This window comes from Methylobacterium sp. HMF5984 (genome assembly GCF_045033435.1).
In the GTDB taxonomy this organism is placed as follows: Bacteria; Pseudomonadota; Alphaproteobacteria; order Rhizobiales; family Beijerinckiaceae; genus Methylobacterium.
The window spans coordinates 3,415,276-3,470,514 of the sequence record NZ_JBJFLN010000001.1; the positions used below are offsets into that span (position 1 = coordinate 3,415,276).

Here is a 55,239-nt window from a genome sequence, read left to right on the forward strand (position 1 = left end):
GTGCGGACGGCCGGGGCCGCGCTTCCCGACGCCGGGCGCCTTTACCGGCGCGCCGGAATCGGGGACAGCTTTCGCGGAACGAATGTCGGCGCGATCGCGCGCGGGCCGGAAGGGTTCAGTGTCCATGAAGAAGGTCTATGCGGATCCGACGTCGGCGCTCGCGGGGCTGCTTAAGAACGACATGATGGTGATGTGCGGCGGCTTCGGCCTCTGCGGCATCCCCGACGAGCTGATCGAGGCGGTGCGGGAATCGGGCGTGAAGGGGCTGACCATCGTCTCGAACAACGCCGGCATCGACGGCGTCGGCCTCGGCAAGCTGCTCGAGACCCGGCAGGTCGCGAAGATGATCTCGTCCTATGTCGGCGAGAACAAGGAGTTCGCCCGGCAGTACCTCGGCGGCGAGCTCCAGATCGAGTTCAATCCGCAGGGGACGCTGGCCGAGCGCATCCGCGCGGGCGGGGCCGGCATCCCGGCCTTCTTCACCAAGACCGGCGTCGGCACGAAGGTGGCCGAAGGCAAGGAGGTGCGCGAATTCGACGGCGAGCACTTCGTGATGGAGCGCGGGCTGTTCGCGGACCTCGCCATCGTCCACGCCCATACCGGCGACACCGAGGGCAACCTGCGCTACCGGAAGACCGCGCGGAACTTCAACCCGATGATGGCGACCGCCGCGACGATGACGGTGGCGCAGGTCGAGCACCTGGTGCAGCCCGGCGAGATCGACGCCGACGACATCCACACCCCCGGCATCTTCGTGAAGCGGATCATCCACGTTCCGGGGCGCGAGAAGCGGATCGAGCAGCGCACGGTGCGCAAGCGCGCCGAGGCCGCTCCGGCCGCGGCCGGCGGCGGCGCCGTCTGAGCCCGCGACGACCTCCGGCCGTGAGGCCGCAAGCGCGAAGCGCGTCGCCGCGGGTGCGGCGGACGGCGCGGGACGCGCCCCACAGGAACCCGGCCGTGAGGCCGCAAGCGCGAAGCGCGTCGCCGCGGGTGCGGCGGACGGCGCGGGACGCGCCCCACATCAGGAGATCGAAAAATGGCCTGGACCCGCGAGCAGATGGCGGCGCGTGCCGCGCGTGAGCTGGAAGACGGCTTCTACGTGAACCTCGGAATCGGCATCCCGACGCTGGTGTCGAACTACATTCCCAAGGGCATGTCGGTGCAGCTCCAGTCGGAGAACGGCATGCTCGGCATGGGGCCGTTCCCGTTCGAGGGCGAGGAGGACGCCGACCTGATCAATGCCGGCAAGCAGACGATCACGGCGCTGCCGACGACGAGCTACTTCTCCTCGGCCGATTCCTTCGGGATGATCCGCGGCGGCCACATCAACCTGTCGATCCTGGGCGCCATGCAGGTGGCCGGAAACGGCGATCTCGCCAACTGGATGATCCCCGGCAAGATGGTGAAGGGCATGGGCGGCGCCATGGACCTCGTGGCCGGCGTCAAGCGCGTCGTCGTCGTGATGGAGCACGTGGCGAAGAACAAGGACGGCACCGAGAGCCCGAAGCTGCTCAAGGAATGCGACCTGCCGCTCACCGGCACGCACGTGGTCGACCTCGTCATCACCGACCTCGGCGTGTTCACGATCGACAAGCACGGCGACGGCGGGATGCGGCTGATCGAGCTCGCGGAGGGCGTCACCGAGGAGGAGATCCGCAGCAAGACCGAGGCGGCCTACACGGTGGCGCTCGCCTGAAACTTACACCGCGGCTCGGCCGCCCCGCCTGGCGCCGAGCCACGTCGCGGCGCCGACCGCGAGGCCGACCGCGGCGATGAGCAGCGTCGAGGCTGCGTTGATCTCGGGGTTCACGCCGAGCCGGACCTGGCTGTAGAGCCGCATCGGCAGGGTGGTCGCGCCGGGCCCCGAGACGAAGCTCGCGACGACGAGGTCGTCGAGCGACAGGGTGAAGGCGAGCAGGAACCCGGCGGCGATGCCGGGGGCGAGCAGCGGCAGCGTCACCGTCCTGAACACCCGGAACGGCCCGGCGCCGAGGTCGGCGGCGGCCTCCTCCAGGTCGCGGTCGAGCCCGCGCAGGCGGGCGGCGACCACGACCGCGACGAAGCCGGTGCCGAGGGTGGCGTGGGCGACGACGATCGCGCCGAGGCCGCGGTCGATGCCGACCCCGACGAACAGCAGCAGCAGCGACAGGCCGGTGATCACCTCCGGCATCACCATCGGCGCGGTGACGAGCCCGGTGAACGGCGTGCGCCCGCGGAAGCGTCCGTGCCGCGCGAGCGCGAGGGCGGCCAGCGTGCCCAGCGCCGTCGCGATGACGGCCGACAGCGTCGCGACGCGGAGCGACACCCAGGCGGCCTCGAGCAACGGCCCGTCGGCGAGCAGGACGCCGTACCACCGTGTCGAGAACCCGCCCCACACCGTGACCAGGGCCGAGGCGTTGAACGAGTAGACCACCAGCACCAGGATGGGCGCGTACAGGAAGCCGAGCCCGAGGAGCAGCGCCGTGCGGGTGAGCGCGGTCGGACGATGCGCGGTCATGGTGCGCCCTCGCCGCTCGCGGCCTCGGCGGCGGCGTCGCGGAACAGCACCACCGGGCCGACGACGAGAACCAGCAGCAGGATCGCCACCGCCGAGGCGAGCGGCCAATCGCGGTTGGTGAAGAACTCGCTCCAGAGCACGCGCCCGAGCATCAGCGTCTCGGAGCCGCCGAGCAGGTCCGGGATCACGAACTCGCCGACCATGGGGATGAAGCACAGCGCCGCGCCCGCCAGCAGCCCGGGCAGGGCGAGCGGCAGCGTCACGGTCCAGAACACCCGCGTCGGCGAGGCGCCGAGGTCGGCCGCCGCCTCGCGCAACGCCGGATCGAGGCGGCTCAGCACCGCGTAGAGCGGCAGGACCATGAACGGCAGGTAGGCGTAGACGAGGCCGATCAGCACCGCGGCGGGGGTGTTCAGGATCTCCAGCGGCTGCGCGATCAGCCCGAGGCGCAGCAGCCCGAGATTGAGCAGGCCCTCGGGCTTCAGGATCGCGATCCAGGCGTAGACCCGGATCAGGAAGCTCGTCCAGAACGGCACCACGACGAGCGCGACGAGCAGCGGCTGGCGCGCCGCCGGGCTGCGGGCGATGGCGTAGGCGAGCGGCGTGGCGATGCCCGCCAGGATCGCGGTCGCCGCGAGCGCGTAGGCCAGCGACGTCAGGGCCGCGTCGCGATAGAGCGCGTCGGTGGCGAGCGTGACGTAGTTCTCGAAATTGAGCGCCCTGAGGAAGTCCGACCAATCCCCCGCGCCGCCCCGCCAGTCGAGCACCGGCAGGTACGGCGGCATCGCGGTCGCCGGCTCCGACAGGCTGATCTTCAAGGTGATGACGAACGGCACCAGGAAGAAGGCGCCGAGCCAGAGCCAGACCGGCAGGCGGAGAAGGGCTGCAAGAGCGCGCGCACGCGACGGTGCGGTCATCGCATCGACCTCTTTCCCCTTCCGGCCACCGAGGCGCCGATATTCTCACATCGCGCGAGCGGAGCCGTCCGGCCTTCCCTCCCCCCGCAGAGGGGGGAGGGAACGGGTGGCGACGTCGACGCGCGAGGCATGACGATGATCGTGGGGATCGCTCGTCCTCTCATGCCGGCAGGATCGTCGCGGCGTCGGGGGCGAAGCGGACCGCGACCGCTTCGCCCACGGCCGGCGCGCCCTCGCCCGGCGCGGTTGTCGCGCGCAGGCAGGTGCCGTCGGCGAGGCGGACGACGCGGCGGGTGCGGTCGCCGAGGAAGGTCTCCTCGATCAGCGTCCCGGGCACGCCCTCCCCGCTCAGGCTCAGTTCTTCGGGACGCACGGCGAGGACGATGTCGGCGCCGGCTGAAAGCGGCGCGTCCGGCGCGCGCGCAAGCAGCGGTCCCACCGCGCTCTCGACGCCGCGATGCGGGCCGGGCTCCTCCGCCCCGAGGCGGCCGGGGATGAGGTTCACGTCGCCGAGCAGGCCCGCGACGAATCGCGTGGCCGGCCGGCGGTAGAGGTCGGCCGGGCGGCCCACCTGCACGAGCCGGCCGCGATCCATCACGCCGATGCGGTCGGCCAGGGTCATCGCCTCCGCGGGATCGTGGGTGACGACGACGAAGGTGGTGGCGAGGCGGCGCTGCAGCGCGCGCAGCTCCGCCTGCGTCTCCTCGCGCAGCGTGCGGTCGAGGGCCGCCATCGGCTCGTCGAGGAGCAGCACCCGCGGCTCGCGGGCGAGCGCCCGGGCCAACGCCACGCGCTGGCGCTGGCCGCCCGAGAGCGTCGCCGGCGCGCGGTCCGCGAAGCCCTCGAGGCGCACGAGGCGCAGCAGCGCGGCGACCCGCTCGGCCGTCGCCGCGCGGCCGGCGACGAGGCCATCGAGCCCGTAGGCGACGTTCCGGCCGACGCTCACGTGCGGGAACAGCGCGTAGGACTGGAACATCATGTTCACCGGCCGGCGATGGGCCGGCAGCGCGGCGAGGTCCTGGTCGCCGAGGCGGATCGTGCCCGAGCTCGGCGCCTCGAACCCGGCGATCAGGCGCAGCAGCGTGCTCTTCCCGCACCCCGAAGGCCCGAGCAGGCAGAAGAACTCGGACGCCGCCAGGTCGAGGGAGACGGCGTCGACGGCCGTTCCGGCCCCGAACCGCTTGGTCAGGTTCTCGAGTCGCAGCAGCGGCGCGGACAAGGGCTCAGCCGTCCTCGCGCAGGGCCTCGGCGACCCGGGCCTCCAGCAGGTCCGGCCGGCGGATCACGAGGGCGCCGCGGGTGCGGTCGACGAGGCCCTCGGCCGCCATCACCGTGAACTCGCGGGTCACCTGCTCGCGGCGGCAGCCGATGCGGGCGGCGAGCACGTGGTGGTAGGGCGGCGGCGTCACCACCCGCTCGTCGCCCCCGCCCGCGCGCGGCACCGAGAGCCGCAGCAGCTCGGCATAGAGGCGGTGGCGCAGGTCGAGCAGCGCGTGCTCCATCAGGCGGGTGTTGAGCTCGCGCACGCGCTTGGTCAGCAGGCGGAACAGCCGGTCGGCGATGGCTTCCGAGGCGAACACCATCTGCCGGAACACCGAGGCCGGGACGACGCAGAGCTCGCCGCGGGTCAGCGCCGTGACGTTGGCCGAGCGGCCGACGCCGTCCAGCGCCGACAGCTCCCCGAAGAACGCGCCGCCGCGCATCTCGCCCAGGATCACCTCCTTGCCGGACTGCGTGCGGTTGAGGATGCGCACCTCGCCGGTGGCGAGGAAGTAGACGTCGGTGGAGACGTCGTCGAAGTCGACCAGCACCTCGTTCTCGTCGAAGCGGCGCCAGTGGCAGCGCGTCTCGAAGGGGCCGAGCTCGATGCCCGGCTCCTTGAAGAACGGAATGGTGGAGAGCCGTGCCATCGAAAACCGGTCCCTTCGCGATGCGCCGGGACCGCCGCGCCGCGGACCGTCTGAAAGTCCGCGCGACCGGCCCGACCCGGAGCATCGCGTCGTCGAGCTTGTTGCGGGATCGTGACGACCGGGTCGTCACCGGTCAAGCCGACCGTCGGCGATGGAGGTGGATGGGGCCGCGCCGGACTACGCGAGACTGTGATTTCCCGTTCGCGCCGACGTCGCTTAGGTGAAGGACCGCATTCGGCCTGCGAGGGCGCCCGGGATCCGGAATGCCGCGCCTGTTGCCCCCCGATCGAAGGCCTCCGGGCTCACCGCCCGACCTTTTCGCGCCGGGACGCGCGGCGATTTCGATCCCCCTCGACGCGCGCCACGCCCCGGCCGGTCCCGTGTTCGGCGGTCGTCGGGCGACCCTCGGGGCCGCGTTCACGCTGGCGGGACGCGGGCTTCACACCGGGCGCCGCGCGACCGTCCGCGTCGGCCCGGCCCCGCCCGGGCACGGCATCGTCTTCCGCCGGCGGCTTCACGGCGGGCGAACGGTCGACGTCCCGGCGCTGTGGACCCTGCGCGAGCGCCAGCCTTTGTGCACGGCGTTGCGCTCGCCGGAGGGGCCGCTGGTCCGCACCGTCGAGCACCTGCTCGCCGCGCTCTCGGCCGAGCGCATCGACGAGGCGCTCGTCGAGATCGATGCCGAGGAGCTTCCGATCTTCGACGGCAGCGCGGTGCCCTGGTGCCGCGCGATCCGCGCGGCGGGCCGGATCGAGAATGGCGAGCCGCGCCGCATGATCCGGGTGCTGCGAACCGTCGAGGTGGTGGACGGCCGGCGCACGCTGCGCATCGCGCCGCATGACGGGCTCCACGTCTCCGCCCACCTCGCGCTGGCGCATTTCGGCCCGCTCGACTGGTCCGGCCCGGTCACGCCGGACGTCTTCCTCGCGGAGATCGCGCCGGCGCGCAGCTTCGGGCGCTACTGGCGCGCGATGCTCGGGCGCGCCTACGGCTTCGCGACGCGCAAGCCGTTCCTGCAGGGCTGCGGCGCGCGCTCGGCGGCGATGATCGTGCGCGGGGGGATCGTCGGCGGGATGCGGGTGCCCGACGAGCCGGTGCGCCACCGCGTCCTCGACCTCGTCGGCGACCTCGCGCTCGCCGGCCATCCGATCCTCGGGCGGCTGACGGCGGCCCATACCGGGCACGAGCTCAACCACGCGCTGGTCGCCAAGCTGATGTCCGACCCGACGGCTTGGGATCTGGTCTGAGGCGTCCCACGACTCAAGCGCATGGCACCGCACGCTTGCCACCGGGCGCCGGTCTCGCCAGAACGCCCCATGCTCCGCGTCAACGACCTCACCCTCCGCATCGGCGAGCGCCTGATCCTCGACGGCGCGAGCTTCTCGATCCCCGACCGCGCCCGCGTCGGCCTCGTCGGCCGCAACGGCGCCGGCAAGACCACCTTGTTCAAGGCGATCCTCGGCGAGTGGCCGGTGGATGCGAGCGCGGTCTCGATGCCCAAGGGCATGCGCATCGGCGCGGTGGCGCAGGAGGCGCCGGCCGGGCCCGAGACGCTCCATGCGGTCGTGCTCGCCGCCGACACCGAGCGCGCGAAGCTCATGGCCGAGGCGGAGGGCGCCGACGGGCTGCGCCGTGCCGAGATCGAGACGCGGCTCGTCGACATCGGCGCGCATTCGGCGCCGGCCCGCGCGGCGGCGATCCTGCACGGCCTCGGCTTCGACGCGGCGGCGCAGAACCGGCCGTGCTCGGACTTCTCGGGCGGCTGGCGGATGCGCGTGGCGCTCGCCGCGGTGCTGTTCTCCGAGCCCGACCTGCTGCTGCTGGACGAGCCGACCAACTACCTCGACATCGAGGGCACGATCTGGCTCTACGACTACCTCGAGCGCTATCCCCGCACCGCGATCATCATCTCCCACGACCGCGACCTGCTCGACGAGTCGGTCGACCACATCCTGCACCTCGACCGCGGCAAGCTGACGATCTACCGCGGCGGCTACACCTCCTTCGCCAAGCAGCTCTCCGAGAAGCGGATGCTGCAGGCCAAGGCCAAGGTGAAGCAGGATGCCGAGCGGGCGCATCTCCAGAGCTTCATCGACCGGTTCAAGGCCAAGGCGACGAAGGCGCGCCAAGCGCAGTCGCGCGTCAAGAAGCTCGCCAAGATGGTGCCGATCGCCGGGCTGATCGAGGACGACGTGCCGGTGATCCACCTGCCGAGCCCGGAGAAGCCGCTCTCGCCGCCGATCGTGGCGATGGAGCGGGTGGCGGCCGGCTACCCCGACCGCATCGTGCTCTCGGGCCTCAACCTCAGCCTCGCCCCCGACGACCGCGTCGCGCTGCTCGGCGCCAACGGCAACGGCAAGTCGACCTTCTGCAAGCTCATCGGCGGCCGGCTCGACGCGCTGTCCGGCGAGCTGCGCCGCTCCTCGAAGATGAAGGTCGCCTACTTCGCCCAGCATCAGCTCGACGAGCTGCGCCCGGCCGAGAACGCGGTGGCGCACCTGCGCACGCTGATGCCGGACGCCCCCGAGGCGCGGGTGCGCGCCGCCACCGCCCGGCTCGGGTTTCCCGCCAACAAGGCGGACACGCCGGTCTCGCAGCTCTCGGGCGGCGAGAAGGCCCGCCTGCTGATGGGGCTCGCCGCCTTCGAGGGGCCGCACCTGCTGATCCTCGACGAGCCGACCAACCACCTCGACATCGAGAGCCGGCAGGCGCTGGTCGAGGCGATCAACGACTACGAGGGCGCGGTCATCCTGGTCAGCCACGACCGCTTCCTGGTCGAGGCCTGCGCCGACCGGCTCTGGCTGGTCGCCGACGGCTCCGTGAAAACCTTCGACGGCGACATGGACGATTACCGGCGCCTCGTGCTGGCCGGTCCCGAGCGCGACGCCGCCCGCGACGAGGACGCCTCGGGCGGCAAGCAGGCCGAGGCGCGGCGCTCGGCGGTGGAGCGCCGCGCCGCGCTTGCCCCCTTGCGCAAGCGGCTCGAAGGCTTGGAGGCGCGCATGGACAAGCTCACCGCCGCCATCACCAAGATCGACGCGGCGCTCGGCGACGGCACCGCCTTCCTCCAGAACGCGGCCAAGGCCGGCGAGATCGCGAAGATGCGCGCCGACGCGGTCGCGGCGCTCGGGGCCGCCGAGGAGGAATGGCTCTCGGTGAGCGGGGAGATCGAGGCGGCGGCCTGATCGGCCTTCAGCCCCTGTACAGGCGCGGCCCGCGACAGGATGTCGACGTTCCACGATACGAACCGTCGCCGTGCGGGAGAGCGTCGGCGATCGAGGATGGATGATGCCTGATACGGTCGTGCTCGATGCCATCGCGCCGACGACGCCGGCGGCCGGTGGGCCGGACACGGTCGTCGCCATCCCCGTGCGCAACGAGGCCGAGCGCATCGGCTTCTGCCTTGACGCCCTCGATGCGCAGCAGGGCCTGGCCCCGGGCCGCCTCGGCATCGTGCTCTTCCTCAACAACTGCACGGACGACACCGCCCGCATCATCGCCGAGCTGGTGCCGCGGCTTTCCGTGCCGGTGCGGGTGATCGAAATGGAATATGCCGGCGCCCATGCCGGCTGGGCCCGGCGCAAGGCGATGGACGCGGCCGCCGGCTGGCTCGGCGGCGCCGGCACCATCCTGTCCACCGACGCCGACAGCCGCGTGCCGCCGGACTGGGTCTTCGCCAACCTGCGCGCGCTCGCGGCCGGCGCCGACGCGGTCGCGGGCCGGGTCGAGCTGATCCCCGAGGAGGCGGCCCTGCTGCCGCCCTCGCTCCCGGCCCGCGGACGCCTGGAAGACGCCTACAGCGCGCTCCTGACCGAGGCGGAGGCGCGGATCGACCCCGATCCGAACGACCCGTGGCCGTGCCACCGCACCACCATCGGCGCGACGCTCGCCGTCAGCCGCGACGCCTACGCCCGGGTCGGCGGCATGCCGGAGATCGCCCTCGGCGAGGACGGCGCCTTCGTCGCCCGCCTCCTCGCGCACGGGTTCCGGGTCCGCCACGACCCGGCGGTGTTGGTGTTCATCTCCGCCCGCCTCACCGGCCGGGCGCCGGGCGGGGTTGCCGACACCATCCGCTCCCGCTGCGAGGATCCCGGCGCGCTCTGCGACGCGCGACTCGAACCGGTGCCGCGCGCGCTCCATCGCTACCTCTGGCGCCGCCGCCTGCGCCGGCTCCATGCCTCCGGCCGGCTCGGGACGAGCACGGCCTGGGCGCGCCGCCTCGGCATCCCGGCGGACGAGGCGGCGCGGATCGCCGCCCTCCCCCTTGTCGGCCAGGTCGTCGCGGAGGCCGAGCGCGCCAGCCCGAAGCTGAAGCACGCGCCGCTGAGCGTCGCGCGACTGCCCGGCCAGATCCGGCTCGCGAAGGCGGTGCTGCCGGTCGTGCGGGCGTTCGCATCGGTTCGGGACCGATGGGAGGGGCCAGTGGCTGTCGCGGCGTCGACATCGGCAGGGGCGGTCACGCGGGCCATGCCCTGAACCAGGTAAGGCGCCGGTCCCCTCTCCCGGTGGCCTCAGGCCCGCGCCGGCGCGGGCGCCGGCGACTTCGCCTTTCCAAGCCCCAGCACCAGGGCGCAGCCGATGGCGGAGAGGATCACCAGCGGCATCAGCCCCAGCGGGTAGCTTCCCGTCGCGTCGTTGATGACGCCGAGGAGGTAGGTGCCGAGGAACCCGCCGATGTTGCCGATGGCGTTGATCTGGGCGATGCCGGCCGCGGCCGCGCCCGCCGAGAGCCATTCGGTCGAGAGCGCCCAGAACGGGCCCTTCACGGTGTAGGTCGCGGTGTTGGCGAGGCACAGGATCAGGATCGTCGGCCAGAGCTGGCTCGTCAGCACAGACGCGGCGAGGCTGGCGGCCAGCAGCCCGAGCGGCAGCGCGGTGTGCCAGACGCGCTCGCGCCGCCTGTCCGAGGACCGCCCCCAGACGATCATCAGCACCGAGGCGATGCCGAAGGGGATCGCGTTCAGCAGCCCGGTCTCGAGGTTGGTCAGGCCGAAGGACTTGATGATCTGCGGTTGCCACAGCGACAGGCACTGGCTCGCCCCGGAGGCGCCGGCGTAGATCAGCGAGGCGGCGAGCACGTAGCGGTTGGTCATCACCTGCCGCAGCGAGAGGTGGCCGGCGGGCCTCCTCGCGCCCTCCACCACCGAGGCCCGGTCGTCGGCCAGGCGCTCGGTGAGCCAGGCGCGCTGCTGCGGCGTCAACCAGCTCGCGCGGGCGGGGCCGTCCGGCAGCAGGACGAAGGCGAGGATGCCGAGCAGCACCGCCGGCACCGCCTCGATGAGGAACAGCCACTGCCAGCCGCGGAAGCCGAGCATCCCGTCGGTGCCGAGCAGCCAGGCCGAGAGCGGCGACCCGAGGAAGCTCGAGATCGGGATCGCGACCATGAAGATCGCCACGATCCGCCCGCGATAGGCGCGCGGGTACCAGTAGGTCAGGTAGAGGATCACGCCGGGGAAGAACCCGGCCTCGGCCGCCCCGAGCAGCAGACGCACCGCGTAGAACGAGACCGGGCCCACGACGAAGGCCATCCCGGCCGAGACGAGCCCCCAGGTGATCATGATCCGCGCGAGCCAGATGCGGGCGCCGAAGCGCTCCATCGCGACGTTGCTCGGCACCTCGCACAACACGTAGGACACGTAGAACAGGCCGCCGCCGAGGCCGAACTGCGCCGGCGACAGGCCGATGTCCTGGTTCATCTGCAGGGCGGCGAAGCCCGCGTTCACCCGGTCGACGAAGGCGACGAAGTAGGCCAGCATCAGGAACGGCAGGATGCGCCACGTCACCGTGCGCAGGGTGGCGCGCTCGATCGCGCCGATCTCCGCCTGAGCCATGGTCCGTCACTCCCTCGCGTCGCCGGCGCATCCGGCGTTCCACGAACCCGGCACCCCTCGGCCGGGGACGATCGCGACACCGCCGCCCCCCTGTCAACGGCTGCCGGGTGCGGCGCCGCGGGCGCGATGCGACGGCGAGGCACCAGGCGGCGCCAGGCAACGTTCCGCCCGCTCATCCCGTTGTCGCGACGACCGATCCGTCCCGAGACGAGGCGCAAGGCGATGGCGACGAGCCCCGACGGCTTACCCCCTGCCCTTCCCGGGCGGCGGGAGGTGATCGACACGGCGGCTGGCCGGGTGAGCGTCTACGGCTCGGCCGAGGCCGAAGGGATGCCGCTGCTGCTGATCCATTCGATCAACGCCGCCGCCAACGCCTACGAGGTCCGCCCGCTCTACCTGCATGCGCAGGGGCGGCGCCCGGTCTACGCCCTCGATCTGCCGGGCTTCGGCTTCTCCGAACGTTCGCGCCGGCTCTACAACCCGCGGGTGATGGCGGACGCGATCCACGCCGTCGCCGACGCGATCGCGCGCCGGCACGGCGGCGTCCGCATCGACGCGATCGCGCTCTCGCTCTCGGCCTCCTACCTCGCCCGCGCCGTGGTCGAGCGGCCGGAGGCCTATCGTGCGATCGGCCTGATCAGCCCGACCGGGTTCGACCGGCGCCTCTCCGGGCGCGGGCCGGCGGGCGGCGACCGCGGCAGCCCGCGCGTCCGTGCGATCGTCGATTCGCGCCTCCTCGGGCCGGCGCTGTTCGCCCTCCTCGTCAGCCGCCCGAGCATGCGCTTCTTCCTGCAGAAGACCTTCGGCTCGAAGCGGATCGACGAGGGGCTGTTCGCCTACGACTACCGCTCGGCCCACCAGCCCGGGGCGCGGCACGCGCCCTACTGCTTCGTGGCCGGCCACCTGTTCCCGACCGACGCCACCACGCTCTACGAGGCGCTGACGCTCCCGGTGCTGATGCTCCACGGCAGCCGCGGCGACTTCGTCGACTTCCGCGACGCGCCGCGCTTCGCCGCCCGGCCGAACTGGACGATCCGGGCCCTGCCGACCGGGGCCTTCCCGCATTTCGAGGACCCGGCGACGGTGACGGGGCTCTTCGACGGGTTCTTCGCCGGCCTCGCCTGACCGCTCAGGCCGCGGCGACGCGATAGCGGAGCCAGACCACCCCGCCGGACAGGGTCTCGCAGGATCTCAGCTCGAGCCGGCGCTTGGCCCCGAGCGAGTCGGCCTCGGTGCCGTCGACGTCGAACACCGCGGGCGTGCCGCGAAGGCCGTCGACGGCCGGGGCGAGCAGCAGGCTGAGCTCGTCGATCACGCCGGCCCGCAGCATCGAGCCGTTGAGGCCGCCGCCGCCCTCGACCAGGAGGCGGGCGATGCCGAACAGGCGGCCGAGCTTCTCCACCGCCAGCGCGAAGTCGATCGTCTCGGTGCCGGCGAACAGGTAGGATTGCCCGCCCGCCCGCAGGCGTCTCAGATGCGCGTCGGGGACGGCCTCGGTCAGGACCACCACCACGTGATCGCCGGTGATCTCGTTCCGCGCGCCCCAGTCGAGGCGACCCTTCGCGTCGAGGGCCACCGCGTAGCCGGACGCGTCGCGCCGGGCGACGTGGTCCTCGCGCGGCACCGGGCCGTCATCGGCGGGCGGGGCGGCGAGCGGCGTGGCGCTGTCGGCGTAGCCCTGCATGGTGACGCGGCCGCACATCCAGGCATCGCCGTCGAGGCGCGCGTGCACCGTCTCGTAATGGTCGTCGGCCTCGATCCCCCAGCGGCGGGTCTTGATCCGCCCGTCGACGGAGCTGGTCATGTGGCAGATCACGTGCGGTCTGGCGGTCTCGGCCATCGTCGGGTCTCCTGCGGACGGGTCGCCGCCGGAACTAGCCCGCGACGGCCCTTCGCACAGGGGCCGCTCAGCTGACGCGCCAGCGTGATTCGAAGCCGATCAGGCGCGCCGCGCCCAACGCGGCGCTCTCGGCGCACTCGGCCGGGATCCGGCGCCACGCCGGAGGCCTGCGGAAATCGAAGCGGCGCATCGTCTCGCGCATCAGGAGCGCGATCTGCGCCTCGGTCTCCGGCGGGATCGGCCGCCCGGCCCACTCGTTCGGCGCCCGTGCCGGCGCCGCGGCGACGACGCGATCCCACGGCAGGCCCCAGGCGAGGTCGGCGAAGCGCGCGCAGGTGGCGGCGAAGCGGTCGGCGATCTCCTCGGCGAGGTCCGGAGCGTCGCCGCGGAACGGCTCCGGATCGAGACCGCGCGACCACGCCGCCTGGTCGAGGACGTGGCCGATCCGGCGCGGGTGGCCCTCCACCTGGCGGTGGACCCGGAGGTGCCGCAGGCGGCGCGAGGCCTCGACGGCGAGCGGCCCGGAACTGCGGTTGGTCACGGTCCGCAGGGCGTCGGCGTCCATCATCGGCGCGAGCCGCGCGGTCAGCCCGAGCGCGGCGACGAACCGCTCGACCAGCGTCGCGTCGGAGCGCGCGTCGCGCAGCGGCACGGCGATCACGGCGCCGTCCGTCGCCCGCGCCCAGGGCGCGATCAGCGCGCGATAGTCGAGCCGCCCGGAGCGGCGGTTCGCACGAGCGTATTCGCGGAAGCTGCGCGGCTCCTTCACCAGCTGCGCGCGGTGGGCGTAGGCGGAGTTCAGGAACTCGAACGGCGGCTTGACCGCCATCACGACATCCATCGCGAAGCCCCGGCGGGCGAACGCCTCGGACAGCGTCCGGGGCACGCCGAAGCTCGGCCGCTGCACCGAGAAGTCCTCGTAGGACAGGATCACCGTGTCGGCGTCCGTCTCGGACAGGACGCGATCGAGGCGCGCGAGCATCGCGCGGCGCTCCGCCTTCGGCCGCCGCCCGTCGAGCGCCTCGCCCAATCCCTGGTGGTTGACGTCGGACCCGGGCTGGGCGCCTTCGGGTGCGAGGTCCGGGTAGAGCAGGCCGGCTTCCGCTAGCCGCGGCCGCAGGTTGGCCAGCACCTGCTGCAGCGATGTGGACCCCGTCCGGGGCATTCCGATATGGATGATCGCGCGACGCACCGTCGATCGCCTCCCTGTCCTGATCCCTGGCCGTCGCGGACCGTCCGCGCGGCCGTCCGTCCCCCAAGATCCCCCTCGGTTCCGATGATCGACCTGACGCTCGAGGCCGCCCGCACCATCGTCGCCACCGCCCTGGAGACGGCGCGAACGCGCGGCCTGAAGCCGCTTGCGGTGGTTGTATATGACGATCGCGGTTCTCTAAAATGTGTCCAGGCGGAGGACGGCACCTCGCTCCGCCGCGCCGAGATCGCGATGGGCAAGGCCAACGGCGCGCTCGCGCTCGGCCTCGGCTCGCGGGCGATCCACGCCCGCGCCGAGGCGCAGCCCTACTTCGTCGCCGCGGTGAGCCACGTGGTCGGGCCGGCGGCCCTGGTGCCGGTCCCGGGCGGCGTGCTGGTCCGTGCGGCCGACGGGCGCCTTCTCGGCGCCGTCGGCATCTCCGGCGACACCTCGGACAACGACGAGATCTGCGCGGTCGCCGGCATCGAGGCCGCCGGGCTCGTGCCCGAGACCGGCGCCTGAGCCGATGCGCCTGCCGCGCCGTGGCTGGCTGACCGGCGCCGGCGCCCTGCTGCTCGGGGGCTCGGCCGGGGCCGGAGCGGCCCCGGAGGCCACGTATCGGCGCGGCAACGACGCCGATCCCGAGACCCTCGATCCGCATCGCTCCTCGACGGTGGCCGAGGCGCACATCCTGCGCGACCTCTACGACGGCCTTCTCACCTACGACAATCGCGGCGCCATCGTCCCCGGCGCGGCGGAATCCTGGCGCATCTCGGACGATGCGCTGACCTACACCTTCACCCTGCGCGAAGGCGGGCGCTGGTCGAACGGCGATCCGGTCGAGGCCGAGGCCTTCGTCTATTCCCTGCGCCGCATCCTCGCGCCGGAGACGGCGGCGAAGTACGCCGAGGTGCTGTTTCCGATCCGCAACGCGGCCGCTATCAACCGCGGCGCGATGCCGGCGACGGCGCTCGGCGTCGCGGCGCCGGACCCTCGCACGCTAACGATCGCGCTGGAGGCGCCGACCCCCTACCTCCTCGAATTGCTGACGCACCAGACCGCGCTGCCGGTGCACCGCCCCTCGGTCGAGCGCTTCGGCGACGGCTTCACCCGGCCGGGCAACCTGGTCTCGAACGGCCCCTATGCCCTGGCGGATTCGGTGCCGAACGACCGCATCGTGCTCAGGCGCAACCCACATTTCCACGCGGCGGCCGAGGTCGCGATCGCGCAGGTCGCCTTCGTGCCGACGCCGGACCTCTCGAGCGCGGTGCGCCGCTACGATGCGGGCGAGCTCGATTCGCTGGCCGACCTGCCGGGCGACCAGATGGCGTCGCTCCGCCGCCGCTTCGGCGATCAGGTGGTGCTGGGACCCTCGCTCGGGCTCTACGCCCTGGCGGTGAACACGCGCAAGCCGCCCTTCGACGACGTCCGCGTCCGCCGCGCCCTCTCGCTGGCGCTCGACCGCGAATACCTCGCCGCGGCGTTGTGGGGCGGCACCATGAGCCCGGCCTACTCGCTGTGCCCGCCCGGCCTCGACAACTACCGGACGCCGCCGGAGACCGAGGGGCGCACCCGCCTCCCCATCGACAACGAGGACACGGCGAGGCGCCTGCTCACGGAAGCGGGCTTCGGGCCGGATCGGCCGCTGCGCGTCGAGTACCGCTTCAACACCAGCGACAACAACCGCAACACCGCCGTCGCCGTCGCCGAGATGTGGCGCGGCCTCGGGATCGAGACCCGGTTCGTCTACACCGACGCCAAGACCCACTTCGCCTACCTGCGCGACGGCGGCGACTTCGACGTCGCCCGCATGTCCTGGATCGCCGACTACTCGGACCCGCAGAACTTCCTGTTCCTGCTCACCACCGGCAACGACGGCATGAATCCCGGCCACTGGTCGAACCCCGCATACGACGCCCTCCTGGCCGAGGCCGCCGCCGAGCGCGACCTCGCCGCCCGCGCCGGCCTGCTGTCCCGCGCCGAGAGCCTCGCGATGCGCGACCTGCCTTGGATCCCGGTGATGCACACGCGCTCGAAGGCCCTGATCTCGCCGCGCCTGCACGGCTACGTGCCGAACCTGCGCAACGCCGCGCCGACGCGGTTTCTGCGGCTGGTGGGCTGAGCGCGTGTCCCCGGCGCTTGTCTCGCCGGGGCGGGGGACCGATACAGGGCGGGACCATCGGCAGCGGAGCATTCCATGAACGACGTCGCACCGCCGGCGCCCGACCCGGCCCGCTCCAGGCGTCACCCGATCCTGCTCGGGGTCTTCGTGTTCGCGATGCTGTTCTTCGGCGATCTCTACCTCAACCACGGCACGAACCTCGCCGTCACGCTGCCGGCCTCGCTCGGGATCGGGATCTGGGCCGGGTATCGCGAAGCGCGACGGGCGTGAACGCTCCGACGCGGCATCGTCGCCTCCGACGCCCCGATCGCCCATGACCGGCTACGTCCTGCGCCGGCTGCTGCAGGCGGTCCCGACCCTGTTCGTGGTGATCGCGGCGAGCTTCTTCCTGATGCGGCTCGCGCCCGGCGGCCCATTCGACCTGGAGCGGCCGCTGGCACCGGCGGCCATGGACAACCTGCGGCGGGTCTATGGGCTCGACCAGCCGCTGGCGGTGCAGTTCGGGCGCTACCTCGCCGCCCTGGCGTGGGGCGATCTCGGGCCGTCCTTCTCGTTTCGCGACCTCACCGTCGCGGACCTGTTCGCCCGCGGCCTGCCGGTCTCGATGATCCTGGGCGGCTTGGCGCTCGCCGTCTCGCTGATCCTCGGGGTCGGCCTCGGCGCGCTGGCGGCCTACCGCCGCGGCGGATGGCTCGACCGCCTCGTCGGGGCGGGCGCCTCCCTCGGCCTCTCGGTGCCGAGCTTCGTCGTCGCGCCGCTGCTGCAGATCGCCTTCGGCCTGTCGTTGCGCTGGCTGCCGGTGAGCGGCTGGGAGGGCGGCGCGCCGACGCATCTCGTGCTGCCGGTGATCACCCTGGCGCTGCCGCAGGCCGCGGGCATCGCCCGGCTCACCCGCGCGGCGATGGCGGAGGCGCTGCGCGCGCAGCACGTGCGGACGATGCGCAGCCTCGGCCTCCCGCCCTGGCGCGTCGCCCGCCACGCGCTGCGCGGCGCGCTGCTGCCGGTCGTCGCGATCCTCGGGCCGCTCTCGGCCGCCCTGCTCACCGGCTCGGTGGTGATCGAGACCATCTTCGGCCTGCCCGGGATCGGCCGCTACTTCGTCGAGGGCGCGCTGAACCGCGACTACACGCTGGTGATGGGGACGGTGGTGCTGGTCGCGGTCCTCGTCGTCGCCCTCAACCTCGTCGCCGACCTCGTCTCCGCGTGGCTCGACCCGCGCCTGCGGCTGCACGCGTGAGCCTACCCCCGCGCCTGCCGCCGACGCGCCGCGCGCTGCTGCGGCTCTCGCGCCATCGCGGCGCGACGGCGGCCTTCGCCGTGCTTGTCCTGCTGACGCTCGCCTGCCTCGTCGGCCCTTTCCTCACCGGCCATGCGCCGGAGCGGACCTACCCCGACCTGCGCCAGCTTCCCCCCGGCTTCGCGGCGCAGCCCGACGCGGATCATCTGAGGCCGGCGCTCGATCGCCTCGCCTTCCGCATCCGCGCCGCGGTCGCGCAGGCCGAGATGGCGGACGGCGTGCTCCGCCTCGTGCTGGCCTCGGAGGCGCCCATCGACGCGCGCGGCCTCGTCTACCTGCCGCGCTCCGACCTGTTCGGCGAGCCGCGCATCGTCGCCCGCGACGACGAGGGGCGGCGCCTCACCGTCGCGGTACCGGTCCGCAAGCTGCACTTCCTCCTCGGCACCGACGTGCACGGGCGCGACCTGCTCAGCCGCAGCCTCGTGGCCGGCCGCGTCTCGCTGCTGATCGGGCTCACCGCGACGCTGGTCGCCCTCGGCGTCGGCATCGTCTACGGCGCCGTGGCGGGCTTCGCCGGCGGGGCCGTCGACGCCGCGATGATGCGCGTCGTCGACATCCTCTATGCCCTGCCGTTCGTGTTCTTCGTGATCGTGCTGGTGGTGTTCTTCCGCGCGAGCCTCGTGCTGATCCTGATCGCGATCGGCGCCGTGGAATGGCTCGACATGGCCCGTATCGTCCGCGCCCAGACGCTGGCGCTGCGCCGCCGCGACTTCGTCCGCGCGGCCGAGGCGCTGGGGCTCTCGGCCGCGACCATCATGCGCCGGCACATCGTGCCCAACACCCTCGGGCCGGTGACGGTGGCCGCCACGCTGCTGGTGCCGCGGGTGATCCTGCTCGAAAGCTTCCTGTCGTTCCTCGGCCTCGGGGTGCAGGAGCCGGCGACGAGCTGGGGCGTGCTGATCGCGGAGGGCGCGCGCAGCCTCGAATCCGCCCCCCACATGCTCGCCGGGCCGGCGGCGTTCTTGGTCGCGACACTGGTCGCGCTCAACCGGCTCGGCGACGGGCTGGCCGACGCGCTCGATCCGCGCGCCGACGCCTGACGCCCGCGCCCGGCGATGTCACCGCATCTCGGTATAGGCCGGGTAGACCTGCCGGACGCGGCGGCGCTCCTCGGGGATCGGCATCGCCGGGCGCACCCGCGCCTGCGCGGCCGCGGGCAGGACGATGTTGGTCTGGGCCGGGCGCAGGCGCCAGCGGTCGGCGCCGGACATCGCGACCGGCTGCCGGTCCCGGGCGAGCGTCGCGTCGGCGCCGTGCGTCGGCACGATGGCGAGGCCGGCGAGCGCGGCCGTGCCCAGGATCGCCACGCGCAGGCAGGGGCCGAGGCGGCGGGCTCCGGAACGGGCGGCCAAGGAATGGCGGGGCGGGAGGCGACCGGTCTTGCGGACGTCGGGGCGAGGCTTCATGGGGAGCATCCACGGTGATGCCGCCATCAAAGCCCGCAACGATGAAAGCTCGGCCGAACCTTTTGTTGGTCTCCGCCGTTCTGAACAGCAGTCTCGAGTCAAGGTAAACACAGTCATGGCGACCAAAGTCGAGACGGCCTCGGGCGAGAAGACGCCCGAGCGCGCCCCCATGGGCACGGTCGTCGACACCGACATCTCGGCGCGACTGGACCGGCTGCCCTGGGGCCGGTTCCACGTCCTCGTCATCGTGGCGCTCGGCATCACCTGGGTGCTCGACGGGCTCGAGGTGACGCTCGCCGGGGCGCTGGTCGGGGCGCTGCGCAAGGCGCCGATGAGCTTCACCGAGTTCGACGTCGGCCTGGCCGCCTCGTCCTACCTCGTCGGCGCGGTCACGGGGGCGCTCGGCTTCGGCTGGCTCACCGACCGCATCGGCCGCAAGAAGCTGTTCTTCATCACGCTTGCCCTCTACCTCGCGGCGACCGCGGCGACGGGCCTGTCGTGGAACGTCTATTCCTTCTGCATCTTCCGCTTCCTCACCGGCGCCGGCATCGGCGGCGAGTACACCGCGATCAACTCGACGATCCAGGAGCTCGTCCCCGCCCGCGTGCGCGGTTGGACCGATCTCGTCATCAACGGCTCGTTCTGGATCGGCGCGGCGCTCGGCTCCTTCCTGTCGATCGTCCTGCTGAAGCCCGAGGTGATCGACCCGGCCTGGGGCTGGCGCGTCGCGTTCTTCACCGGCGGCGCCATCGGCCTCGTGATCCTGCTGCTGCGCACCTGGATCCCCGAGAGCCCGCGCTGGCTCGCGACGCACGGCTACACGGCGGAAGCCGACCGGGTCGTCACCGGCATCGAGAAGCGCTTCACCGACGAGGGCCACACCCTGCCGCCGGTCGACGCGGGCAAGCGCATGAAGCTGCGCACCCGCAGCCACACGCCGCTCTCGGAGGTGTTCGGGACGATGTTCGGCACCTCGCGCCGGCAGACGTTCGTCGGGCTGTCGCTGATGATCGCGCAGGCGTTCTTCTACAACGCGCTGTTCTTCACCTACGCCCTGGTGCTGGAGCGCTTCTACGGCGTGCCCGGCGGCAGCGTCGGCTGGTACCTGCTGCCGTTCGCGCTCGGCTCCTTCCTCGGGCCGGTGCTGTTAGGGCGCCTGTTCGACACGGTCGGCCGCCGCCCGATGATCGCCTTCACCTACGGCATCTCCGCGCTGCTGCTCGCGGGCGCGGGGTACCTGTTCAAGATCGAGGTGTTCGGCGCCTGGGCGCAGACCGGCGTCTGGATGGTGGTGTTCTTCTTCGCCTCCGCCGCCGCGAGCGCCGCCTACCTCACGGTGGCTGAGACCTTCCCGCTGGAGATCCGGGCGCTGGCCATCGCCGGCTTCTACGCGATCGGCACCGGCATCGGCGGCGTGTCTGGGCCGCTGCTGTTCGGCTCGCTCGTCGAGACCGGCTCCCGCGACGCGGTCTTCGGCGGCTACCTCGTCGGCGCCGCGCTGATGGCGGTGGCCTCGATCGTCGGCGGCCTCTTCGGCACGGCGGCCGAGGGGCGGTCCCTGGAGGACGTTTCGAAGCCGCTCGCGGCGGCGTGACGGCTCGTCCCGCGCGCTATGATCTGGCCGGGCGGCGTTAAGATCACGCCCCCCGGCGCCAAACCTGCCCGTGATAGACGAAGGTCTCGCCCTCGCTCGCCAGGGCCGCGAGCCCGGTGAAGGCGGGGTCGTGGACCGTGATGACGCTGGTCGGGATCGCCCGCATCATCGCGGCGAACGGCGCCTTCCGCTCGAAGGAATCGCGGAAGCCGCCCTGCTGCAGCAGCTTGACGATCCGCGGGGCGATGCCGCCGCCGATATAGACGCCGCCGGTGGCCAGGAACGTCAGGGCGAGGTCGCCGCAGACGCGGCCGAGCACGCTACCGAACAGCTCCAGCGCCTCGGCGGCATGCGGGTCGGAGGCGTCGAGCCCGGCCTGGGTCACCGCCGCCGGCTCGATCTTCTCCGGCGGCTCGCCGGTCCTGACGTGGCGCACCGCGGCGTGCAGGCGGGCGAGGCCGGGGCCGGAGAGCACGGTCTCGACGGTGATCCGGTCCTCGACGCGCTCCAGCGCGTGCCAGACCTTCTCCTCGAACGCGTCGGCGGGGCCGATATCGGTGTGGCCCGCCTCGGTCGAGACGATCGCGAGGCGATCCGAATACGGCACCAGGGCCGCGGCGCCGAAGCCGGTGCCGGGCCCGAGCACGACGCGGGCGCCCCCGGGCGCGTGCCCGGTCGGCCCGATCGGGGTCAGGTCGTGCGGCGCGATGCCGGCGGCGCCGGCGGCGACCGGGACGTAATCGTTCACGACGACGGACGAGTCGAGGTCGAAATCGGCGCCGATCTTCGCGCCCTCGATCACCCAGTGGGCATTGGTGAGCTGCACCTTCGGGCCGTCGACCCGGCCGGCGATGGCCAGGATCGCCGAGCGCGGCGGCTTTCCGCCTTCATCGCCCTGCTTGGCCAGCGCCGCGCGGATGGCGCTCGACGGGTCGGGGTGGCGCGCCGTCTCCTCGTGCGAGAGCGGGCGCGGCGCGGCGCCCTTGGAATCGACCACCGCGAACCGGGCGTTGGTGCCGCCGATATCGCCGACGAGGACCGGAAACGCGAACATGCGGTACCCTTTCCCGATCGACGCGGGCCGTCCCGGCCGACGCGTCGCTGTCTGTCCGATGGAGCCGCCGGCGCGGCTCAGGCCGCCGGCAGCGTGTCCGGGTCGATGATCCCGCCCGCCGCCCAGCTGCCAAGCAAGGCGTGCACCGCGTTCGGGTCGGCCAGGCGCCGCGCGGCCGCGGTCTCGCCGGGCCCGATGCGGATGCCGAGGCCGCCATACGCCGCGACGCTGGCGAACGCGATCTCGTCGGTGCGGTCGTCGCCGAGGAACACCGCGCGGCGGCCGGCATAGGGGGCGTGCTCGAGGAAGGCGCGGATCGCGTGCGCCTTGGTGGCCGAGGCCGGCACGATCTCGCCGACCGCCTTCCCGAGCTGGAGCCGGTACTGGCCCGACAGCTCGGTGGCGATCGCCGTGACCGCGGCCTCCGCCCGCTCGGCATCGGCCGGGTTCGCCAGGCGCCAGTGCACGGCGACCGAGGCGCCCTTGTCCTCGATCAGCACCGCGTCGAGGTCGGCGACCAGGGCCCGGAGCCGAGGCATCCGCGCACGCAGCTCCGGATGGTCGTCCGGGCTGCCGCCGGTGAGGACGCCGTCGACCCGGCGCTCGACCCCGTGCAGCCCGGCGACGTCGAAGGCGGCGGGTGCGAGGAAGTCGTCGATCACCGAGACCGGGCGCCCGGTCACGATCGCCAGCGCCCCGTCGAGCCGGGCGTGCAGCGCCTGGAGCATCGGCACCAGCCCGGGCTCGACCCGGACGAGGTCCGGCCGCGGCGCGATCTCGACCAGGGTGCCGTCGAAATCGAGGAAGAGGGCGATGGGCGTGTCCAACGGCGGCGCTCCGGGCTGTCGGGTCGGGGCTAGCACGCCGCGCGTTTTCGGCAAACGCATCTTCGCGGCGCCCTATGTTTCGGACGAGACGAACCGAGGACGACGCGATGCATCCGACCCCATCCCCGACGAAGCCCGGTGAGGAGAGCGTGTGGGCCTATCCGCGCCCGCCCCGGCTGGAGCCGGTCGCCGCGACGCTGAAGGTCGTCCTCGGCGGCCGCACCATCGCCGAGACGCGGGCCGGGTTTCGCGTGCTCGAGACCAGCCATCCGCCGACCTACTACTTCCCGCCCGCCGACGTCGCCGAGGGCGTGCTCGGGCCGGCGCACCGGGCCGGGATCTGCGAATGGAAGGGCCGCGCGGTGCTGTTCGACGTGACGGCGGGCGGCGCAGCGATTCCCGGCGCGGCTGTTCCCGGTGCCGCTTGGGCCTATCCCGATCCGACGCCGGATTTCCGCGCCATCGCCGGCTACGTCGCCTTCTATGCCGGCCCGATGGAGGCCTGCACCGTCGGCGGCGTCCGCGCGGAGCCGCAGCCGGGCGGCTTCTACGGCGGCTGGATCACCCCCGGCATCGTCGGCCCGTTCAAGGGCGGCCCTGGAACAATGGGCTGGTGAGCCTCGGGAGCTGTCCCGCCGCCCCAGGACCGCTACATCGGGCGCCGGGAACAAGGAGCACGGCATGAGCGATGCGATCGACGGAAGGCCGCAGGACGTCGGCATCGACCCGGGACGCCTGGAACGGATCGACGGCTGGATGCGCAGCCTCGTCGCGGAGCGCAAGCTCGCCGGGTTGTCGGTGAGCGTGGCGCGGCGCGGGCACACGGTGTTCCAGCGCGCCCACGGCCTCGCCGACCTCGCCCGCAGGACGCCGTTCACCACCGACACAGTGACGCGGATCTACTCGATGACCAAGCCGCTGACCTCGGTCGCGGTGATGCAGCTCTACGAGGAGGGCCGGTTCCAGCTCGACGACCCGGTCGCGCGCTTCCTGCCGGAGTTTTCCGAGATGCGGGTCGCGACCGGCGGCAACCGCGCCAAGCTCGAGACCGAGCCGGCCCGCCGCCCGATCACCATCCGCGACCTGCTCACCCATACCGGCGGCCTGACCTACGGCTTCATGGAATCGACCCTGGTCGATGCGCTCTACCGCCAGCAGGGCGCCGACTTCCTGCGCCCGGATGCGAGCCTCGCCGAGGTGGTGGCGACCGTGGCCCGGCTCCCGCTCCTGTCGCAGCCCGGCGAGGCGTGGAACTACAGCGTCTCGACGGACGTGCTCGGCCACCTCGTGGCCGTCGTCTCGGGGCGCGACTTCGCGGATTACCTGCGGGACGCCGTGCTCGCGCCGCTCGGCATGATCGATACCGATTTCTTCGTGAGACCCGAGAACATGGGGCGGTTCGCCGCGAACTACGTCTACGATCGCACCCGCACGCTGACGCTCTACGACGACGCGGTCGAGACCCATTTCGCCAAGCCTCCGGCGATCGCCGGCGGCGGGGGCGGCCTCGTCTCGACGGCCTCCGACTACCTGCGCTTCTGCCGGTTCATCCTGAACAAGGGCGAGCTCGACGGCGCGCGCCTGCTCGGGCGCAAGACGGTCGAGCTGATGACGATGAACCACCTGCCCGGCGACCTCGCCGCGGTCGGCACGCCGCGCTTCGCGGAATCGTCCTATCACGGCATCGGCTTCGGGCTCGGCTTCTCGGTGATGCTCGATCCGGCCAAGGCCCAGATCGTCGGCACGCCGGGCGAGGTCGCCTGGGGCGGCATGGCCTCGACCGCGTTCTGGGTCGATCCGGCCGAGGAGCTCGCGGTGGTGCTGCTGACGCAGCTCGTCCCGTCCTCGGCCCTGCCGATCCGAAAGGAGCTGCGGGTGCTGACCTACGCCGCGCTGACCGATTGACACGGGATCGGGGCGCGGGGGAGCATTCTCGAGCGAGGCGGATGCCCACGCGCGTGAGGATAACGCGACCACACGACGAAACAGAGCGTCTCCCGTGATCCAGGGATCACGGGAGACGCTCTCGTGGTCGACAGCGCCTTCTTTCTGCGGCGCCTATTCGTCGGCGGGCGCGGCCGCGGGCGGCGTGCCGGCGGCCGGAGCCGGCTTCGCGCCGGGCTTCGCCGCCGCGGGCTTGGCGGCGGTCGAGCCGGTCGCGGCCGGCTTGGCGGCCATGTATTCCGGATCGGTGCGCGGGCCTCCCGGACCGTTCGTCGGCCCGGTCATCTGGCCGGCGACCACGTCGGTCACGCGGTTCCAGGTCTGCGACTTGCACAGGAAGGCGATCAGGCAGCCGCGGACGGTCAGCTCCTCCGGGGTGTCGGACCAGATCGTCACGTCGTAGGACTTGCCGTCCTCGGAATTGTAGATCTTGCCCTCGTAATGGGCGTCGGCGTTCGGCTTCAGCCCCATGATGAGCTGGTGGCCCAGCGATGCGCGCGTCTGCTTGCTCGCGTCGGGGTTCTTGAAGTCGACCCGCGGCTGGCCCTTGTCGTTGAGCGGCACCTTCAGCCACACGACGTAGCCGCACAGGCTCTTGTTGCTCGGGCCGCACTTCTCCACTCGGATGCGGGCACGCCCGTCCTCGGTGAGCCACGTGCCGCTCGGGTCCGCGGGCGTCGCCGCGTGCGCGATGCCCGAGAGCATTGCCAGCGCCATCGCACGCCCGGCCCAGGCGCTGATTCCCGCGCCGATCCGTCGAACCGTCATACCCACTACTCCTTCCGCGCGCCCGCGCCGTGGCCTTCGCCCCGCCCGCGTGCCCAATCTCTGGGCCCCGCCATCCGCTCGGAACATGACGGGATCATGGCCGTGCCTCGGCGCGCCGTGCCGCACGGCCGATGACGGGAGCGACCCGCTTCGGCTAAGCCTGCCATCCATGATCGTTCGCCCCCGTCCCAACCTCTTCGCCATCCTGTTCACCCTGCGCGGCTCGATCCTGCCGCGGGTGGCGCTGAAGGTCCTCGGGCTGACGGCCTTCGCCGCGCTGGTGGTCGCGGTCGAGCAGCGCGTTCCGGAACGGTTTCCGGTGACGGCCGGGATCGGCCCGTTCACCCTGATCGGGCTGGCGCTCTCGATCTTTCTCAGCTTCCGCAACAACGCCTGCTACGAGCGCTGGTGGGAGGCCCGGAAGGCGTGGGGCGCGCTGATCGTCGAGATGCGCGGCTTAAGCCGGACCCTGGTCGCCCTCCTGCCCGGCCCCGAGCACGATGCGGTCCGCCGCACCGGTCTGCGCCGGCTCGCGGGCTTCGGCCACGGCCTGCACGCGCGGCTGCGCGGCCTCGACGAGGCGGCCGCCGTCGCGCCCTGGCTGCCGCCGGGCGAGGTCGCGCGCCTGCGCGCCTGCCCGAGCCCGACCGATGCGGTGCTCGCCGGCCTGACCCGCGACCTCGCGGGCGCGTATCGCGACGGGCATCTCACCGACGTGCTGTTCGGCGTCCTCGAGCGCAAGGTCTCGGACCTGTCGGCGATCCATACCGCCTGCGAGCGGATCCACGGCACGCCCCTGCCCTTCGCCTACACCCTGCTGCTGTACCGCACGGCGTGGCTTTACTGCCTGTTGCTGCCGTTCGGGCTGTCGGCCTCGCTCGGCTGGGCGACGCCGGTCGCGACCATGCTGGTGGCCTACACCTTCTTCGGCCTCGATGCGCTGGGCGACGAGCTGGAAGAGCCCTTCGGCCTGGAGGCGAACGACCTGCCCCTCGATGCGATGCTGCGCACGGCCGAGCGCACGGTGCTCGACGCCCTCGGCGAGCCGCTTCCGCCCGCGATGGAGCCGGTGCGCTACCGATTGGATTGAGCGTGCGGGCCGGCGACCGTCTCGCTCACGTCCGCGACGGGGCCGCGTCCGGCCCGGGCCCGAGCCGGCGCTGCATCAGCACCGTGCCGAGCCAGCGCCCGTGCTTGTGGCCGACGTTCTCGAGCACGCCGGCATGCGCGAAGCCCAGGCCCGCATGCAGCGCCACCGACGCCTCCGAGCCCGGATCGGTGATCACCGCCACCATCACCCGCGCGTCGATCGCCTCGCAGGCTGCGATGAGCGCCGCCAGCAGGGCGCGGCCGATCCCGACACCGCGCGCGGCCTCGGCGACGTAGACCGAATCCTCCACCGTCGAGCGATAGGCCGCGCGCGCGCGATAGGGGCCGGCATAGGCGTATCCGCAGACCGCGCCGTCGCGCTCGGCGACGAGGTAGGGATAGCCGTCCGCGACGAGCGCCATCCGCCGCCGCGCCATCTCGGCCAAAGTCGGCGGCTCGGTCTCGTGCTCGCGGTGCCGTTCGTCACCGCGTCGGCGTAGATCCGGGCGATCGCGGCGATGTCGGCGTCGACGGCCGGGCGCAGGTCAGGCGTCATCGATCCGCTCACGCAAAAAAGGGGCCGGCGCGACGGCGCCGGCCCCTGCGGTCGATCGTTCGGCGATCCCTTCGGGATCGCGCGGGGATCACTCGGCCGCGGTCATCTCGGCGGTGAAGTGGCCGCACCAATCCTGCGAGGCCACCACCGGCCACAGGCCCTTGGACTCGGGAGCCGGCTGGCTCACCGGCGGGTTGAAGCGGCACAGGCCCTGATCGCCGACGGCGGAGGCGCCGTTGGTCTTGTGGTCGTCGAAGAAGCGGCAGCTGTTGCAGGAGGCGTTGGTCGAGGTCATCGGGTTTCTCCGGTTCGGGCGTCTGTCGCGGGCTGTCGGAACCGTCACCGGCCCCGTCGTCCGTCTGCAGTTCTTAATTAGAACAGCTCCAATATGGCGTCAACCGGCGAGTCCCGGCGGGGTTCCCGTTTTCGAGCGCGACCGGTGGAAACCGGTACGGTGCGTGCAGAAGCAACGCTGGACGGCAGCGGCGCCCCTTCCGGAACGCCGGTCGTCGCGGCCCGCCTGTCACCCGGCGCGGGCCTGCGAGCGGCGAGCGTCATCGACTCGCCATGGGCCCTCCCCTAACGTCCGGGGCGGGACCGGCGTCGGTGCCGGTCCGGAGGGTCCCCGCCCATGGTGCTGGAAACCGAATCGGCGCTGGAATCGGCCACCGCCCTGGCGACGAGCGAGGCGAAATCCGCCCGCACCGACCTGATCGAGGCGGCGGCATCGATCGTGGGCGGCCGCGGCGGACCGGGCGGCTTCGTCCGCGACCTGTTCGGCCGGGTGCCGCCGGAGGACCTGGCGCCCTACCCGGCCGAGGCGCTGGCCGACCTCGCGATCGCCGCGCGTGCGCATCTTGCGGTGCCGCGCGCCACGGGTTCGGCGGCGAACCTGCGGCTCGTCGACGTCGCCGTGCCCGGCCCCGGGCGCACCCGCGAGCTGACCGTCGTCGAGGTCGTCAACGACAACCGCCCCTACCTGCTCGACTCGACCCTGGCGGAGCTGACCGAGCAGGGCCTGACGCCCCACCTCGTCGCCCACCCGATCCTCGGCGTCGAGCGGGACGCCGACGGGGCGCTCGTCCGCGTCGTCGGGGAGACCACGGCGGACGCCCACGGCGCCCTGCTGCGCGAGAGCTTCATCCACATCCACCTCGACCGGCTCGATGCCGGCGAGGCGCGCGAACGCCTCGAAGCCGGCCTCGCGCAGGTCTTTCGCGATGTGGCCCTGGTCACCGACGACCACGACGCGATGCTGGCCCGGCTCGGCGCGCTCGCCGAGGGCTACGGCCGCAATCCCCCGCCGCTGCCCGAGGGCGAGGTCGCCGAGGCGCGCGCCTTCCTCGAATGGCTGCGCGACGGCCACTTCACGCTGCTCGGCATGCGCGAGCACGCGCTGCCCGGCGAGCGGGCGGCCGAGGCCGAAAGCCTCGGCATCCTGCGCGATCCGGGCCTCGCCGTGCTGCGCCGCGGGCGGGCGCTCGTGGACATGACGCCGGAGATCGTCGCGTTCCTCGAGGAGCCGCACGCGCTGATCATCACCAAGGCGAGCCTCAAGGCCCGCGTCCACCGCGCGGCGCATCTCGACTACGTCGCGGTCAAGCTGTTCTCCGCGACGGGTAAGCTCACCGGCGAGGTCCGCATCGTCGGCCTGTTCACCGCCGCGGCCTACACCGCGCTCGCCCGCGAGGTGCCCTATCTCCGCGGCAAGGTCGCGGCCGTGGTCGAGAAGGCCGGCCTCGACCCGACGAGCCATGCCGGGCGGGCGCTCCTCGCCGTGCTGGAGACCTACCCGCGCGACGACCTGTTCCAGATCGACGTGGACCGGCTGTTCCGCTTCACCCTCGCCATCGCCAACCTCGCCGACCGGCCGCGCATCCGCGTGCTGTCGCGGACCGACCGGTTCGGGCGCTTCGTCTCGCTCCTCGTCTACGTGCCGAAGGACCGCTACGACTCGATCGTGCGCGCCCGCATCGGCGCCTATCTCGCCCAGGAATACGGCGGCCGGCTCTCGGCGACCTATCCCGACCTGCCCGACGGGCCGCTGGCCCGGATCCACTACATCGTCGGGTTCTCCGAAGCCGGCGCGCCGGAGCGCGACCCCTCGGTGCTGGAGGCCGGCATCGCCGCCCTGGTGCGGACCTGGGGCGACGCGCTGCGCGCCGCGCTCACGGAGGCCATGGGCGGATCCGAGGCGCGGGCGCTGGCCGCCCGCTACGGCGAGGGCTTTTCCGCGGCCTACCGCGAGAACTTCTCCGCCGAGGTCGCCATCGCCGACATCGCCATCCTCGAATCCCTGTCCGAGGACCGCCCGCGCGCCGTCGCGATCGACCGCCGCGACACCGACCCGGCGGCGCAGGTGCGCCTGAAGGTGTTCTCGCGCGGGGCGTCGCTGCCGCTGTCCGACCGGGTGCCCGGCCTGGAGAACCTCGGCTTCCGGGTGATCAACGAGCGGACCTACAGCGTGCTGCCGGCGGGGAGCGACACCAAGGTCTGGCTGCACGACATGCTGCTGGAGCGCGCCACCGGTGCGGCCATCGAGATCGGCCCGCTCGAGGCGCCGCTGGAGGCGGCGATGCTCGCCATCGCCGCGAACCAGGCCGAATCCGACGGCTACAACCGCCTCGTGCTGGAGGCCGGCCTCGCCTGGCGCGACGTGGCGCTGCTGCGCGGCCTCGGCCGCTACCTGCGCCAGCTCCGCGTGCGCTACGGCCAGGACTACCTCGCCGCGACCTTGAGCCAGCATCCCGGCATCGCCCGCCAGCTCGTCGCGCTGTTCCACGCCCGGTTCGACCCGGCCGCCGGGGGCGACCGCGGGGCCGCCGAGGCGGCGGTTCGCGAGGGCATCGAGGCGGCGCTCGCCGACGTGACCAGCCTCGACGAGGACCGGATCCTGCGCCGCTTCGTCAACCTCTTGGAGGCCGCGGTCCGCACCAACTTCTTCCAGAAGGCCGCCGACGGCACCCTGCGCGAGACGATCGCCTTCAAGTTCGCCTGCGCCAAGGTGTCGGGCATGCCGCTGCCGCGGCCGTTCTTCGAGATCTTCGTCTATTCGCCCCGCGTAGAAGGGCTGCACCTGCGCTACGGCTACGTCGCGCGCGGCGGCCTGCGGTGGTCCGACCGGCCGGAGGATTTCCGCACCGAAATTCTGGGGTTGGTGAAGGCGCAGCAGGTCAAGAACGCGGTGATCGTGCCGGTGGGCGCCAAGGGCGGGTTCTTTCCCAAGCGCCTGCCGCCGGCCTCGGATCGCGCCGCATGGCTGGCGGAGGGCACCGAGAGCTACCGCATCTTCATCCGCACGCTCCTGGAGCTCACCGACAACTTCGTCGCCGAGGGCATCGCGCCGCCGGCCGACACCGTGCGGCACGACCCCGACGACGCCTACCTCGTGGTCGCCGCCGACAAGGGCACCGCGACCTTCTCCGACATCGCCAACGCGCTCTCGCTGGAGCGCGGGCACTGGCTCGGCGACGCCTTCGCCTCCGGCGGCAGCCAGGGCTACGACCACAAGGGCATGGGCATCACCGCCCGGGGCGCCTGGGAGGCGGTGAAGCGCCACTTCCGCGAGATCGACGTCGACACGCAGGCTGATCCGGTGACGGTGGTCGGCGTCGGCGACATGTCGGGCGACGTGTTCGGCAACGGCATGCTGCTCGCGCGCACCCTGAAGCTGGTGGCGGCCTTCGACCACCGCGACATCTTCCTCGATCCGACGCCCGACATGGCGGCGAGCTTTGCCGAGCGCAAACGCCTGTTCGACCTCGGCCGGTCGAGCTGGGCCGACTACGACAAAAGCCTGATCTCGGCCGGCGGCGGCGTCTTCTCGCGCGCGCTCAAGGCGATCCCGCTCTCGGCCGAGATCCGGGCCGTGCTCGGGTTCGAGCGCGCCTCCGCCTCGCCCGCCGAGCTGATGCAGGCGATCCTCAAGGCGCCCGTCGACCTGCTCTGGTTCGGCGGCATCGGCACCTACGTCCGCGCCACCACCGAGACCGACGAGGAGGCCGGCGACCGGGCCAACGACGCCGTGCGCATCACCGGCCCGGAGATCCGCGCCAAGGCGGTGGGCGAAGGCGCCAACCTCGGGCTGACCCAGCGCGGGCGCATCGAGGCGGCGCGGGCCGGCGTCCGGCTCAACACCGATGCGATCGACAACTCGGCCGGCGTCAACACCTCGGACGTCGAGGTGAACATCAAGATCGCGCTGATGATCCCGGAGCGCGACGGCCGCCTCGATGCGGATGCCCGCAACGCGCTCCTCGTCGCGATGACCGACGAGGTCGCCCACCTCGTGCTGCGCAACAACGAGCTGCAGACGCTGGCGCTCTCGCTCGCCCAGCACCGCGGCCTCGGCGAGGCCGGCTTCGCGATGCGGACGATGCAGGCGCTGGAGGCGGAAGGCCGCCTCGACCGCGCGGTCGAGTATCTGCCCGACGACGCGACGCTGACCGAGCGCATGCGCCGCGGCGAGGGCCTGACGCGGCCGGAATACGCGGTGCTGCTCGCCTACGCCAAGCTCTCGCTCTACGACGCGGTGCTGGCGAGCCCGGTGCCGGACGACCCGTACTTCGACCGCGAGCTGCAGCGCTACTTCCCCAAGGCCCTGCGCGAGCGCTTCCCCGATGCGGTGAGGGGGCACCGTCTGCGCCGCGAGATCATCGCGACGGCGTTGTCGAACATCATCGTCAACCGCGGCGGCATCTCGCTCGTCACGCGGCTCACCGACGAGACCGGGGCGGACGCCGCCACCATCGCCAAGGCCTACGCCGTGACCCGCGACGCCTTCGGCCTGATGGAGCTGAACGCGGCCATCGACGGGCTGGCCGGGCGGATCGGCGGGCAGGCCCAGATCGGCCTCTACGCCGAGGTGCAGGACCTGCTGGTCAACCGCATCGTCTGGTTCATCCGCAATCTCGACCTCGCCGGCGGCATCGCGCCCCTGGTGGCGCGCTATCGCGACGGGATCGCCGCGGTGCTCGCGTCCCTCCCCGGCGTCCTCGGCACGGAGGCGAACGCGGCGATCGAGCGGCGGCGCGCCGACCTCGTCGGGCAGGGCATGGATGCGGAGCCGGCACTCCGCCTCGCCTCGCTGCGGGCGCTGACCTCGGCGCCCGACATCGTCCGCGTCGCCGGCACCAGCGGGCGGCCGGTCGCGGAGATCGCGGCGACGCACTTCGCGCTGGAGCGGGAATTCTCCCTCGACGCGCTCGCCGAAGCCGCCCGCGCGGCGCCGGTCTCCGACACCTTCGACCGCGTCGCGCTCGAGCGGGCGGTGGCCGGCATCTCGACCGCGCACCGGCAGCTCACCGCCGAGGTCGTCGGCGACATCGGCGCCGGCCCGGAGGCGGTCGCCGCCTGGGGCAAGGCCCGCGGCCCGTCGCTGGCCCGCATCCGCAGCGCGGTCGACGCCATCGCGGCCTCGGGGCTGACGGTCTCGAAGGCCACCGTCGCCGCGAGCCTGCTCGGCGACCTGGCACGAAGCTGACGCCGGATCGAGGACATGAAAAAGCCGGCCCGGCGCATGCGCGGGACCGGCTTTTCAGGGACCGGGCGGTTCGTATCGCAGGCTCAGAACGGGCCCATCCGCATGTCGAGCATGCGCTGGTTGTGCTCGAGCCAGAGGCGAAGCATCTGCGAGAACAGGCCGGGCTTCGGGGCAGGCTGGGTCATGGATCGCTCTCCGTGGGCGCGACGGCCGCAGGGCCGTCCGTTCGCTCCGAAGATGCCGATCATGGTGCGCTGCAACAATGGACAAGGTTGCACTTCGCGCATGCATCGGGCGCATGTGTGTAGCCAAATATTAACGGTTCGGCGTCGTCGCATGCGTGAGCGGCAGTATCCTGCAACCAGAGCGATAGCGTCCCCGCGGCGCGATCAGCCGGGGTGGACCGGCGCCGGCAGGACCGAGCGCGTCGGCCCCGACATCGCCGACAGCGCGAGGCCGAGCCCGAGGGCCGACACCGCGGCCGCGATCAGCGGCAGCTGGCCGTAGCCGACGCCCGCGGTCAGCGCGACGCCGCCGAGCCAGGCGCCGGTGGCGTTGCCGAGGTTGAACGCGCCCTGGTTCAGGGTGGAGGCGAGGTTCGGGGCGTCGCTGGCCGCCTCCACGACCCAGATCTGCAACGGCGAGACCAGGGCGAAGGCGAGCCCGCTCCAGACCACCAGCGCCGTCAGCATCGCAATCTCGAAGCGGGCGACGCCCGCCAGCAGGGCGAGGACGGCGATGAGGCCGAGGAAGCTGCCGATCACCGTGGCGGTGAGATTCCCGTCGGCGAGGCGGCCGCCGATCAGGTTGCCGGCGGTGAGGCCGATGCCGGCGACGAACAGCGCGCCGGTGACGCCGCGGGCGCTGAGCCCGGTCACCCCCATCAGGAGCGGCGTGATGTAGGTGAACACCGTGAAGAAGCTCACCGAGGACAGGGTCGAGACCAGCATCGGCCGCAGCACCGGCCAGCGCCCGAGCGCCCGGAACTCCCGGGCCAGCCCGCCGCGCGAGCCGGGGAGCCCGGCCGGCACGAACAGATGGATCGCCAGGCCCGCCGCGACGCCGATCGCCACCACCGCCCAGAAGGTGGCGCGCCAGCCCGCCGCCTGCCCCAGCGCGGTGCCGAGCGGCACGCCGAGCACGTTGGCCAGCGTCAGCCCGGCGAACATCAGCGACACCGCCTGGGTCCGCTTCTCCCGCGGGACGAGATCGCGCGCCACGATCGCGCCGATGCCGAAGAAGGCGCCGTGGGCGAAGGCGGTGGCAATGCGGGCGAGCATCAGCGTCGCGTAGGTGGGCGCGACGGCGCAGGCGACGTTGCCGGCCAGGAACACCGCCATCAGCGCGAGCAGCGCGGTCTTGCGCGGCAGGCCGGCGGTGGCGATGGCGACCAGCGGCGCGCCGATCACCACGCCCATCGCGTAGCCCGAGACCAGGTAGCCGGCCTGCGGGATGGTGACGCCGAAGCTCTGCGCCACCTCCGGCAGCAGGCCCATGATCACGAATTCCGTGGTGCCGATCCCGAAGGAGGCGACGGCGAGGGCGAGAATCGGCAGCGAGACCATGCATGGGCTCCGTTGGCACGGGGGCGAAGGCGCGGGCGCCGATCCCTTTTGTGCGGTGCGGTATGCCCCAACATGGCGGATCGCCCTCGGTTGCGGACCGGCGGGCAATGGGATTCAGCCTTGTTCCACGAACGGGTCTCAACCGTCGGGTGCGTCATCGCGCGATCGACCTGGGATAACCGGCGGGGTGCGTACACTGACGCCCGCCGGGCGGTGCCGGAGCGCCTACCATCGAGGCCGTTGCGCCTGGCGATCCTGCCGAAGCGCCCCTCGGTTTCGGTGGAGACGACGTGATGAAGGCCCTCATCCTGGCGGGAACGGCCCTCGGTGCCGCCCTGATCCTGCTTCCCGCTGGCGCGGAAGCGCGCCCGTACGGCGGCGGCTACGGCGCGCATGGCGGTTTCCGCAGCGGCGGCTACGGCGGATACCGCGGCGGTCTTGCCGGATACCGGGGCGGTTACGGCGGCTACCGCGGCGGCTATGGCCGGGGGATCGGCTACGGCCTCGCCGGCGCCGGGATCGGATTGGGTGTCGGGCTCGCCGCCGGCGCGCTGGCCGGCGGCTACGGCGGGTACGATTACGGCAGCAGCTACGGCTACGGCGGCGGATATGGCTACGGCGGTGGTTACGGCTACGGCGGCTACGCGCCCGCCTACGGCGGCGGGTATGGCGGCTATGCGCCCGCATCCTACGGCTACGGCAGCGGCTGCACCTGCGCGGGCTACTGATCGGGCCGAGTGACGAACGCGACGGCGGGCGCTTGGCGGCTCCTCCGTCGCGTCCGCCCCGGCGCGGCGCCCTGCCCTACGGCTCGGTCAGGGGCAATCCGCGGCTCGGCGGGCTCCAGTGGAGGTCGGGCGTCGACGCGTAGAGCCGCCGGTGGGCGAGCACCGCGTAGGTGTCGGTCATGCCGGCGATGTAATCGGCGATGCGCCGGGCGATGCGGCCGGCCGGTGCGCCGGACAAGCCCTCGCTCCATTCCACCGGCATCCGCGTCGGATCGGCCGAGAACGCCGAGAACAGGTCCGCGACGATGGCGTTCGCCTTCGCCCGCACCGCCATCACCTCCGGATGGCGGTACATCCGCGCGTAGAGGAAGCGCTTGATGTCGGCGTCGGCGGCCGCGATCTCCTCCGAGAACGCGATCACCGGAGCCTGCGCCCTACGGATCGCGGCGACGTCGCGCGGTGCGAGCACGTCCAGGCGGCGCCGGCTTTCCGCGATCACGTCCTCGACGAAGCGCGTGATCACCCGCCGGGCGAGCTCGTGGATGGTGCGCGACACCTCCAGACCGGGATGCAGGGCGGCGATCTCGTCGAGCAATCCGCGCAGGAACGGCACCGCTTCGAGGTCGGCGAGATCGAACAATCCGGCGCGCAGGCCGTCGTCGAGGTCGTGGCTGTCGTAGGCGATGTCGTCGGCGAGCGCCGCCGCCTGCGCCTCCGGCCCGGCATGGTGCGCCAGTTCCAGGGGGTGCAGCGCGTCGTAATCGAGGATCGCCGCCGCGATGCCCGTGCGCGCGTAGCGCGGGGTCGGGCGACCGTCCGGCTCGAGCAGCGGGCCGTTGTGCTTGACCAGGCCCTCCAGCGTCTCCCAGGCGAGGTTCAGCCCGTCGAAGCCGGCGTAGCGCCGCTCCAGCCGGGTCACGATGCGCAGCGCCTGCGCGTTGTGGTCGAAGCCGCCATGCTTGGCCATGCAGGCATCGAGCGCGTCCTCGCCGGTATGGCCGAAGCAGGTGTGGCCGAGGTCGTGGCTGAGCGCGAGCGCCTCGGCCAGGTCCTCGTCGAGGCCCAGCGCGCGGGCGAGCGCCCGGGCGATCTGGCTGACCTCGAGGGTATGGGTCAGCCGGGTGCGGTAATGGTCGCCCTCGTGATGCACGAAGACCTGGGTCTTGTGCTTCAGCCGGCGGAAGGCGGTCGAGTGCACCACCCGGTCGCGGTCGCGCTGGAAATCGCTCCGCGTCGGCGAGGCCGGCTCGGGGATCAGCCGTCCGCGGGTCGCGCCCGGGTCGGTGGCGTAGGCCGCGCGCCAGCGCTCACCGTTGGCGCGCACGCGGCCTCCCGCCCGGTTCGTGATGTGCTGCCGGCATGGTTCCCTCGCAGTTCGACGCGGCACGCGTTGCGGCGCGCCGTCGTACCCCATATCTTGGATCGATCACGCGCCGGGCAATCGCCCGCCGCGCCCGGACCCGACAACAGCGCCGATGGCTCTCCCGATGGCCGAGATCACCCTGACCCCCCGCGCCGCCAAGCGCATCAACGAGATCATGGGTGCCGAGCCCCCGGGCGCGCTGCTTCGCGTCAGCGTGAACGGCGGCGGCTGCTCCGGCTTCTCCTACGCCTTCGACATCACCCGCGACCAGGAGGCGCAGGACGTCACGATCGAGCGCGACGGCGCCACCGTGGTCGTCGACCCGGTGTCGCTCGAGTACATGGCCGGATCCACGATCGATTTCGTGAACGACCTGATCGGGCAGTCCTTCAAGATCGAGAACCCGCAGGCGACCTCGTCCTGCGGCTGCGGCACCTCGTTCTCGCTCTGATCTTTCGAGGGGCGCGGCGCTGTCCCGTGCGGCCCCGAGGGTGGTGTCGGGGCTGGTTGCGGTCGCCGGCATCGTGGTGCCGGAACGACAGGCGCCGACAAGCGTGGGTCGCGACGTGGCGCACCGATTGCCTCGCGCGGCGAAATGCGGGACGACAGCGCCGTCTCCTCGGATAGAACATTCGTCAGCGGTCCGCACACGATGATCAGTCACCGAACGGTCCGCGCCAGCCTGATCCGGGCGGCCCGCCTCTGCCTCTGTGCCGGTCTCGTCCTCGGCGTCGGGACGACGGGCCGGCCTGCGGCGGCGCAGGAGGCGGCCTCGGCGGTCCAGGACGTCGTGCTGGTCGACGTCGCGTTGCCGCTCGGCGACACGGTGTTCAAGGCGGCGCGGATCACGGTCAGCGGCACGCGTCTCTCGCGCGACGACCTGACGGCGATCCTCAAGGCGGATTCGCCCGAGCCCTGGGCGCCCCGCCTCGCACGCCTGGAGGCGGCGAGCATCTCGATCCCGGTCCTCGTCTCCGAACATCCCGGCCCGGGCGGATCGCTGCAGACCGTGACCTATCGCGAGGTCGCGGCGCGCGACGTGCGCGCCGGCCGCATCGCCGAGCTGACCATGGCCGGCGCCGGGGTCTCCGTCACCGGCGCGCACCCGGGGTCGGGCACCTACGGCCGCATCGTCGCCAGCGATCTCGACCTCGCCGCGCTCGTCCGGCTCTCGTCGGAATCCGGCGACGGCAAGGGGCCGGTCCAGCGGATCTACGCCGCGATCCAGGCCTCGGACGTGACCTACACGGAAGCCTCGGGCGTCACGATTCGGATCGCCGGGCTCGAGGGCCGCGATTTCGGCGGACGCCAGGTCCCCGGCGGCTGGAACGGCGCGATGGCCGGGCTCGCCCGCGGGCTCGAGGCCGTCGACCCGGAGATGACGGCGGCCGAGCGCGGCAAGCTCGCGGGAACCGCCGCCGACCTGGCCGACGCCGTCGCGTTCGGCAGCCTCGAGCTGCGCGGCCTCGCCATCAGCCGGACCGGCGCCGGCGAGCCGATGCTGGTCGAGGTCGGGCGCCTGGCTCACGGCGGCACCGGCGCCGAGAGCGGCACGACCCTGGAGGCGATCGCGTTCGCGCAGGGCGGCCTCAAGGCCCGGCTCGCGCGTGTGGCGCTCACCGGCGTCTCCCTCGCCCCGACCATCGCGACCCTGCGCCGCCTCGCCAACCCGGACACCGCCGTCACCGACGAGGAGCTGCGCCGCCTCACCCCCGCGGTCGGCGGCCTGGCGCTGCAGGACCTGAGCCTCGACATGCCGGGCGCCCCGGCCCCGGTCGGCAAGGAGCCCGGCCGGACCGCATCCAGGCCTCCGGCCACCGCCAAGTCCGGCGATCCCCTCGCCACGCCCGCCGCCCCCGGTGCGGCACCGGTCCACCTCGCCCTGCGCAGCGGCGCCCTGACCTTCGGGCCGCTGCGCGACGGGGTGCCGACCGCGAGCCGCCTCGATCTTTCGGGCCTGACGTTCCCCGCGGCGATGGTCGCCGGCATGCCGGTGCTCGGCGCGCTGCCGGATTACGGCTATGCCGATCTCGATCTCAACCTCGTGGTCGATTCCGCCTGGGACGAGGCCAAGCGCGAGGTCGCGGTGCGCGAGATGACGCTGTCGGGCCGCGACATCGGCTCGCTGCGGCTCGCCGGGACGATCGGCGGCCTCGGGCCGGAGCTGTTCGCCTCGCACATCCCGGCGGCGAGCCTGCTGATGCTGACGGCGACCGCCAAGGCCCTCGACCTGACGATCCAGAATACCGGCCTGTTCGAGCGCTTCCTCGCGGCCCAGGCGAAGGCCCTCAGCCTGAAGCCGGAGGAGCTGCGCCAGGAATACGTGGCCGCGACCCAGTTCGGCGTGCCGGCGATGCTCGGGAACTCGCCCGCCGCCCGGGCGATCGGCGCGGCGCTGGGCCAGTTCGTGACGAAGCCCGGCCGCCTGACGATGACCGCGAAGGCAAAGAACGCCGCCGGCCTCGGCTTCGCCGATTTCGGCCTGGCCCGCACGCCGGGTGCGGTGCTCGACAAGCTCGACGTCGACGCCAAGGTGGAGTGAGGCCGGCCCTTCCGCTCGAAGGAACGCTATTCCGCGATGACGCCGGGGAAGCGCTGCGCCAAGTCCTGTCGCGTCGCATCCGCCCAGGCGCGGTCCCGCTGCGGCCGCGGCCGGTCGAGCGGGATGGTGGCGACGAGGCTCGCCGGGCGCGGGGAGAGCAGCAGCAGCCGGTCGGCGACGGCGATCGCCTCGGCGACGTTGTGGGTCACCATCAGCACGCTCATGCCGAGCCGGTCGACGGTGTCGACCACGAGGCCGCGCAGCGAGGCGGCGGCCGCGTCGTCGAGCGACACGAACGGCTCGTCGAGCACCAGGAGCCGCGGGTCGTTGGCGAGCGCGCGGGCCAGCGCCACGCGGCGCTGCATCCCCAGCGACAGCGCGCCCGGATAGCGGCCGCGCCAGGGGGCGAGCCCGAGATGCGCGAACAGCCCGTCGAGGTCGCGCCCGCGCTGCGGCCGCGGCATCGCGAGGCGCACGTTCTGCTCCACCGTCCGCCACGGCAGCAGGCGCGGCTCCTGGAAGACCATGCCCGGTCCGGTCTCCGAGGCGCGCGGATCCGGCACGATGGAGCCGTCGTAATCGGCGTCGAGCCCGAGCAGGATCCGCAGCGTCGTGGTCTTGCCGGCCCCCGAGGGCCCGATCAGGCAGGCGATCTCGCCCGGCCGGATCGCGAAGGCGAGATCGCGCACCGCCTCCACCGGCTCGGCCGAGGCCGGATGGTAGACCTTTCGCGCGATCGCGACCGTGAGGACCGCGTCGGAACCCGACATCTCGTCAACGGCGGCGGACATCTTATCGCCAGCGGCGGACATGCGCTTCGAGCCGCTGCAGGAGGAGGATGTCGATGGCGATCATCACGCTCATGAACACGATGCTGTAGCCGAGGATCGCGGCGACGTCGGTGCTCTGGACGAAGTAGTAGTTGATCGCGAAGCCGACGCCGTTGGGGCGGCCGAGCAGCTCGATCACCAGCACGATCTTCCAGGCCAGCGACAGGCCGGAGCGCGCCGCAGCCACCACGTAGGGCTGCAGCTGCGGCACCAGGACGTGGGCGACCCAGGAGCGCCGGTCGAACCGGTAGGTCCGCGCCATCTCCTCAAGGCCTGGGTCGAGGTCGCGCGCGCCCTCCCGCAGGATGACCGCGACGTTGGGCAGCTTGTTCAGCACCACGGCCAGGATCGCGGCCGACTCGTTCAAGCCGACCCAGACGTAGGCCAGCACCGTGATCACCAGGGCGGGCGTGTTCAGCATCGCCAGCAGCGGCGTGTCGAGCAGGGTGTTCAGGCGCTTGGAGCGGCCGAGCGCGACGCCGAGCAGCACGCCGAGCACCATCGCGAGCACGAACGAGACGCCGACCCGCGCCAGCGTGATCCCGACATTGGTCCACAGGTCGCCGCGCGCCGATTCCCGGCCGATGAAGGCCGCCACGGTGAGCGGCGTCGGCAGCATCCGCGAGCCCGCGGCTTGTGCCGCAGCCTGCCACGCGGCGAGCAGCACCAGCATCGAGCCGAGACGGGTGAGGATGGCGCGGCGGTTCGAGGCGCTTGCGCGGATCAACCGGTCTTCCCGTCGTAGTACAGGCCCGGCGGCAGGCCGGTGCCGGTGCCGACGAGGCGTTCGCCCCCGAGCCGCGACATCACCGAGAACAACCGCTCGCCGTCGCTGCGCTCCTCGGCCAGCGGGCGGCGCGGGATGCCGGCGAGGTATTCCCGCTTCAGGGCCTCGAAGATGGCGTCGTCGTCGGCGGCCATCAGCGGGCGCACAATGTCCCAGGCGGAGGGGTCGGCCGCGAGCATGTCCTTGGCCGCGCGCACCGCGCGCACGAACCCGGCCATCGCCTCGGGCTTCTCGGCGACGGTCTGCGCCTCGAACAGGTATCCGATCAGCGCGAACACGCCCTTCGCGCCGAGCGCGCGCATCATGTCGTCGGCGCCGATCAGCCGGCGGAAGCCCTTGGCCTCGAGGCGTGCGCAGTAGGTCCAGTAGGTGAGCGCGGCATCGAGCGACCCCTGCTCGAGCTTCAAAGCGATCAGGGGCGGTGCGCCGTAGGCGATCTCGGCCTTGGCCTCGATGTCGAAGCCGGCCGCATCCTGCGCCTGGGCCTTGAGCAGCAGCCAGTTCTTGTCGAGCGGCCCGCCGCCGACGCCGAGGCGCTTGCCTTCGAGATCCTTGAGGGTCTTCACCGGGCTCGCGGCGGGCACCATCACGGCGCCCTCGGAGGTCGAGGCCGGAACGTAGCGCATCGCCCGGCCCTCGTTGCCGAGGCGGGCCGCCCAGAGCAGGTCCCCGACGATCACGTCGACCTGGCCGCCCATGAACGCAATCCGTGCCGCGTCGTTGCCGGCGAGCTTGACGAGGTCGAGGGTGAAGCCGTTGGCGGCGTCGAGACCGCGCGCCTTGATCACCGCGGCTTCCCACGCGACCGTGCCGAACGGCAGGCTGCCGAGGCGCACGCTCGGGGCCGCCAGCGCCGGATGCGACAGCACCGGCAGGCCGGCGAGCGCGGCGGCGAGCAATCCGCGCCGTGACAGCATGGCGCCTTCTCCCTGGAGGTCTTGCCGGCCGGTTCGGCCTTGGGCCCGCCCCGGCCGGAGCGGTGAGGCTCCGACGCCGAGGGTGCCGTTGCCGAAAGGTCATAGGGCGCAGCACGCGGCCCGTCCACAACCGCCTTGCGCGGGAGCGGTGGCCGGGGCAGGCTCGAAGGGGACAACCGACATCGGAAGAGAGATCATGGCCGAGCCACGCGAAGGCGCCCTGGACGACGAGACCATCGCCGCTCGGATCGCCGCCGAGATCCCGGCCTGGCGCTACGAGGACGGGTGGATTCGCCGCACCTACAAGACCGCGAGCTGGAAGAGCACGCTGATGGTGATCAATACCGTCGGCCACCTCGCCGAGGCCGCATGGCACCACCCCGACCTGACCGCTTCCTACGCCTGGGTCGAGGTGCGGCTGATGAACCATGCCGCCAAGGGCATCACCGACAAGGACTTCGCGCTGGCGCGAAAGATCGAGGAGGTCGTCTCCTGGCAGCCGGGCCTCGAGGGCCAGGGCCTGGAAGGGACGCCGACGGACGCACGCTTCGCCTACGTCAAGTACGAGAAGTAGGCCGATCCTCACGACACGCTCATGGCATCGCGCGGCGGTGACGCTCGATTCCTTACGTGGGCGGCTCGATCTTGGCGGTGCGGTTCCGGCAAGGGGCCGCGCCAGCCCCGCGTGAGACCATGCCGAACCTTCGATCCGCCCTCGCCGCCGTCGCCGGCCGCCCGCCCGCCATCCCGGACGCGCCCGCTCTCAGCTTCACCATCGGGCAGGATGCCGGCGGCTGCTGGGTCGCGCTGGAGAGCCACGGGATCGCCGGCGGCCTGTTCCGCAACCGCGACGACGCGCTGCATTACGCCGGGGGCGAGATCCGGAACGGGCGCGGCGAGATCCGCTTCGCCACCGGCCCCATCGCCTTCAAGGCCGGATGCTGAGGCGCCCCGCGGTCACTGCGGGCTCTTCACCCGGCGGCACTCGGTCTTGAGGTAGGAGGTCTTGCCGATCTCCTCGCGCAGGTCCGTGCGGGCGATGATCTCCTGCCAGCCGTTGGTGCAGCCGAGCTCGTTCGCGACGCGGACCTTGCGCACCTCCAGGGCCTTGTCGTCGGTGCAGGCTTCCTGCGCGATCGCGTTGGCGCAGACGAGGACGACGGCGAGGAAGGTGTTCACGGCAAGGGCTCTCCCGCGGGAAGGACGTGGCAGCCCTACGCACGAGCCGCGCAGGAGGTTTCGCGCCGGGCGGCGCGGCGGCGTCGCCTTGCGTCGACCAAGCCGAGCTTCACGCCACGGCGACGACGCGGTCGGCCGCGTAGGTCGCGCCCTCGACCGGGTTCGCCACCCAGCGGCAGCGTCCGATCGTCATGTCGTGCCCGGCATGGAAATGGCCGGACACCCACAGGACGGGCCGCGCGGCGTCGTCGAGCTCGTCGAGCACCGTGGTCGCGTAGAAGGCCGGCACCCACCACGGCACCCCCGGGGCGTCGCGGAAGGCGTCGGCCGCACGCGGGCTCGGGGGATGGTGCGTCACCGTCACCGTCGGCCCGTCGAACGGCTGCGCCAGGGCCGCCAGCAGCCGGCGGCGCTCGGAGGCGTGGGCCGCCATCGCGTCGGCGGGAAGCCAGGCGGTGCCGTCGGCCTTGCGGATCGAGCCGCGGTACTCTCGCGAACCGGTGATCGGGTCGGTCATCCGCTCGGCCGCGTAGCTCACCGGGTCGGCCGGCCGGTCGGGCGCGTCCGCCGCGAGCCAGCGCCCGGCCAGGGACCAGTCGCTCCACAGGGTCGCGCCGACGAAGCGGACCCCATCGAGGACGCACGTGGCGCCGTGCTGCAGCAGGTGGATCCGGGCACCGGCGCCATTCAGGCGCTCGACCTCCCCTGTCAGTGCGGCGAGGAGCTCGGGGGCGGTTCGCGCGTCGCCGGTCGGCGCATAGTGCTCGTGGTTGCCCGGCACGAGCACCACCGGTCGGCCGCCGGCCAGCGCCAGCACGGCGGCGAGCCCGCGCTCGGGGTGGCCCTCGTACAGATCGCCGGCGCAGACCATCACGTCGAACGCCCCGCTCGGTGCGGCGATGAGATCGAGGCGGCGGCGCTCGAGATGGAGGTCGGAGATCGGGAAGATCCTCACGGGGGCGGTCCTGCTTCGTGCACGGCGCGGCGCTCGGCGGAGGCCGCGCGAAGGATGTCGCCGGCCGAGTCCGCGTTGAGGATGGCGATCCCGGCCGCGGCGATCAGGTCGGGCCAGGGCGAGGGCTGCAGCGCGGTGGCGAGCCCGGCCGCGATGATCGCCAGGTTGGCGTAGGCGTCGTTGCGGGCCGACAGCCAGGCCGCCCGCGTCAGGCTGCCGGCGCCGTCGCGATGGCGCGACAGCATCAGGGCGCAGGTCAGGTTGACGGCGAGCGCGCCGAGGCCGGTGAGCGTCAACGGAAGCGGCGCCGGCGCGCTCAGGTCCGAAAACTTCTCGTAGGCCGCGTAGGCGGTCGCGAGCGCCGGCACCATCAGGATGCCGGCCATCAGCGTGCCGAGGCGGGCGCGGTTGACTGCGCTCCAGCTGAGGCCGGCGAAGATGAGCAGGTTGATCGCCGCGTCCTCGAGGAAGTCGAGGCTGTCGGCGATCAACGCCACCGAGCCGATCGCCAGGGCGACCGCGATCTCGATGCCGAAGTAGCCGAGGTTCAGCCCCGCGACGCGCGCGACGACGGGGCGGAGCGGGGGGGAGGCGGTGGAGTCCACGCGGGCGACGGTGTCCGTTGACGGGCCGGGCCGCCTCTTCGCCCACCGCGCGCGGGCTGTCGACCCGGCCTCGGCGTTTCGCCCGGCTGGATTCGGCGCCCGACCTGTGCGAGGCGGGGCCGCGGCCGGACCGAATCCGTGCGGCCGGAACGAGGAGTCTCAGATGTTGCCCGAATTGCGCGTTCTCTACTTCGAGGACCTCGAAGTCGGGCTCTCGGAGACCCTGTCGAAGACGATCGCCTCCTCCGACGTGATCGGCTTCGCCGAGATCACCGGCGACCGCAACCCGATCCACCTGTCCGAGCACTTCGCGGCGCGCACGCCCTTCGGCACCCGCATCGCCCACGGCCTCTACACCGCCGGGCTGATCTCGGCGGTGCTCGGCACCCGCCTCCCCGGCCCCGGCGCGGTCTACATCAGCCAGACCCTGAACTTCCGCGCGCCCGTGCGCATCGGCGACACCGTCGACGTGACCGTCGAGGTGGCCGAGCTCGTGCCCGAGCGGCGCCGCGCCCGCCTCAAGTGCACCTGCTCGGTGGCCGGCGAAGTCGTGCTCGACGGCGAGGCCCTGGTGAAGGTGCCGACCAAGGCCGAGGCCGACCCGCTGGCGATCCGCATGGGCGGCCGCCCGCCGGCGTGAGCGGAGCCGGACCCTAGGGCCGCCGACCGCATGTGCGCCGACGCGCGGTCCGTGCAGCCGATCCCGATCACCGATCCGGCCGATCCGCGCCTCGCCCCCTATGCGGCGATGCGCGAGCGTGACCTCGTCGGGCGGGCCGGTCGCTTCATCGTCGAAGGCGAGGTCACGCTGCGGCTGATGCTGTCGCCGCAGGCCCGCTTCCGCACCGAATCGATCCTGTTGCTGCCCGAGCGCGTCGCCGGCCTCGCAGCCGCGATCGAGGCCGGCCCCGGCACGCCGCCGGTCTTCGTCGCCGACCGCGCGGTGATGAGCGCGGTGGCCGGGTTCCAGATCCATCGCGGCGTGCTCGCCGTCGGCATCCGCGGCGACGGCGCGCGTGCGGACGCGGTCGTCCCGCCGGCGCCCGCCCCGGCGCTGGTCGTCGGCCTGGCCGGCTTGACCAACCACGACAACGTCGGCGGCCTGTTCCGCAACGCCGCGGCCTTCGGTGCCGACGCGGTGCTGCTCGACGCCGGCACCTGCGATCCGCTCTACCGCAAGGCGATCCGCGTCTCGGCCGGCGCCGCCCTGACCGTGCCCTTCGCGCGCTTGGATCCCGGCGCCGACTGGCTCACGACCGCCCGCGCCCTCGCCCTCGAGCCGCTGGCGCTCAGCCCGTCCGGGCGAGAGGACGTCGCCGATCTGACGGCGCCGGCCCGCACGCTGCTGCTGCTCGGCACGGAAGGCCCCGGGTTGCCGGCCGACGTGCTGGCGCGGATGCGCGGCCTGCGCATCGCGATGGCGGCGGGCTTCGACTCGCTCAACGTCGCCACAGCCGGGGCGATCGCCCTGCATCGCCTCTCCGGCGGGGGTCGCGATGCGCGCGACAATGCGCACCCATTGCCTTGACCCCGCGGCGAGCTAGCTTGACAGCAGGTGGACCGGGCGGGAGCCGGTCGTCCGCCGGGTGGTTCTGGTCTGGGAGTCGGGCGCGTTGCTTCAGTCACGGGAGGGCCTGCGGACATTGTCCGGGCGCCGGGTCGTCGTCGTCGGTGCCGGGCCGGGCGGCCTCGCCACGGCCCTGCTGCTGGCGCGCGCCGGCCTTCAGGTCACGCTGATCGAGAAGGACCAGCAGGTCGGCGGCCGCACCAAGACGGTCGAGGCCCCCGGCGGCTACAAGTTCGACATCGGCCCGACCTTCTTCCTTTATCCACAGATCCTGGCCGACATCTTCGACAGTTGCGGCGAGCGGCTGGAGGATCACGTCAAGCTCGAGCGGCTCGATCCGCAGTACCACCTCGTGTTCGAGGCCGGCGGCGAGATCCGCGCCACCGGCGACATGGACCGCCTCGAAGCCGAGATCGCCTGCATCGCGCCCGACGACGCCAAGAACGTCAAGCAGTTCTTCGCCGACAACCGGGTCAAGCTGAAGTTCTTCAAGCCGGTGCTGGAGCAGGCGTTCCACACCCTCCGCAGCATGGCGAGCCCGGGGATGCTGCGGGCGCTGCCCCACCTGCATCCCGGCCGCAGTGTCGACCGCGACCTGCAGCGCTACTTCAAGGATCCGCGGGTCCGCCTCGCCTTCGCGTTCCAGACCAAGTACCTCGGCATGTCGCCGTTCCGCTGCCCGAGCCTGTTCACGATCCTGTCGTTCCTCGAATACGAGCACGGGGTCTACCACCCGGTCGGCGGGTGCGGCGCGATCTCGGAGGCGATGGCCGGCCTCTGCCGACGCATGGGCGTCGACATCCGGCTCGGGACCTCGGTCGAGCGCGTCACCTTCGACGGCAAGCGCGCCGACGGCGTGATCGTGGACGGAGAGCGGATCGCCGCGGACGCGGTGGTGATCAACGGCGACTTCGCGCAGGTGATCCAGGATCTCGTCCCCGAAGTGCACCGCCCGCGCTGGCGCGACCGGAAGATCGAGAAGGCGCGCCTCTCGTGCTCGACCTTCATGATGTACCTCGGCATCGAGGGTAAGATGCCCGAGACCCTTGGGCACCACACCATCCTCCTGGCCGAGGACTACGCGCGCAACATCCGCGAGATCACCGACGGCATCCTGCCGATGCAGCCCTCGGTCTACGTGCAGCATGCCGGCTACACCGACGGCGGCATGGCGCCCCCCGGCCATACCGCCCTCTACGTCCTCGTGCCGGTGCCGAACCTGAAGGCGGGGATCGACTGGCCCGCCACCCGTGCGACCTACCGGGCCCTGGTGCTGGAGCGCCTGAAGCTCCTCGGTCTCGACGACATCGAGAGCCGCATCCGCTTCGAGCGGATCGTCGATCCTGTCGAGTGGCGGGACGAGTTCGCGGTCTACGAGGGCGCCACCTTCAACCTCGCCCACGACCTGATGCAGATGCTGTACTTCCGCCCGCACAACCGCTTCGGGCCGGGGCTCTACCTCGTCGGCGGCGGCACGCATCCGGGCTCGGGCCTGCCGGTGATCTACGAGGGCGCGCGCATCTCCGCCCGCCTGCTCATCGAGGAGCTGGCCGGCGCCCGCGTCGCCGAGACCTCCGGCGTGCCCGAGACCGCGGCGCTCGCCACCGGCGGCGAGACCTCGTGAGCGTCGCTGGGCCCCGCACGCTCCGTACGCCGACTCCCATTCCGCATTCCGGCCGCGCCCCGAGGCGCCTCGCGCTCGCCGCGGCGGCCGTCGTCGTCGCCCTGCCGGCGGCGGCGGCCACCATCGAGGTGGTGGTGGATGGGGCCGACCCCGGCACCTCCGTGTCCGTCGCCCTGTGCCAGGGCGGCCTGTCCGAGGAGGCCTGCAGCCTCGGGCAGGAGCTGACCGCGCGCGGCGGGACGGTGAACGTCGTGTTCCGCGACGTTCCGGCCGGCCGCTACGCCGTCGCGGCGTTCGAGGACGTCAACGGCAACCGCAAGCTCGACCGGACCGGCCTTGGCCTGCCGATCGAGCCCTACGGCTTCTCCGGCGGCGTCGGTCTCAAGGCCCGCCCGACCTTCGCGCAGGCCGCCTTCGACCTGCGCGAACCCGGGACCGCGCTGCGGGTCGGCCTCGCCCGCGCCCTGCCCCGACGCTGAGGCGCCGCGTGACGGATCCTCTCGTCCGCGTCGCGGGCGCCGCCCTCGCTTATCGCGATCGACGCGTGCTCGACGCGGTCGATCTCGTCCTTGGCGCGGGCGAGATCCTGGCGCTGCTCGGGCCGAACGGCGCCGGCAAGACCTCGCTGATGCGCCTGATCGCGGGGCGCCTCGCGCCGCAGGCCGGAACGGTGCGGGTCGGCGGCCAGGATCCGTTCCGAGTGCGCGCAGCGCGGCGGGCGATCGGCTGGGTGCCGCAGGAGATCGCGCTCTACCCGCGCCTCACCGTCGCCGAGAATCTCGGGGTGTTCGCGCAGCTCGCCGGCATCGGGCGGCGTGAGCGCGCCATGGCCGTGGCGGAGGCCATGGCGCTCACCGACATCGCCGAGGCGGCCGCGCGCCCGGTCGGGCTGCTCTCGGGCGGCTACCAGCGGCGGGTCAACATCGCGGCGAGCCTGATGTGCCGGCCGGCCCTGGTGCTGCTCGACGAGCCGACGCAAGGGGTGGATCTCGTCGCCCGCGCCGCGATCCACGCCGTGCTCGGGCGCCTGCGCGAAGAGGGCACCGCCATCCTGATCGCCACCCACGACTTCGCCGAAGCCGAGCGCCTCGCCGACCGTGCCGCCTTCATGGCCGGTGGCCGCATCGTCCGCGAGGGCACGCTCGCGGACATGCTGGCCGAGCTTCGTGCCGGCATTCCCGAGCGCGAGGTCGCCCTCAGCCTGCCGGCCGGCCCCGCCGCCGACGAGGCCCTGCGCCGCGCCGGGTTCGCGCCCTCGCACACCCCCCTGGTCTGGCGCGCCGCCCCCGGCCTCGCCCGCCCGCTCGACGGCGCGGACCTGCTCGACGCGCTGCGGGCGCAGGCGGTGCCGGCCTACGAGGTCCGCGTGCGCGCGCCCGGCCTCGAGGCGCTCTACCTCGACGCCCTCGACGGCGGCCCCGCGGGCCTGCGCCTGGCCGAGGCCGCGCGATGATCGGCGCCGCCTTCCGCGTGATGTGGATCAGCCTGATCCGCGACCGCGCCGCCCTGACGATGGCCTTCGTGCTGCCGACCGTCATCTTCGTGATCTTCGCCGCGATCTTCTCGGGCGCGATCGGCGACCGCATCCGCATCCATCTCGGGCTCGCCGACCTCGCCGGCACCGCCACCACCGAGCGCCTGATGAAGGCCCTGGAGGCCGACCCGTCGCTCCGCGTCACCCGCCTGCCCGAGCGCGACTTGGCCGGAATCGTCGCCACGGTGCGCCGCGGCGACGTCGACGTGGCGCTGGTGATCCGCAGCGACCTCGCAGCACCGGTGGCCGGTGCGGCGTCCGAGCAGCCGGTGGTGCTGGTCGAGAGCCCGGCCAAGGCGCTCGCCACCCCGATCGCCCTCGGCCAGCTCCAGCGGGTGCTGAACGAGGCGCTGCCCGACGTGGTGCTGTCGCGGGTCGTCGCCGATGTCGAGCGCAGCGGCAAGATCGGCGCCGACGAGCGCGCCTTCCTCGACGAGGCCTTCGCCGAGCAGCGCGCGAAGAAGGAGCCGTTCAGCTTCGCCTCGCTGGTCGAGCGGCGCAGCACCGCGGAAGGCGCCGCCAACGAGCGCGTGCGCTACTATGCCGGTGCGATCACCGCGGTGTTCCTGCTGTTCGCCGCGATGCAGGGGGCGATGTCGCTCACCGAGGAGCGCGCCACCGGCCTCGCCGACCGGCTGATGGCGGGGCCCGGCGGCCTGGGCGTCATCGTGCTGGGCAAGTTCGCCTTCCTCACCGTGCAGGGCGTCGCCCAGGCCGGGCTGATCTTCGCGGCCGCGGCCCTGCTCTACGGCGTCGAGATCGGCCCGCACTGGCCGGCCTTCCTCGTCACCTGCGCGCTGGTCTCGGCGATGGCGGCCGGGCTCGCGCTCGCCGCCTGCGCCGCCGCCGCGACCCGCCAGCAGGCGCACCTCGCCTCGACCTTCGGCGTGCTGCTGCTCTCGGCGGTCGGCGGCAGCATGGTGCCGCGCTTCCTGATGCCGCCCTGGCTGCAGCAGGCGGGCTGGTTCACGCCGAACGCCTGGGCGATCGAGGCCTACCAGGGCGCCCTCGGCGACGGCGCCGCCGCGGCTTTGGCTGCCTGGGGCGTGCTGTCGGCGATCGGGCTGGCCGGGCTCGGGGCCGCCTTGATGCTCGTTTCGCGGCGGACGGCATGACGATGGTCGACCCGGCGCGACCCGGTGGCGCGTTGACCGCCGATCGGTTCTGCCTAGCTTCAATCGAGGGGACGCCGTCGTCGCGGGCGTGCCGGGAGTATCGAACGCCATGAGCCAGGATTCCACGGTCGCCGTCGTCGGCAGCGGGCTCGGCGGCTTGGCCGCCGCCTGCGTGAGCGCGGCGCGCGGACACCGGGTCACGGTCTACGACAAGAACGACTGGCTCGGCGGAAAGGCCGCGGTGCTGCACGAGGGCGGCTTCCGGTTCGACATGGGGCCGACGATCCTCACCGTGCCGCGCGTGCTGGAGCGCATCTTCGCCGAGGCGGGCCGCAACCTGCACGACTATCTCGACCTGCGCCGGCTCGATCCGCAGTGGCGCTGCTTCTTCGACGACGGCACCCGCATCGACCTGATGCAGGACGTCGCCCGCATGGCCGCCGACATGGATCGCTTCGCGCCGGGCGCCGGGAGCGGCGAGGGCTACAGGAAGTTCTTGGAGGTTTCCGAGAACCTGCACCAGATCTCGGAAAAATTCTTCTTCTGGAAGCCGGTGGAGGACCTGTTCGACACGATCAACGTCCGCGCGAACCTCAACCCCGGGACCCTGCGCGACGTGCTCGCGCTGCGGATGCACGCCTCGGTGGCGAGCACGATCCGCGGCAAGGTGAAGGATGCTCGCCTGGCGCAGATGCTCGACCACTTCGTGCAGTATGTCGGCTCCTCGCCCTACGGCGCGCCGGCGGTGCTCTGCGCCATCGCGCACATGCAGACGGCGGAGGGGGTCTGGTACCCGATGGGCGGCACACGGGCCGTCGCCGAGGCGCTGGCCAAGCTCGCGACCGAGCTCGGCGCGACGCTGAAGCCGGGCGAGGAGGTGTTGGGCCTCGACGTCTCGGCCGGCGCGGTGAAGGGCGTGCGGACCAAGTCCGGCACCACCGCCTACGACGCGGTGATCTCGAACATGGATTCGGTGCGGACCTATAAGGAACTGGTCGGCGGCGACGCCGGCAAGGCCTACGCGAAGAAGAACCCCGAGCCGGCCTGCTCCGGCGTGGTGCTCTACCTCGGCCTGAACAAGCGCTACGAGCACCTGAACCACCACGACTTCGTCTTCTCCAAGGACCCCGAGGAGGAGTTCGACTGGATCTACCGCAAGGGCGAGCCGGCCCCGGACCCGACCGCCTACCTCGCGGCGCCCTCCTCCACCGATCCGTCGGTGGCGCCCGAGGGCGGCGAGGCGCTCTACGTCTTGGTCCACACGCCGTACCTGCGCCCGCACCACGACTGGAAGACGATGTTCCCGGCCTACCGGCAGGTGATCCTCGACAAGCTCAAGCGCACGGCCGGCATGCCCGACCTCGAGGAGCGCATCGTCGTCGAGCGCCACCTCACGCCGCAGGACATCCACGAGCGCTACCACGTGCTCAACGGCGCGATCTACGGGCTGGCCTCCCACGGCAAGGTCATGGGCGCGTTTAAGCCGGGCAACCGCTCGCGGCAGGTGCGCAACCTCTACCTCGCCGGCGGCGCCGCCCATCCCGGGCCGGGCATGCCGATGGTGATGATGTCGGGCTGGATCGCCGCCGACGCGCACGACGCCGACGCCCGCGGGCAGCTGCGCGAATCCGCGTGACCGGCGAAGCGGCACCCGGCATCCTGTCGCCCGGTCCGGTCCGGGATTGAACCCATGGCCGATGCGCCCGATCGCAGCCGCCGGTTCCGGGCGCCGCCGCCGGCCTCGCCGGTGGTGTGGCGGTTCATGGTCGCCTACTTCGATCGCTTCCTCCGGCGGCGGATGAACGCCCTGCGCCTCCCGCGCTGGGGGGCGGCGCCGGAGCTCGGCCCGGGGCCGGTGGTGGTCTACTGCAACCATCCGGCCTGGTGGGATGCGGCGGTGATCATCCTGCTCGCCGGGCGCCTGTTTCCCGAGCGGTCGAGCTACGCGCCGTTCGACGCGCGGATGCTGGAACGCTACGGTGTCTTCCGCCGGATGGGCGCGTTCGGCGTCGACCTCGACACGCCGCGCGGCGCGGCGCAGTTCATGGCGGCCTCGCGCGAGATCCTGGCCCGGCCCGCGAGCGTGCTCTGGATCACCGCCCAGGGGCGCTTCGCCGACGTGCGCAGCCGGCCGCTTGCCCTGCGCGCCGGCGTCGCCCGGCTCGCCGAGATCGCGCCGGACGCGCAGTTCGTGCCGCTGGCGCTCGAATACGCGTTCTGGGACGAGAGCGGCGCCGAGGCCTGCGCGGCCTTCGGCCAACCCGTGTCCGGGCGGACCCTGGGCGATTTGCCCCGCGGCGAGCGCCTCGCGCGGCTGGAGGCCGACCTCACCGCCGTCCTCGATCGCCTGAGCGCCGACGTGATCGCCCGCGATCCGGCGCGGTTCCACGACCTCGCCGCGGGGCGCCAGGGCGTCGGCGGCCTGTACGACGGCTGGCGGCGGATGGCGGCGGCCCTGCGCGGGCGGCGCTTCGAGGCCGGCCACCGGGCCGCGGCCGGGCGGGAGACCCGGGCCGAGGAAGCGCAGCGCTGATGGTCGACCTCGTGCTGCCCGCCCTCGCGATCCTGGCGCTCGCGGCCGCGCTCCTGCCGGCCGTCCTCGCCGCGATGAACCTGACGCTGCTGCGCACGCCCGAGCCGGACGGGCCGGAGGCGGGCCTCGTCTCGATCCTCATCCCGGCGCGCAACGAGGCCGCCCATATCGCGGCGACCGTTCGGGCGGCGCTCGCCGGCGTCGGCGTCGCCGTCGAGGTGCTGGTCGGCGACGACCACTCGACCGACGCCACCGCCGAGATCGTCGCGAGCATCGCCGCCGGCGAGCCGCGCCTGCGCCTCGTGCCTGTGCCGCCGCTGCCGGAGGACTGGACCGGCAAGAACCACGCCTGCGCCCACCTCGCCGGCGAGGCACGTGGCGCGCATCTGCTCTTCGTCGACGCCGACGTGCGGCTCAAGCCGTTCGCGGCGGCCGGCCTCGTCGCCCATGCCCGCCGCACCGGATCGGGCCTCGTCAGCGCGGTGCCGCGGCAGGTGATGGGTACGCTTGGCGAGAAGCTCACCGTGCCGATGATCAACTTCCTGCTCGTCGGCTACCTGCCGGTGGCGATGATGCGCGCCTCGATGCGCCCGGCTTTGGGCACGGCCTGCGGGCAGCTCCTCCTGATCGGGCGCGACGCCTACGCGGCGATCGGCGGCCACGGCGCCATCCGCCGCTTCCTGCACGACGGGGTGAAGCTGCCCCGGCTGCTGCGCGCGGCCGGACACCGCACCGACCTCGTCGCCGGGCACGCGCTCGCCGATTGCCGGATGTATACGGGATTCTCGCAGTGCTGGGCCGGGTTCTCGAAGAACGCCCACGAGGGCATGGCGACGCCGGTGGCGCTGCCGGTCTGGACCGCCCTGCTCGGCCTCGGCCACGTCCTCCCGCCCGTGCTGGTGCTGGCCGGCCTCCTCGGCGGCCTCGACGCTGCGACCTGGTTCCTGGCGTTCGCGGCGCTCGCCGTCTCGCTGGCGACCCGCACGGCGATCACCCTGGTGACCGACGAGCCGGCCGCGACCATCCCGCTCCACCCCGCGGCGGTCGTGGTCGCGCTGGCGATCCAGTGGAACGTGCTGCTGCGCCGCAAGCGCGCCGGCGCCGCCGTCTGGAAGGGCCGCAGCTATCCGACCGGCGGCGCCTGAGTCTCCGAGAGGATCCACGCCGCCGTCTCCGCATCCGCCTCGGCGACCGCGAGGTGCAGGACGATCGGCGTCTCGTAGGGATGGCGCGCCTTCAGGGCCGCGGCGAGGGTGTCCGACAGGCCCGTGCGCGTCTTCACGATCGCGACGACCTCGCTGCCGTGCTCGATCGCGCCCTTCCAGGCGTAGACCGAGCGCATCCCGGGCAGCACGTTGACGCAGGCGGCGAGCTTGTCCCGCACCAGCGTCTCGCCGACGGCGAGCGCCGTCTCGGCATCGGGGAACGTGGTATAGACGAGGAGCGGACGCTCCATGCTATGGCTCTCTGAACGACTGGGCGCACGCACGAAGCATGGTGCACGCGCAGGATTGAGCCCCGCTCCGGCTCCGCGTCAACTCAGGTGGGTCCGGGTCACGCATGCCGCGCTTCCACAAGGTCGCCTTCGTCGCGAGCCCGACGCCCGACGCCCGCGAGGCGGCCGCCGCCCTGATGCGGCGCTACGACCACGTCGCGCCCGAGGAGGCCGACGTGGTGGTCGCCCTCGGCGGCGACGGCCTGATGCTGCAGGTGCTCCACCGCTTCATGGACGCGAAGAAGCCGATCTACGGCATGAACCGCGGCACCGTCGGCTTCCTGATGAACGAGTTCCGCGAGGATACCCTCCTGGAGCGCCTGGAGGCCGCGCATCGCAGCGTCGTCCACCCGCTGCTGATGGAGGCGCACGACACCGAGGGGCGCAGCCACCGCGCGCGCTCGATCAACGAGGTCTACCTGCTGCGCCAGACCCACCAGACCGCCAAGCTCAAGATCTCGGTCGACGGGCAGGTGCGGCTGCCCGAGCTGATCGCCGACGGGGTGCTCGCCGCCACCGCGGCCGGCTCCACCGCCTACAACCTGTCAGTCGGGGGCCCGATCCTGCCGCTCAACGCCAAGCTCCTGGCGCTGACGCCGATCTCGGCGTTCCGGCCCCGGCGCTGGCGCGGCGCGCTGCTGCCGGACCACGCCCACATCCGGATCGAGGTGCTCGACGCCGAGCATAGGCCCGTCGCGGCGGTGGCCGACCACACCGAGTTCCGCCGGGTGTCGATGGTCGACACCTGGCTCGACCGGGAGACCGATCTCGTGCTGCTGCACGACCCCGGCCACAGCCTCGACGAGCGCATCCTGCGCGAGCAGTTCGGCTGAAGGCGCTCGCCTACGCAGCGAGATCCCTGCGCGCCCCGTAAGCGGCGAGCGCGCACAAAGTCTCCGCGAACGCCGCACGGATCTCCGCCATCTGCCCCGCATCGGGGATGGTGCCCGAACTCCGAGCCCCGCCCTCGACCGCGGCGAGCAACCCGACCAGCCGCGTCGCGCCGATGTTCGCGCTCATCGACTTCAGGCCGTGGGCGGCGCTGGCGACGGTGCCGGCTTCGCCTCCGGGGATCGCGGCTTCCAGCGCGGTCAGCGCCGCCGGCGCCTGCCCGGTGTAGAGGCCGAGCACGCGCGCCAGGAAGGCGCCGTCGCCCATCTCGGCGAGGCCTTCGAGGGTTTCGCTGTCGAGGAGCCCGGGGGCGGAAGGCTGGTCCGAGCCTGCTTCGTCGAAGGCGTCCACCCGGGACGCAAGCGTGTCCGCACCGGGCGCGTCGGCCACGACGAAGCGGCCGAGCACCTGCGCGAGCTGGGCCAGGGTGAAGGGTTTTGCCAGCGTCCCGTCCATGTCGGCGTCCTGCCACGCGAGCGCTCCGTCGCCGATCACGTGCGCGGTCATCGCGACGATCGGCAGGCGGGCGGCGCCGGTCTCGGCCTCGCGGCGGCGGATCGCGCGCGTCGCTTCGAACCCGTCGAGAACCGGCATGCTGCCGTCCATCAGGACCAGATCGAAATGGGCGGCCGCGCTCGCGGCCATCGCCTGCGCGCCGTCCCCGACGGTGATCACGTCCGTCA

At 72.7% G+C, this 55,239-nt stretch carries 53 protein-coding genes and 1 pseudogene (1 of these 54 only partly in view); 31 read left to right on the plus strand and 23 right to left on the minus strand.

Annotated elements, in window-relative coordinates:
- The first annotated feature begins 124 nt into the window (after window positions 1-124).
- Window positions 125-862 (plus strand): CoA transferase subunit A, encoded by a 738-nt coding sequence (locus ACFZ8E_RS16545; RefSeq protein ID WP_243933255.1) that lies wholly within the window; start codon window positions 125-127, stop codon window positions 860-862.
- Window positions 863-1,036: 174 nt separating this feature from the next.
- Window positions 1,037-1,696 (plus strand): 3-oxoacid CoA-transferase subunit B, encoded by a 660-nt coding sequence (locus tag ACFZ8E_RS16550; protein WP_405043281.1) that lies wholly within the window; start codon window positions 1,037-1,039, stop codon window positions 1,694-1,696.
- Window positions 1,697-1,699: 3 nt separating this feature from the next.
- Here the strand turns inward: ACFZ8E_RS16550 and ACFZ8E_RS16555 are convergent, their stop codons facing one another.
- From ACFZ8E_RS16555 to ACFZ8E_RS16570, 4 genes are all read right to left on the minus strand, one after another.
- Window positions 1,700-2,497 carry an ABC transporter permease gene (locus ACFZ8E_RS16555; protein WP_405043282.1) on the minus strand — a complete coding sequence of 266 codons (798 nt, stop codon included), beginning with the start codon at window positions 2,495-2,497 and terminating at the stop codon, window positions 1,700-1,702.
- On the minus strand, window positions 2,494-3,414 hold the full coding sequence (locus ACFZ8E_RS16560) for an ABC transporter permease subunit (protein WP_147842667.1): 921 nt from the start codon (window positions 3,412-3,414) through the stop codon (window positions 2,494-2,496). The genes ACFZ8E_RS16555 and ACFZ8E_RS16560 overlap by 4 nt, the downstream gene beginning before the upstream one ends.
- Before the next feature lie 160 nt (window positions 3,415-3,574).
- On the minus strand, window positions 3,575-4,633 hold the full coding sequence (locus tag ACFZ8E_RS16565; RefSeq protein WP_405043283.1) for an ABC transporter ATP-binding protein: 1,059 nt from the start codon (window positions 4,631-4,633) through the stop codon (window positions 3,575-3,577).
- Between the two features lie 4 nt (window positions 4,634-4,637).
- Window positions 4,638-5,324 carry a Crp/Fnr family transcriptional regulator gene (locus ACFZ8E_RS16570; RefSeq protein ID WP_147727456.1) on the minus strand — a complete coding sequence of 229 codons (687 nt, stop codon included), beginning with the start codon at window positions 5,322-5,324 and terminating at the stop codon, window positions 4,638-4,640.
- A gap of 380 nt (window positions 5,325-5,704) precedes the next feature.
- On the opposite strand from ACFZ8E_RS16570, the gene ACFZ8E_RS16575 reads away from it, so the two are divergent.
- The 3 genes from ACFZ8E_RS16575 (at window position 5,705) to ACFZ8E_RS16585 (ending at window position 9,800) form a co-directional block, all read left to right on the plus strand.
- Complete coding sequence (locus tag ACFZ8E_RS16575; RefSeq protein ID WP_243946878.1) at window positions 5,705-6,571, plus strand: UDP-3-O-acyl-N-acetylglucosamine deacetylase; 867 nt, start codon at window positions 5,705-5,707, stop codon at window positions 6,569-6,571.
- Window positions 6,572-6,640: 69 nt separating this feature from the next.
- Complete coding sequence (locus ACFZ8E_RS16580) at window positions 6,641-8,509, plus strand: ABC-F family ATP-binding cassette domain-containing protein (protein ID WP_405043284.1); 1,869 nt, start codon at window positions 6,641-6,643, stop codon at window positions 8,507-8,509.
- Between the two features lie 130 nt (window positions 8,510-8,639).
- Entirely contained in the window at window positions 8,640-9,800 is a 1,161-nt protein-coding gene (locus ACFZ8E_RS16585; RefSeq protein ID WP_405044396.1) for a glycosyltransferase, read from the plus strand.
- A gap of 35 nt (window positions 9,801-9,835) precedes the next feature.
- On the opposite strand, the gene ACFZ8E_RS16590 is transcribed toward ACFZ8E_RS16585, so the two are convergent.
- The gene (locus ACFZ8E_RS16590) at window positions 9,836-11,155 is read right to left on the minus strand and encodes an MFS transporter (RefSeq protein ID WP_405043285.1); all 1,320 of its coding nucleotides are present in this window, start codon (window positions 11,153-11,155) and stop codon (window positions 9,836-9,838) included.
- A gap of 222 nt (window positions 11,156-11,377) precedes the next feature.
- Between ACFZ8E_RS16590 and ACFZ8E_RS16595 the strand changes: the two genes are divergently transcribed.
- Window positions 11,378-12,280, plus strand: coding sequence for an alpha/beta fold hydrolase (locus ACFZ8E_RS16595; protein WP_243946874.1), 903 nt, complete (start codon window positions 11,378-11,380; stop codon window positions 12,278-12,280).
- 4 nt (window positions 12,281-12,284) lie between these two features.
- On the opposite strand, the gene ACFZ8E_RS16600 is transcribed toward ACFZ8E_RS16595, so the two are convergent.
- Both ACFZ8E_RS16600 and ACFZ8E_RS16605 read right to left on the minus strand, forming a co-directional pair.
- A complete protein-coding gene (locus ACFZ8E_RS16600) occupies window positions 12,285-12,995 on the minus strand; it encodes a dihydrofolate reductase family protein (RefSeq protein ID WP_243946872.1) in 711 nt (236 codons plus the stop codon).
- A gap of 67 nt (window positions 12,996-13,062) precedes the next feature.
- Window positions 13,063-14,160 (minus strand): hypothetical protein, encoded by a 1,098-nt coding sequence (locus ACFZ8E_RS16605; protein ID WP_243946871.1) that lies wholly within the window; start codon window positions 14,158-14,160, stop codon window positions 13,063-13,065.
- Between the two features lie 111 nt (window positions 14,161-14,271).
- Between ACFZ8E_RS16605 and ACFZ8E_RS16610 the strand changes: the two genes are divergently transcribed.
- The 5 genes from ACFZ8E_RS16610 to ACFZ8E_RS16630 all read left to right on the plus strand — a co-directional run bounded on the left by ACFZ8E_RS16610 (window position 14,272) and on the right by ACFZ8E_RS16630 (window position 18,646).
- Window positions 14,272-14,709, plus strand: a complete 438-nt coding sequence (locus ACFZ8E_RS16610; protein WP_147729912.1) for a heme-binding protein — start codon at window positions 14,272-14,274, stop codon at window positions 14,707-14,709.
- A 4-nt stretch (window positions 14,710-14,713) separates the two neighbouring features.
- Window positions 14,714-16,309 carry a peptide ABC transporter substrate-binding protein gene (locus ACFZ8E_RS16615; RefSeq protein WP_243946869.1) on the plus strand — a complete coding sequence of 532 codons (1,596 nt, stop codon included), beginning with the start codon at window positions 14,714-14,716 and terminating at the stop codon, window positions 16,307-16,309.
- Between the two features lie 75 nt (window positions 16,310-16,384).
- Window positions 16,385-16,579 carry a hypothetical protein gene (locus ACFZ8E_RS16620; protein ID WP_405043286.1) on the plus strand — a complete coding sequence of 65 codons (195 nt, stop codon included), beginning with the start codon at window positions 16,385-16,387 and terminating at the stop codon, window positions 16,577-16,579.
- A gap of 43 nt (window positions 16,580-16,622) precedes the next feature.
- Window positions 16,623-17,546 carry an ABC transporter permease gene (locus ACFZ8E_RS16625; protein ID WP_405043287.1) on the plus strand — a complete coding sequence of 308 codons (924 nt, stop codon included), beginning with the start codon at window positions 16,623-16,625 and terminating at the stop codon, window positions 17,544-17,546.
- Window positions 17,543-18,646 (plus strand): ABC transporter permease, encoded by a 1,104-nt coding sequence (locus ACFZ8E_RS16630; RefSeq protein WP_243946867.1) that lies wholly within the window; start codon window positions 17,543-17,545, stop codon window positions 18,644-18,646. The genes ACFZ8E_RS16625 and ACFZ8E_RS16630 overlap by 4 nt, the downstream gene beginning before the upstream one ends.
- An 18-nt stretch (window positions 18,647-18,664) precedes the next feature.
- On the opposite strand, the gene ACFZ8E_RS16635 is transcribed toward ACFZ8E_RS16630, so the two are convergent.
- Entirely contained in the window at window positions 18,665-19,012 is a 348-nt protein-coding gene (locus ACFZ8E_RS16635; RefSeq protein ID WP_243937528.1) for a hypothetical protein, read from the minus strand.
- Window positions 19,013-19,127: 115 nt separating this feature from the next.
- On the opposite strand from ACFZ8E_RS16635, the gene ACFZ8E_RS16640 reads away from it, so the two are divergent.
- Window positions 19,128-20,606 (plus strand): MFS transporter, encoded by a 1,479-nt coding sequence (locus ACFZ8E_RS16640; RefSeq protein WP_147843944.1) that lies wholly within the window; start codon window positions 19,128-19,130, stop codon window positions 20,604-20,606.
- Window positions 20,607-20,649: 43 nt separating this feature from the next.
- On the opposite strand, the gene ACFZ8E_RS16645 is transcribed toward ACFZ8E_RS16640, so the two are convergent.
- Window positions 20,650-21,603 carry a glucokinase gene (locus ACFZ8E_RS16645; RefSeq protein ID WP_405043289.1) on the minus strand — a complete coding sequence of 318 codons (954 nt, stop codon included), beginning with the start codon at window positions 21,601-21,603 and terminating at the stop codon, window positions 20,650-20,652.
- A gap of 134 nt (window positions 21,604-21,737) precedes the next feature.
- Entirely contained in the window at window positions 21,738-22,487 is a 750-nt protein-coding gene (otsB, locus tag ACFZ8E_RS16650) for a trehalose-phosphatase (protein WP_243937524.1), read from the minus strand.
- A 107-nt stretch (window positions 22,488-22,594) separates the two neighbouring features.
- Here otsB and ACFZ8E_RS16655 point away from each other — a divergent pair, with 107 nt between their 5' ends.
- Both ACFZ8E_RS16655 and ACFZ8E_RS16660 read left to right on the plus strand, forming a co-directional pair.
- Window positions 22,595-23,104 (plus strand): DUF427 domain-containing protein, encoded by a 510-nt coding sequence (locus ACFZ8E_RS16655; protein WP_147728397.1) that lies wholly within the window; start codon window positions 22,595-22,597, stop codon window positions 23,102-23,104.
- 64 nt (window positions 23,105-23,168) lie between these two features.
- Window positions 23,169-24,392: a serine hydrolase gene (locus ACFZ8E_RS16660; protein WP_147843947.1), complete on the plus strand. Its 1,224-nt coding sequence runs from the start codon at window positions 23,169-23,171 to the stop codon at window positions 24,390-24,392.
- Between the two features lie 153 nt (window positions 24,393-24,545).
- Here ACFZ8E_RS16660 and ACFZ8E_RS16665 read toward each other — a convergent pair whose 3' ends face one another.
- On the minus strand, window positions 24,546-25,199 hold the full coding sequence (locus tag ACFZ8E_RS16665; protein WP_405043290.1) for a DUF2147 domain-containing protein: 654 nt from the start codon (window positions 25,197-25,199) through the stop codon (window positions 24,546-24,548).
- Window positions 25,200-25,368: 169 nt separating this feature from the next.
- Here ACFZ8E_RS16665 and ACFZ8E_RS16670 point away from each other — a divergent pair, with 169 nt between their 5' ends.
- The gene (locus ACFZ8E_RS16670) at window positions 25,369-26,289 is read left to right on the plus strand and encodes a bestrophin family protein (RefSeq protein WP_147858431.1); all 921 of its coding nucleotides are present in this window, start codon (window positions 25,369-25,371) and stop codon (window positions 26,287-26,289) included.
- A 25-nt stretch (window positions 26,290-26,314) separates the two neighbouring features.
- Here the strand turns inward: ACFZ8E_RS16670 and ACFZ8E_RS16675 are convergent.
- Together ACFZ8E_RS16675 and ACFZ8E_RS16680 are read right to left on the minus strand one after the other, a co-directional pair.
- Window positions 26,315-26,844 (minus strand): annotated as a pseudogene (locus tag ACFZ8E_RS16675) (GNAT family N-acetyltransferase).
- 88 nt (window positions 26,845-26,932) lie between these two features.
- A complete protein-coding gene (locus ACFZ8E_RS16680) occupies window positions 26,933-27,139 on the minus strand; it encodes a hypothetical protein (RefSeq protein ID WP_147729034.1) in 207 nt (68 codons plus the stop codon).
- Window positions 27,140-27,475: 336 nt separating this feature from the next.
- On the opposite strand from ACFZ8E_RS16680, the gene ACFZ8E_RS16685 reads away from it, so the two are divergent.
- The gene (locus tag ACFZ8E_RS16685) at window positions 27,476-32,326 is read left to right on the plus strand and encodes an NAD-glutamate dehydrogenase (RefSeq protein ID WP_405043291.1); all 4,851 of its coding nucleotides are present in this window, start codon (window positions 27,476-27,478) and stop codon (window positions 32,324-32,326) included.
- Between the two features lie 389 nt (window positions 32,327-32,715).
- Here ACFZ8E_RS16685 and ACFZ8E_RS16690 read toward each other — a convergent pair whose 3' ends face one another.
- The gene (locus ACFZ8E_RS16690; RefSeq protein WP_243937520.1) at window positions 32,716-33,891 is read right to left on the minus strand and encodes an MFS transporter; all 1,176 of its coding nucleotides are present in this window, start codon (window positions 33,889-33,891) and stop codon (window positions 32,716-32,718) included.
- 293 nt (window positions 33,892-34,184) lie between these two features.
- Here ACFZ8E_RS16690 and ACFZ8E_RS16695 point away from each other — a divergent pair, with 293 nt between their 5' ends.
- Entirely contained in the window at window positions 34,185-34,619 is a 435-nt protein-coding gene (locus ACFZ8E_RS16695) for a hypothetical protein (RefSeq protein ID WP_405043292.1), read from the plus strand.
- A gap of 76 nt (window positions 34,620-34,695) precedes the next feature.
- Here the strand turns inward: ACFZ8E_RS16695 and ACFZ8E_RS16700 are convergent, their stop codons facing one another.
- Complete coding sequence (locus ACFZ8E_RS16700) at window positions 34,696-35,943, minus strand: deoxyguanosinetriphosphate triphosphohydrolase (protein ID WP_405043293.1); 1,248 nt, start codon at window positions 35,941-35,943, stop codon at window positions 34,696-34,698.
- Between the two features lie 163 nt (window positions 35,944-36,106).
- Here ACFZ8E_RS16700 and ACFZ8E_RS16705 point away from each other — a divergent pair, with 163 nt between their 5' ends.
- A complete protein-coding gene (locus ACFZ8E_RS16705; RefSeq protein ID WP_147728759.1) occupies window positions 36,107-36,433 on the plus strand; it encodes an iron-sulfur cluster assembly accessory protein in 327 nt (108 codons plus the stop codon).
- Window positions 36,434-36,634: 201 nt separating this feature from the next.
- A complete protein-coding gene (locus ACFZ8E_RS16710; RefSeq protein WP_243937515.1) occupies window positions 36,635-38,524 on the plus strand; it encodes a hypothetical protein in 1,890 nt (629 codons plus the stop codon).
- Window positions 38,525-38,550: 26 nt separating this feature from the next.
- Here the strand turns inward: ACFZ8E_RS16710 and ACFZ8E_RS16715 are convergent, their stop codons facing one another.
- Genes ACFZ8E_RS16715 through ACFZ8E_RS16725 form a run of 3 tightly spaced genes read right to left on the minus strand, consistent with a single transcriptional unit; the run spans window position 38,551 to window position 41,058 of the window.
- Entirely contained in the window at window positions 38,551-39,315 is a 765-nt protein-coding gene (locus ACFZ8E_RS16715; protein WP_147842312.1) for an ABC transporter ATP-binding protein, read from the minus strand.
- A 1-nt stretch (window position 39,316) separates the two neighbouring features.
- Window positions 39,317-40,027 carry an ABC transporter permease gene (locus ACFZ8E_RS16720; protein ID WP_147727945.1) on the minus strand — a complete coding sequence of 237 codons (711 nt, stop codon included), beginning with the start codon at window positions 40,025-40,027 and terminating at the stop codon, window positions 39,317-39,319.
- 50 nt (window positions 40,028-40,077) lie between these two features.
- A complete protein-coding gene (locus ACFZ8E_RS16725) occupies window positions 40,078-41,058 on the minus strand; it encodes an ABC transporter substrate-binding protein (RefSeq protein WP_405043294.1) in 981 nt (326 codons plus the stop codon).
- A gap of 196 nt (window positions 41,059-41,254) precedes the next feature.
- Here ACFZ8E_RS16725 and ACFZ8E_RS16730 point away from each other — a divergent pair, with 196 nt between their 5' ends.
- Both ACFZ8E_RS16730 and ACFZ8E_RS16735 read left to right on the plus strand, forming a co-directional pair.
- Window positions 41,255-41,632, plus strand: coding sequence for a 4a-hydroxytetrahydrobiopterin dehydratase (locus ACFZ8E_RS16730; protein ID WP_147842313.1), 378 nt, complete (start codon window positions 41,255-41,257; stop codon window positions 41,630-41,632).
- A 119-nt stretch (window positions 41,633-41,751) separates the two neighbouring features.
- Complete coding sequence (locus tag ACFZ8E_RS16735) at window positions 41,752-42,003, plus strand: RAG2 PHD domain containing protein (RefSeq protein WP_147727940.1); 252 nt, start codon at window positions 41,752-41,754, stop codon at window positions 42,001-42,003.
- Between the two features lie 12 nt (window positions 42,004-42,015).
- Here the strand turns inward: ACFZ8E_RS16735 and ACFZ8E_RS16740 are convergent, their stop codons facing one another.
- The 3 genes from ACFZ8E_RS16740 to ACFZ8E_RS16750 form a co-directional block, all read right to left on the minus strand.
- Window positions 42,016-42,237 (minus strand): hypothetical protein, encoded by a 222-nt coding sequence (locus ACFZ8E_RS16740; RefSeq protein WP_243932129.1) that lies wholly within the window; start codon window positions 42,235-42,237, stop codon window positions 42,016-42,018.
- Between the two features lie 109 nt (window positions 42,238-42,346).
- Window positions 42,347-43,192, minus strand: coding sequence for a metallophosphoesterase (locus ACFZ8E_RS16745; RefSeq protein ID WP_405043295.1), 846 nt, complete (start codon window positions 43,190-43,192; stop codon window positions 42,347-42,349).
- On the minus strand, window positions 43,189-43,797 hold the full coding sequence (locus tag ACFZ8E_RS16750; RefSeq protein WP_405043296.1) for a cation transporter: 609 nt from the start codon (window positions 43,795-43,797) through the stop codon (window positions 43,189-43,191). Before ACFZ8E_RS16750 ends, ACFZ8E_RS16745 begins: the two co-directional genes overlap by 4 nt.
- A 163-nt stretch (window positions 43,798-43,960) precedes the next feature.
- Here ACFZ8E_RS16750 and croR point away from each other — a divergent pair, with 163 nt between their 5' ends.
- From croR to ACFZ8E_RS16795, 9 genes are all read left to right on the plus strand, one after another.
- Window positions 43,961-44,437, plus strand: a complete 477-nt coding sequence (gene croR, locus ACFZ8E_RS16755) for a 3-hydroxybutyryl-CoA dehydratase (protein WP_147727936.1) — start codon at window positions 43,961-43,963, stop codon at window positions 44,435-44,437.
- 108 nt (window positions 44,438-44,545) lie between these two features.
- Window positions 44,546-45,325 (plus strand): TrmH family RNA methyltransferase, encoded by a 780-nt coding sequence (locus ACFZ8E_RS16760; protein WP_405044397.1) that lies wholly within the window; start codon window positions 44,546-44,548, stop codon window positions 45,323-45,325.
- 85 nt (window positions 45,326-45,410) lie between these two features.
- Complete coding sequence (locus tag ACFZ8E_RS16765) at window positions 45,411-46,988, plus strand: phytoene desaturase family protein (RefSeq protein ID WP_405043297.1); 1,578 nt, start codon at window positions 45,411-45,413, stop codon at window positions 46,986-46,988.
- A 38-nt stretch (window positions 46,989-47,026) separates the two neighbouring features.
- Window positions 47,027-47,467, plus strand: a complete 441-nt coding sequence (locus ACFZ8E_RS16770) for a DUF2141 domain-containing protein (protein ID WP_405044398.1) — start codon at window positions 47,027-47,029, stop codon at window positions 47,465-47,467.
- A gap of 8 nt (window positions 47,468-47,475) precedes the next feature.
- Window positions 47,476-48,441: an ABC transporter ATP-binding protein gene (locus ACFZ8E_RS16775; protein ID WP_405043298.1), complete on the plus strand. Its 966-nt coding sequence runs from the start codon at window positions 47,476-47,478 to the stop codon at window positions 48,439-48,441.
- Complete coding sequence (locus ACFZ8E_RS16780) at window positions 48,438-49,637, plus strand: ABC transporter permease (protein ID WP_147858439.1); 1,200 nt, start codon at window positions 48,438-48,440, stop codon at window positions 49,635-49,637. Before ACFZ8E_RS16775 ends, ACFZ8E_RS16780 begins: the two co-directional genes overlap by 4 nt.
- A gap of 109 nt (window positions 49,638-49,746) precedes the next feature.
- The gene (locus ACFZ8E_RS16785) at window positions 49,747-51,273 is read left to right on the plus strand and encodes an NAD(P)/FAD-dependent oxidoreductase (RefSeq protein ID WP_147729536.1); all 1,527 of its coding nucleotides are present in this window, start codon (window positions 49,747-49,749) and stop codon (window positions 51,271-51,273) included.
- 126 nt (window positions 51,274-51,399) lie between these two features.
- Window positions 51,400-52,170, plus strand: a complete 771-nt coding sequence (locus tag ACFZ8E_RS16790; protein WP_405044399.1) for a lysophospholipid acyltransferase family protein — start codon at window positions 51,400-51,402, stop codon at window positions 52,168-52,170.
- On the plus strand, window positions 52,170-53,315 hold the full coding sequence (locus ACFZ8E_RS16795) for a glycosyltransferase family 2 protein (RefSeq protein WP_147726305.1): 1,146 nt from the start codon (window positions 52,170-52,172) through the stop codon (window positions 53,313-53,315). Before ACFZ8E_RS16790 ends, ACFZ8E_RS16795 begins: the two co-directional genes overlap by 1 nt.
- Here ACFZ8E_RS16795 and cutA read toward each other — a convergent pair.
- Window positions 53,294-53,626, minus strand: coding sequence for a divalent-cation tolerance protein CutA (cutA, locus tag ACFZ8E_RS16800; RefSeq protein WP_147726304.1), 333 nt, complete (start codon window positions 53,624-53,626; stop codon window positions 53,294-53,296). The genes ACFZ8E_RS16795 and cutA overlap by 22 nt on opposite strands.
- A gap of 104 nt (window positions 53,627-53,730) precedes the next feature.
- Here cutA and ACFZ8E_RS16805 point away from each other — a divergent pair, with 104 nt between their 5' ends.
- Window positions 53,731-54,498: an NAD kinase gene (locus ACFZ8E_RS16805; RefSeq protein WP_147726303.1), complete on the plus strand. Its 768-nt coding sequence runs from the start codon at window positions 53,731-53,733 to the stop codon at window positions 54,496-54,498.
- 10 nt (window positions 54,499-54,508) lie between these two features.
- Here the strand turns inward: ACFZ8E_RS16805 and ACFZ8E_RS16810 are convergent, their stop codons facing one another.
- A protein-coding gene (locus ACFZ8E_RS16810; protein ID WP_405043299.1) for an ATP-binding protein crosses the window boundary here: on the minus strand, window positions 54,509-55,239 show its 3' end. It continues 1,981 nt past the right edge of the window; the window shows 731 of its 2,712 coding nt (coding positions 1,982-2,712); its start codon lies off the right edge, out of view — the gene reads right to left on this strand; the stop codon is at window positions 54,509-54,511.

Bases quoted from the DNA above. Each gene is read 5' to 3' on its own strand.
- ACFZ8E_RS16580 (WP_405043284.1), top strand. From the start codon at position 6,641: ATGCTCCGCGTCAACGACCTCACCCTCCGCATCGGCGAGCGCCTGATC.
- ACFZ8E_RS16760 (WP_405044397.1), top strand. From the start codon at position 44,546: ATGCGCGAGCGTGACCTCGTCGGGCGGGCCGGTCGCTTCATCGTCGAA.
- croR (WP_147727936.1), top strand. From the start codon at position 43,961: ATGTTGCCCGAATTGCGCGTTCTCTACTTCGAGGACCTCGAAGTCGGG.
- cutA (WP_147726304.1), bottom strand. From the start codon at position 53,626: ATGGAGCGTCCGCTCCTCGTCTATACCACGTTCCCCGATGCCGAGACG.
- ACFZ8E_RS16790 (WP_405044399.1), top strand. From the start codon at position 51,400: ATGGTCGCCTACTTCGATCGCTTCCTCCGGCGGCGGATGAACGCCCTG.
- ACFZ8E_RS16710 (WP_243937515.1), top strand. From the start codon at position 36,635: ATGATCAGTCACCGAACGGTCCGCGCCAGCCTGATCCGGGCGGCCCGC.
- ACFZ8E_RS16625 (WP_405043287.1), top strand. From the start codon at position 16,623: ATGACCGGCTACGTCCTGCGCCGGCTGCTGCAGGCGGTCCCGACCCTG.
- ACFZ8E_RS16550 (WP_405043281.1), top strand. From the start codon at position 1,037: ATGGCCTGGACCCGCGAGCAGATGGCGGCGCGTGCCGCGCGTGAGCTG.
- ACFZ8E_RS16595 (WP_243946874.1), top strand. From the start codon at position 11,378: ATGGCGACGAGCCCCGACGGCTTACCCCCTGCCCTTCCCGGGCGGCGG.
- ACFZ8E_RS16715 (WP_147842312.1), bottom strand. From the start codon at position 39,315: ATGTCCGCCGCCGTTGACGAGATGTCGGGTTCCGACGCGGTCCTCACG.
- ACFZ8E_RS16720 (WP_147727945.1), bottom strand. From the start codon at position 40,027: ATGCTGGTGCTGCTCGCCGCGTGGCAGGCTGCGGCACAAGCCGCGGGC.
- ACFZ8E_RS16665 (WP_405043290.1), bottom strand. From the start codon at position 25,199: ATGACGGTTCGACGGATCGGCGCGGGAATCAGCGCCTGGGCCGGGCGT.
- ACFZ8E_RS16690 (WP_243937520.1), bottom strand. From the start codon at position 33,891: ATGGTCTCGCTGCCGATTCTCGCCCTCGCCGTCGCCTCCTTCGGGATC.
- ACFZ8E_RS16660 (WP_147843947.1), top strand. From the start codon at position 23,169: ATGAGCGATGCGATCGACGGAAGGCCGCAGGACGTCGGCATCGACCCG.
- ACFZ8E_RS16635 (WP_243937528.1), bottom strand. From the start codon at position 19,012: ATGAAGCCTCGCCCCGACGTCCGCAAGACCGGTCGCCTCCCGCCCCGC.
- ACFZ8E_RS16545 (WP_243933255.1), top strand. From the start codon at position 125: ATGAAGAAGGTCTATGCGGATCCGACGTCGGCGCTCGCGGGGCTGCTT.
- ACFZ8E_RS16640 (WP_147843944.1), top strand. From the start codon at position 19,128: ATGGCGACCAAAGTCGAGACGGCCTCGGGCGAGAAGACGCCCGAGCGC.
- ACFZ8E_RS16570 (WP_147727456.1), bottom strand. From the start codon at position 5,324: ATGGCACGGCTCTCCACCATTCCGTTCTTCAAGGAGCCGGGCATCGAG.
- ACFZ8E_RS16605 (WP_243946871.1), bottom strand. From the start codon at position 14,160: ATGCCCCGGACGGGGTCCACATCGCTGCAGCAGGTGCTGGCCAACCTG.
- ACFZ8E_RS16785 (WP_147729536.1), top strand. From the start codon at position 49,747: ATGAGCCAGGATTCCACGGTCGCCGTCGTCGGCAGCGGGCTCGGCGGC.
- ACFZ8E_RS16780 (WP_147858439.1), top strand. From the start codon at position 48,438: ATGATCGGCGCCGCCTTCCGCGTGATGTGGATCAGCCTGATCCGCGAC.
- ACFZ8E_RS16555 (WP_405043282.1), bottom strand. From the start codon at position 2,497: ATGACCGCGCATCGTCCGACCGCGCTCACCCGCACGGCGCTGCTCCTC.
- ACFZ8E_RS16560 (WP_147842667.1), bottom strand. From the start codon at position 3,414: ATGACCGCACCGTCGCGTGCGCGCGCTCTTGCAGCCCTTCTCCGCCTG.
- ACFZ8E_RS16590 (WP_405043285.1), bottom strand. From the start codon at position 11,155: ATGGCTCAGGCGGAGATCGGCGCGATCGAGCGCGCCACCCTGCGCACG.
- ACFZ8E_RS16680 (WP_147729034.1), bottom strand. From the start codon at position 27,139: ATGACCTCGACCAACGCCTCCTGCAACAGCTGCCGCTTCTTCGACGAC.
- ACFZ8E_RS16730 (WP_147842313.1), top strand. From the start codon at position 41,255: ATGGCCGAGCCACGCGAAGGCGCCCTGGACGACGAGACCATCGCCGCT.
- ACFZ8E_RS16805 (WP_147726303.1), top strand. From the start codon at position 53,731: ATGCCGCGCTTCCACAAGGTCGCCTTCGTCGCGAGCCCGACGCCCGAC.
- ACFZ8E_RS16600 (WP_243946872.1), bottom strand. From the start codon at position 12,995: ATGGCCGAGACCGCCAGACCGCACGTGATCTGCCACATGACCAGCTCC.
- ACFZ8E_RS16695 (WP_405043292.1), top strand. From the start codon at position 34,185: ATGAAGGCCCTCATCCTGGCGGGAACGGCCCTCGGTGCCGCCCTGATC.
- ACFZ8E_RS16655 (WP_147728397.1), top strand. From the start codon at position 22,595: ATGCATCCGACCCCATCCCCGACGAAGCCCGGTGAGGAGAGCGTGTGG.
- ACFZ8E_RS16705 (WP_147728759.1), top strand. From the start codon at position 36,107: ATGGCCGAGATCACCCTGACCCCCCGCGCCGCCAAGCGCATCAACGAG.
- ACFZ8E_RS16795 (WP_147726305.1), top strand. From the start codon at position 52,170: ATGGTCGACCTCGTGCTGCCCGCCCTCGCGATCCTGGCGCTCGCGGCC.
- ACFZ8E_RS16615 (WP_243946869.1), top strand. From the start codon at position 14,714: ATGCGCCTGCCGCGCCGTGGCTGGCTGACCGGCGCCGGCGCCCTGCTG.
- ACFZ8E_RS16670 (WP_147858431.1), top strand. From the start codon at position 25,369: ATGATCGTTCGCCCCCGTCCCAACCTCTTCGCCATCCTGTTCACCCTG.
- ACFZ8E_RS16685 (WP_405043291.1), top strand. From the start codon at position 27,476: ATGGTGCTGGAAACCGAATCGGCGCTGGAATCGGCCACCGCCCTGGCG.
- ACFZ8E_RS16620 (WP_405043286.1), top strand. From the start codon at position 16,385: ATGAACGACGTCGCACCGCCGGCGCCCGACCCGGCCCGCTCCAGGCGT.
- ACFZ8E_RS16725 (WP_405043294.1), bottom strand. From the start codon at position 41,058: ATGCTGTCACGGCGCGGATTGCTCGCCGCCGCGCTCGCCGGCCTGCCG.
- ACFZ8E_RS16610 (WP_147729912.1), top strand. From the start codon at position 14,272: ATGATCGACCTGACGCTCGAGGCCGCCCGCACCATCGTCGCCACCGCC.
- ACFZ8E_RS16735 (WP_147727940.1), top strand. From the start codon at position 41,752: ATGCCGAACCTTCGATCCGCCCTCGCCGCCGTCGCCGGCCGCCCGCCC.